The sequence below is a fragment of the Neglectibacter timonensis genome (assembly GCF_900048895.1).
GTDB classification, from domain to species: domain Bacteria; phylum Bacillota; class Clostridia; order Oscillospirales; family Acutalibacteraceae; genus Acutalibacter; species Acutalibacter timonensis.
The window spans coordinates 812400-853189 of record NZ_LT160639.1 but is presented as its reverse complement, the minus strand read 5'-3'; the positions used below and the strand labels follow the sequence as shown (position 1 = coordinate 853189).

General features: G+C 51.2%; 34 protein-coding genes and 2 pseudogenes (1 of these 36 only partly in view). 20 read left to right on the top strand and 16 right to left on the bottom strand.

Going from position 1 to position 40790, the window contains the following annotated elements; all coding sequences use genetic code 11:
• The first annotated feature begins 524 nt into the window (after window positions 1-524).
• Window positions 525-1262 (top strand): class I SAM-dependent methyltransferase, encoded by a 738-nt coding sequence (locus BN3911_RS08785; protein ID WP_066864162.1) that lies wholly within the window; start codon window positions 525-527, stop codon window positions 1260-1262.
• Between the two features lie 664 nt (window positions 1263-1926).
• On the opposite strand, the gene BN3911_RS08780 is transcribed toward BN3911_RS08785, so the two are convergent.
• Window positions 1927-3087 (bottom strand): serine hydrolase domain-containing protein, encoded by a 1161-nt coding sequence (locus BN3911_RS08780; RefSeq protein ID WP_066864159.1) that lies wholly within the window; start codon window positions 3085-3087, stop codon window positions 1927-1929.
• Between the two features lie 308 nt (window positions 3088-3395).
• Between BN3911_RS08780 and BN3911_RS08775 the strand changes: the two genes are divergently transcribed.
• Together BN3911_RS08775 and BN3911_RS08770 are read left to right on the top strand one after the other, a co-directional pair.
• A complete protein-coding gene (locus tag BN3911_RS08775; protein ID WP_066864156.1) occupies window positions 3396-4601 on the top strand; it encodes a Gfo/Idh/MocA family protein in 1206 nt (401 codons plus the stop codon).
• Window positions 4602-4625: 24 nt separating this feature from the next.
• A complete protein-coding gene (locus BN3911_RS08770; RefSeq protein ID WP_066864154.1) occupies window positions 4626-5459 on the top strand; it encodes a sugar phosphate isomerase/epimerase family protein in 834 nt (277 codons plus the stop codon).
• Between the two features lie 242 nt (window positions 5460-5701).
• Here the strand turns inward: BN3911_RS08770 and BN3911_RS08765 are convergent, their stop codons facing one another.
• From BN3911_RS08765 to BN3911_RS08750, 4 genes are all read right to left on the bottom strand, one after another.
• Entirely contained in the window at window positions 5702-6853 is a 1152-nt protein-coding gene (locus BN3911_RS08765) for an MFS transporter (RefSeq protein ID WP_066864151.1), read from the bottom strand.
• A gap of 97 nt (window positions 6854-6950) precedes the next feature.
• Window positions 6951-8651, bottom strand: coding sequence for a type 2 periplasmic-binding domain-containing protein (locus BN3911_RS08760; protein WP_066864148.1), 1701 nt, complete (start codon window positions 8649-8651; stop codon window positions 6951-6953).
• A gap of 80 nt (window positions 8652-8731) precedes the next feature.
• Window positions 8732-9646, bottom strand: a complete 915-nt coding sequence (locus tag BN3911_RS08755; protein WP_242871097.1) for a carbohydrate ABC transporter permease — start codon at window positions 9644-9646, stop codon at window positions 8732-8734.
• Window positions 9647-9691: 45 nt separating this feature from the next.
• Window positions 9692-10660 (bottom strand): ABC transporter permease, encoded by a 969-nt coding sequence (locus BN3911_RS08750; RefSeq protein ID WP_066864142.1) that lies wholly within the window; start codon window positions 10658-10660, stop codon window positions 9692-9694.
• A gap of 384 nt (window positions 10661-11044) precedes the next feature.
• Between BN3911_RS08750 and BN3911_RS08740 the strand changes: the two genes are divergently transcribed.
• The 3 genes from BN3911_RS08740 (at window position 11045) to BN3911_RS08730 (ending at window position 15583) form a co-directional block, all read left to right on the top strand.
• Entirely contained in the window at window positions 11045-12169 is a 1125-nt protein-coding gene (locus BN3911_RS08740) for a right-handed parallel beta-helix repeat-containing protein (RefSeq protein WP_066864136.1), read from the top strand.
• 83 nt (window positions 12170-12252) lie between these two features.
• Complete coding sequence (locus BN3911_RS08735) at window positions 12253-13272, top strand: right-handed parallel beta-helix repeat-containing protein (protein WP_066864133.1); 1020 nt, start codon at window positions 12253-12255, stop codon at window positions 13270-13272.
• Between the two features lie 724 nt (window positions 13273-13996).
• The gene (locus tag BN3911_RS08730; RefSeq protein WP_187127711.1) at window positions 13997-15583 is read left to right on the top strand and encodes a helix-turn-helix domain-containing protein; all 1587 of its coding nucleotides are present in this window, start codon (window positions 13997-13999) and stop codon (window positions 15581-15583) included.
• A gap of 239 nt (window positions 15584-15822) precedes the next feature.
• On the opposite strand, the gene BN3911_RS08725 is transcribed toward BN3911_RS08730, so the two are convergent.
• Both BN3911_RS08725 and BN3911_RS08720 read right to left on the bottom strand, forming a co-directional pair.
• A complete protein-coding gene (locus tag BN3911_RS08725) occupies window positions 15823-17406 on the bottom strand; it encodes an alpha-amylase family protein (protein ID WP_147578558.1) in 1584 nt (527 codons plus the stop codon).
• Window positions 17407-17556: 150 nt separating this feature from the next.
• The gene (locus BN3911_RS08720) at window positions 17557-18279 is read right to left on the bottom strand and encodes an XRE family transcriptional regulator (RefSeq protein ID WP_066864128.1); all 723 of its coding nucleotides are present in this window, start codon (window positions 18277-18279) and stop codon (window positions 17557-17559) included.
• 214 nt (window positions 18280-18493) lie between these two features.
• Between BN3911_RS08720 and BN3911_RS08715 the strand changes: the two genes are divergently transcribed.
• From BN3911_RS08715 to BN3911_RS08700, 4 genes are read left to right on the top strand one after another with little or no spacing between them, the layout of a single operon-like run.
• Window positions 18494-18829, top strand: a complete 336-nt coding sequence (locus BN3911_RS08715) for a hypothetical protein (RefSeq protein WP_066864125.1) — start codon at window positions 18494-18496, stop codon at window positions 18827-18829.
• 51 nt (window positions 18830-18880) lie between these two features.
• A complete protein-coding gene (locus tag BN3911_RS08710; protein WP_066864122.1) occupies window positions 18881-19393 on the top strand; it encodes a sigma factor-like helix-turn-helix DNA-binding protein in 513 nt (170 codons plus the stop codon).
• A 4-nt stretch (window positions 19394-19397) separates the two neighbouring features.
• The gene (locus BN3911_RS08705) at window positions 19398-19631 is read left to right on the top strand and encodes a hypothetical protein (RefSeq protein WP_066864120.1); all 234 of its coding nucleotides are present in this window, start codon (window positions 19398-19400) and stop codon (window positions 19629-19631) included.
• Window positions 19628-19993, top strand: a complete 366-nt coding sequence (locus tag BN3911_RS08700) for a terminase small subunit (RefSeq protein WP_066864117.1) — start codon at window positions 19628-19630, stop codon at window positions 19991-19993. The genes BN3911_RS08705 and BN3911_RS08700 overlap by 4 nt, the downstream gene beginning before the upstream one ends.
• Before the next feature lie 283 nt (window positions 19994-20276).
• On the opposite strand, the pseudogene msrB reads toward BN3911_RS08700, so the two are convergent.
• From msrB to BN3911_RS08690, 3 genes and pseudogenes are all read right to left on the bottom strand, one after another.
• Window positions 20277-20751: pseudogene (msrB, locus tag BN3911_RS17580) on the bottom strand (peptide-methionine (R)-S-oxide reductase MsrB).
• A 75-nt stretch (window positions 20752-20826) separates the two neighbouring features.
• A pseudogene (gene msrA / locus BN3911_RS17575) lies at window positions 20827-21225 on the bottom strand (peptide-methionine (S)-S-oxide reductase MsrA); the annotation flags it as partial.
• Window positions 21226-21329: 104 nt separating this feature from the next.
• Window positions 21330-23456 carry a helix-turn-helix domain-containing protein gene (locus tag BN3911_RS08690; RefSeq protein ID WP_066864115.1) on the bottom strand — a complete coding sequence of 709 codons (2127 nt, stop codon included), beginning with the start codon at window positions 23454-23456 and terminating at the stop codon, window positions 21330-21332.
• 228 nt (window positions 23457-23684) lie between these two features.
• Here BN3911_RS08690 and BN3911_RS08685 point away from each other — a divergent pair, with 228 nt between their 5' ends.
• From BN3911_RS08685 to BN3911_RS08665, 5 genes are read left to right on the top strand one after another with little or no spacing between them, the layout of a single operon-like run.
• Window positions 23685-24644 carry an ABC transporter permease gene (locus tag BN3911_RS08685; RefSeq protein WP_082942186.1) on the top strand — a complete coding sequence of 320 codons (960 nt, stop codon included), beginning with the start codon at window positions 23685-23687 and terminating at the stop codon, window positions 24642-24644.
• Window positions 24645-24658: 14 nt separating this feature from the next.
• Window positions 24659-25570, top strand: a complete 912-nt coding sequence (locus BN3911_RS08680) for a carbohydrate ABC transporter permease (RefSeq protein WP_066864112.1) — start codon at window positions 24659-24661, stop codon at window positions 25568-25570.
• Between the two features lie 40 nt (window positions 25571-25610).
• The gene (locus BN3911_RS08675; protein ID WP_066864109.1) at window positions 25611-27269 is read left to right on the top strand and encodes an extracellular solute-binding protein; all 1659 of its coding nucleotides are present in this window, start codon (window positions 25611-25613) and stop codon (window positions 27267-27269) included.
• Between the two features lie 26 nt (window positions 27270-27295).
• Complete coding sequence (locus BN3911_RS08670; protein ID WP_066864101.1) at window positions 27296-28603, top strand: GH39 family glycosyl hydrolase; 1308 nt, start codon at window positions 27296-27298, stop codon at window positions 28601-28603.
• A gap of 6 nt (window positions 28604-28609) precedes the next feature.
• On the top strand, window positions 28610-29485 hold the full coding sequence (locus tag BN3911_RS08665) for an EamA family transporter (RefSeq protein ID WP_066864098.1): 876 nt from the start codon (window positions 28610-28612) through the stop codon (window positions 29483-29485).
• A 112-nt stretch (window positions 29486-29597) separates the two neighbouring features.
• Here the strand turns inward: BN3911_RS08665 and BN3911_RS17770 are convergent, their stop codons facing one another.
• The 6 genes from BN3911_RS17770 to BN3911_RS08650 form a co-directional block, all read right to left on the bottom strand.
• Window positions 29598-29981, bottom strand: coding sequence for an MATE family efflux transporter (locus BN3911_RS17770; protein WP_338086366.1), 384 nt, complete (start codon window positions 29979-29981; stop codon window positions 29598-29600).
• Window positions 29975-30334 (bottom strand): MATE family efflux transporter, encoded by a 360-nt coding sequence (locus tag BN3911_RS17765; RefSeq protein WP_341440844.1) that lies wholly within the window; start codon window positions 30332-30334, stop codon window positions 29975-29977. Before BN3911_RS17765 ends, BN3911_RS17770 begins: the two co-directional genes overlap by 7 nt.
• Window positions 30303-30479 carry a hypothetical protein gene (locus tag BN3911_RS17760; protein ID WP_338086368.1) on the bottom strand — a complete coding sequence of 59 codons (177 nt, stop codon included), beginning with the start codon at window positions 30477-30479 and terminating at the stop codon, window positions 30303-30305. The genes BN3911_RS17765 and BN3911_RS17760 overlap by 32 nt, the downstream gene beginning before the upstream one ends.
• Window positions 30473-30769 carry an MATE family efflux transporter gene (locus tag BN3911_RS17755; RefSeq protein ID WP_308211548.1) on the bottom strand — a complete coding sequence of 99 codons (297 nt, stop codon included), beginning with the start codon at window positions 30767-30769 and terminating at the stop codon, window positions 30473-30475. The genes BN3911_RS17760 and BN3911_RS17755 overlap by 7 nt, the downstream gene beginning before the upstream one ends.
• Window positions 30770-30993: 224 nt before the next feature.
• Window positions 30994-32901 (bottom strand): S-layer homology domain-containing protein, encoded by a 1908-nt coding sequence (locus BN3911_RS08655; RefSeq protein WP_066864096.1) that lies wholly within the window; start codon window positions 32899-32901, stop codon window positions 30994-30996.
• A 72-nt stretch (window positions 32902-32973) separates the two neighbouring features.
• Window positions 32974-34167, bottom strand: coding sequence for a DUF2974 domain-containing protein (locus BN3911_RS08650; protein ID WP_066864093.1), 1194 nt, complete (start codon window positions 34165-34167; stop codon window positions 32974-32976).
• Window positions 34168-34496: 329 nt separating this feature from the next.
• Here BN3911_RS08650 and BN3911_RS08640 point away from each other — a divergent pair, with 329 nt between their 5' ends.
• From BN3911_RS08640 to uvrA, 5 genes are all read left to right on the top strand, one after another.
• The gene (locus BN3911_RS08640) at window positions 34497-34853 is read left to right on the top strand and encodes a PAS domain-containing protein (RefSeq protein WP_066864087.1); all 357 of its coding nucleotides are present in this window, start codon (window positions 34497-34499) and stop codon (window positions 34851-34853) included.
• A gap of 330 nt (window positions 34854-35183) precedes the next feature.
• Entirely contained in the window at window positions 35184-35957 is a 774-nt protein-coding gene (locus tag BN3911_RS08635) for a JAB domain-containing protein (protein ID WP_066864084.1), read from the top strand.
• A 281-nt stretch (window positions 35958-36238) separates the two neighbouring features.
• Entirely contained in the window at window positions 36239-38212 is a 1974-nt protein-coding gene (uvrB, locus tag BN3911_RS08630; protein WP_066864080.1) for an excinuclease ABC subunit UvrB, read from the top strand.
• 58 nt (window positions 38213-38270) lie between these two features.
• Window positions 38271-39278, top strand: a complete 1008-nt coding sequence (locus tag BN3911_RS08625; protein WP_066864077.1) for a hypothetical protein — start codon at window positions 38271-38273, stop codon at window positions 39276-39278.
• Between the two features lie 148 nt (window positions 39279-39426).
• A protein-coding gene (gene uvrA / locus BN3911_RS08620) for an excinuclease ABC subunit UvrA (RefSeq protein ID WP_066864074.1) crosses the window boundary here: on the top strand, window positions 39427-40790 show its beginning. 1456 nt of this gene lie beyond the right edge of the window; the window shows 1364 of its 2820 coding nt (coding positions 1-1364); it begins with the start codon at window positions 39427-39429; the stop codon falls past the right edge of the window.

The window sequence follows — 40790 nt, the reverse complement described above, 5'->3', positions numbered from 1 at the left end:
AATAGGCCGAGGGCTTGACCATAGCTTTCTTTTAGGTCAGGCTTCTTTGAGACATTTTCTTCTGATTTTGTCTCCCCACTTCGATCTCTTTCTCGCTTCTTCCTTTATTCAGTTTTTAGGGTATTCTCCCTTTTTTAATCCCATCCATTCGGATGGGATTTTTTATTTCCGCTCTATTACTTTATCTAGTAGGAATGAGAAGCGCTGCAGTTTGAACTGGTTCGGTTGTGCCGATTCCTAAATACTGGTATAATGTCTGAAATTGCCTTGCTGTTCGTTGTTGGGATGTCCTTTCCATTCTGTTCCTTTCCGATAATCCACCGCCGAGAAAAGGACTGTTCCGTAGCAAGCATAGGAAGAGGGTACCCTCTTCCTAAAAATGTCTTGTTGGGATAATCCCAACCCCCCTTTCATTTTTATGCAAATGGCTATCCGTGTAGGCTTACGGAATAACATTGAAATACAAAACAAGATATGAGATAATAAGGAGTAATAATCGGAAGTTATAATAGGGGATAGAAGCTATGAGCAATCAAAACATTTATGACAATCAAATATTTTTCGATGGGTATAAAAAGTTAAGAAGCAACCCGTCTGCGGCGAATGACATTGTCGAAAAGCCAGCACTTTTCAGTCTTTCACCAAATCTGCAAAATAAATCCATTCTTGATATTGGATGCGGTTATGGTGAAAACTGTGTAGAGTTTATCAAAATGGGAGCTTCAAGCGTTACTGGGCTTGATATATCAGTAAAAATGCTTGAAGTTGCAGAGAACGAAAACACTTCACCGAATATTAAATACATCAATAAAAGTATGACCGATTTAAATGAAATTGCAGAAAAATATGATGTAATTTTCAGTTCGCTTGCAGTTCATTATATAGAGGATTTTGATAAACTGATTAAAGATGTCTATAACCTGTTGAATCAAGGTGGTTATTTTATCTTTTCGCAGGAACATCCGTTGACAACCGCTCTGTTAACGCAAAACTATTGGACATGCAATGAAGAAAACGAGCGTATTCATTACAATTTAACCACATATGCGCTTGAAGGAGAGAGAAAAGTGACGTGGATAGTTGATGGAGTAATAAAATATCATCGCACCATGTCGAGTATTATAAATTCTCTTTCAAATGCAGGTTTTATCATCAATAAAATGCTTGAGCCTATACCAAGTAAAGAAATTATGAACCAATACCCGTCATATAAGAGATATATTCACAAACCAGATTTTCTTTTGATTAAGGCGAAAAAATAATTTTCTATTATGAGCATATAACTCAATCCAGTTGTCCCCTTCATAGAAAGATGAACGGTACTGTACACACCGCCATTGACCGTGCTAGTTGTCTATGCCTGTCGGGTAATAAAGATGGGCGTAGTTGTTTTTGCTAACCGCAAAGTATGCTTTCGCCCTCTGCTATTATAGGATACATAAGTTACGCAGTAGAGGCTAAAAAAACCTTGCTACAAGCGGATTTCAAAGCACATCTTAAGGTGGGCGAGTAAATACCCTTGAAAGCTTCAAAGGAGCTTGTAACTCCTTTACAAAACACCAATAAAATGATGTGCTATCTTATAGTTTGTTATATTTTCCTGTACCTCTTTATATCTGTGAGTGAAATCTGGGCACCATTTGGGCACCAAAGCGTCAAAAAACCAATTGAAAAAGCAAACGGTAAGTTGCTGTAAGTCCAGAAGTCATGCGGGTTCGCAACTTTTTCGTTTGTGTAATACTACTTTTTATTTCTTTTCCTCCCCCTTGATTTTGATGGCTGGAGATGGAAAAGGGTCTGCAGCGTATGCAGCGGACTGGAAAAGAGTGGGGTTCAGCCGCAGGGTCCGGCAGACAAGTTGGAAAGAAGCGAGGCTATGGAGATAACGTCTCTACAGCCTCGCTTCTTTCATAAATGTTGATATTGCTATTGGATACAGCCGTAGGCGACCGCCCGCACACGGTGATGGTGGTACTCCTCATTGTTGGGATCGGTCTGGTGCATGTAGACAACAGAGACGCCTTCGGAGGGATCGATTGAGGTCCAGGTACCGGCCACGCCGGTCCAACCGAACTCTCCCACGGACAGATTGCCTGCACCGGCAGGCTCCATCATCGTCCTCACCCCCAGTCCATAGCCGTACCCTTCCAGATAGGAATTCCGGAAGTCCTGGAGTTGGACGTCGTTGAGCATGTTTCGGCGCATCAGATCAATAGTTTTCCGGCCGATGATCTGTGTACCGTTATAATTGCCGCCGTTGGCAAGCATCTGCGTGAATTTCAGGTAATCCTTCACGGTGGAGAACAGTCCGGCGCCTCCGCCTTCATATACGGCGTCAGGCTCGTGATTGGCGTCCAACGATCCTTCCATTAAAGTGTAGGTACCATCGCCGTTAGGACGGTACATTTTTGCCATCCTTTCCCGCATATTGCCAAAATAGCGGTAACCGGTACTCTCCATCCCCAAGGGTTCGAAGATTTCTTTTTTGAGAAATTCTCCGATAGACATGCCGGACGTCTCCTCCACCAAAGCAGCAACCATTTCATGTCCAAAGCCATAGAGCCAATGGCTGCCGGGCTCGAACCTTACAGGCACCTTGCCCATAGCGCGCACGTCATCCTGCAGGGTGTATTTCCCGATCCTGTTGGTCAGCGTTTTGCGGACTTCTCTCATCTGCAAGTCAGTGTAATGAGAGGAATTGGGGTAGGGCAGGCCATTGGACATATTGAAGGTGTGGCGTATCAGGATGGGATTTTGGGCAGGCTTCACCCGGATTTCGCCGTTGGGGAGCACAGAAGCAACTTGGGTGTCCCGGTATTCGGGAAAGTACTGTGAGTAAGGCTCGTTTAAAAGAAATTTGCCGCGCTCAAATTGGATCATAGCCGCGGTGCAGACGATGATTTTTGTCATAGAAAACAGCCGATAAACCGTATCTTCCGTGATGGGTATGCCCCGCTCTAGATCAGCATAGCCCGAATACCCTTCATAGAGGATTTTTCCGTGCTGTGCGACGGCGCAGCCGCAGCCGGGCACGGTCTTTTCAGAAAAGGTTTTCAGCAGTCGATCCAGATCATCAAAATTTGACATCAAATTTCCTCCCTTGACAGCAAAAATAGTTTCCGGGAGACAAGACTGTTTCTTTCCCCCAAGAATATTTGCTAAATTATTTTCTATCGTACGCTTTTTCTCAGACAGTGTCAACAGGTCTTTGCGTGAGAGAAAGACTCTCCAGAAAATGAAAAGGATGGGATAGAAATAAGGTTACAGCAATTATTGGCATAAAAAACTATCCTTTTGGCATGCAATTTTATGCAAGGAATGCTATGATGCTGATAAGAGCATGGGGGGCTTTGCCTGGAGCTTTTCCAATGTGGGAAGGAAGGGGACGATAGGATATGAAACCAGTAAAAGTTGCCATGATCGGCGTAGGCGCCATCAGCGGAATTTATCTCGAAAACATCACAAACACCTTTCGGGAGGTAGAGCTTTGCGGCGTCTGCGATCTGATTCCGGAGCGGGCCCAGAAGGGTTTGGAGTACGTGAAGGCGGAGCAGGAAAAGGGCGCGCCTGTAGTCACGCCCAAAATTTATGCCGACATGTTTGAGGCGTTTGAGGACCCGGAGGTGGAAGTGATTCTGAACCTGACACGGCCCTATGAGCACTATGAGGTCACGAAGCAGGCACTGCTGCACGGCAAGCATGTATTTTCTGAAAAACCCCTGGCCGTAGACATGCAGGAAGCGGACGAGCTGATGGAGCTTGCCGCAAAGAAGGGCCTGCGCATGGGCGGAGCGCCGGATACCTTTATGGGTGCAGGAATTCAGACGGCCCGGAAGGTGATTGACAGCGGGATGATCGGCGATGTGATCGGCGCCAACTGTGCTATGGTTTGCCACGGCCATGAAACCTGGCATCCGGATCCCGAATTCTACTATAAGCGGGGCGGCGGCCCCATGATGGACATGGGACCCTATTATGTGACGGCCCTGGTGCAGCTTTTGGGCGAGGCCAAGGGTGTAATGGGAATGACAAAGAAATCTTTTGAGCGGCGCATCATCACATCTGCTCCCCATTGCGGCGAGGTGGTGGATGTGGATGTGGACACCTATCTGACAGGGAATATCCTGTTTTCAAGCGGGGCGATCGCCCAGATTTTCACCACGTTCGACGTCTACTACGGGCCCAGCGCGCAGGCGCGGTTTGAGGTCTATGGAACCCGAGGCACCCTGGTTGTACCGGATCCCAACACGTTTGGCGGCCCCGTGCTGCTGCTACGTCCTGAGGATCAAGCGGCCACGGCAAAAATCGATCCGGGTTTGATGCGTCACAGCACTCCCAGCTTCTATGATGGATACAAGGAAATCCCCCTGATGTTTGATTATTGCGAAAATTCCCGTGCGTTGGGGCTTTCCGACCTCTGCAAGTCGCTTCGCACAGGCCGCGACTTCCGTGCCAACTGCCAGCAGCAGCACCATGTGCTGGAGATCCTGACCAGCTTCAGCAAGTCCTGCGAAAAAGGGGAGTATATCCCTTTGACCACAAAATACACCCGTACCGCGCCGATGCAGAACAATCCCATGCACGGCATTTTGGATGACTGAAACATAGTTTAGGAGGAATTTACAATGATGAAAGTTGCTTACACCGGATGGACCTGGATCACCAGCCACGAGCCCGAGGCGGCAAAGCACCTGTTGGAACAGTCGTTCCGTGAGTGCAAATTTCTGGGCTACGATTATGTGGAGAACTTCGCTTTTATCCGAGATTATTATGCGGAGGACCCCCAGGAGCTGGTACAGCTGGCAAAGGACTGCGGCGTCAACCTCTGCAACCTGTACGGCCACTTTACCTTTGATGTGGAGAAATCCCTGGAGACTGCCAAGCAGCAGATCGATTTCTTGGCTGAGATCGGAGGAAAATGGTACAATTGCCAGAACGGCGGCTTTGGAGATGACGGTCCTTCTGAGCGGCCCACCAATCCGGAGATGGTCGACAAGATGTGTGAGATTACCAACCGGTTGGGCGAGTATGCCAAGGAGAAGGGAATCACAGTCTGTTTCCATCCCCATTATGGCACCTGCGTATTTTCTCAGAGCGATATTGATTACTTTGCCGCTCATACCAACCCGGAATATGTCTCTTTCTGCCTCGATACAGCGCATACCACATTGGCAGGGATCTGCCCAGTAGAACTGATCCATCAGTATGGCAGCCGTATTGCCTATATGCATCTGAAGGATGTGGATACCTATGCGCTGTCCAAGGCGGAGGGGCCGCAAAAGATGGGTAGCTTCCGCGCCCTGGGACACGGCACCGTCAATTTCCCGGCGGTGAAGGCTGCGCTGGAGGAAGAGGGCTTTGACGGCGTTCTTTGTGTGGAGCTGGATCGGCCGGAGGTGTGCAACTTCCATTCAGCTGAAGTTTCCCGCATCTATATCCGGGACGTGCTGGGCCTGTAAGAAAGGAAAAATACGGAAGAGAGCCCGGCACCACGCCGGGCTCTCTTTTTGCACCTCTAGACAGGAGAAAGTTCCAACGATTCCGAAAAATACGATCCTGCCCACAACTATGGGAGAATTCTTCAGGCATGGAGGCTATAACATGTTACGAAATCCGGACGGAAAATAGGCCAGGAAAGTGAGGATTGAAATGGGAAAAGAGAATCTGCTTTTACAGGAATTTTGATTTTGAATCCTAAACCCTACCCGTTTGTTTGGATTTGGAAGCGGCGCCCTAAGATGCAGAGGGTTGCGGCCATAGGCAGAATTACGGATAGAATCAGACCATTTCTAATACCAAACCGGTTTGCGGCCATTCCACCCAGCAGATTTGCCAGAATACCGCTCAAAGCTGTGACAGAGTAAAGTATGGCCTGGCCTGTGGCTCTATATTGGTTTGAAATTCGTTTTAACAAATACTTTGTGGCAGAGTAAAACGCCATGGTGGTGGCATAGCCGGTGGAGAAGCAAATGAGAAGAAGGAGCGGGAAGCTGTGCAGGAATATCAACAGAAGATACCGAAGAACAGTCAGGATCCCGGCTGCGGAAAGGATGGCTTTGAGGCTGAAACGGAAAGTAAGCCGGTCGAGATTGATCAACAAGGGTATCTCTCCCAGGACGGTTGAAAAAACAATCAGCCCCCAATACCATGTGGGGTACCCTAATTGGTAAACAAAATATTCGGAGTAAAAGCTGTAGAAATAGGTCAGGGGAAAGTGAACTGCAAAGACAAGAAATAAGATCAAGGCGAAGTGCGGGGGCCGGATTCTTTGTGATTTTTTGGGGCGGCACTCCTTCCGTGAGCGGGAAGCAGCGGGGTTCCGATTGGACTCCTCGGGGAGCGGGAGGATAATGCAGGCTGTGGTAGATGCTAAAATAAGATACAGCGCTGGAAGAAAATTTGCAGAGAGTTTAATGAGCGCGCCCGACAGAACGGCAAAAATCCCATAGCCTAGAGTTCCCATCAGCCGGATGCGGCCATAGGGAAGACCGTATTGATTGCAATATCCCAGGGTGAGCGTGTCGGACAGGCCTCCGTAGGAGGAAGAGAAAAAGGCGTAGAAGAGGATGGCGGAGAAAAGGACCGGATAGGAGACGTTAGTACAGATAACCAGAAAGAAAACGGAACTTAAAATACACAGTGCGGAAAGCAGCCTTTTCCTGTACGTCATCCTATCCGCGAGGACGCCCCACAGCAAGGGTGCGAGAAGCGATACGGCAGGAGAAACCGTAAGCAGCAACCCCTTCCTTGCCTCACCGAGAAAAGAAAGCTTTAACGGAATGTAGGAGTTGTACAGGGTAATCATGCTATAGAGCATGATATTCATCCAATAAAACAGAATGCTCTTTTTCACTATTTTCACACCTGCTGACTGACAAGTAGCCTGCCATTGTGGACCATCCCAATAGCAGGCTACTTTGCAGTTACTACTCAATTTTTAGTACTGCAGTTTAGAATTTTCCATCGAGGAAATCTTGATAATACTGGATATAGTAGCCGTAATTGTATTTATCCAAATCCTCCACGTATTTGTTCCAAGAGGCGTCAGTTACGCCGTCTACAATGCTGGTGGCAATAAAGTTGTCGATAAATCCGCTGAGATCGGTGGTCTTCAAGGCAAACTCCGCGCTCTTATCAGCGGGCTGATTCCGATAAGGAAGTCCGTCCTTGGGAAGAAATTCAATTGCTTCATCACAAGTGACTTTTCGAATACCGAGGGGAGAATTGGGGTCTGCCGGGATTTGCGCGATTTCTTCAGGCATGGCAAGAGGAACACTGTTGTTGATCTGATAGGTATATTTGGCATTTTCAAAGGAAAAATCGACCGAATAATCGCCATCCGTCAGTACTGTGTATTTTCCATCCTTTTCTTCAAAAAGCCCGGTGGGGTTTTGTTCGGATTTGATGGGGCCGTAATAGAATTCGTTTCTGGTAAAGGAATCAGTAGCGATATAATCCCACCATCTCAGAAGCGCGGTGGGGTTTTTGCACTTGGTGGTGATCACGAAGGAATTGTTTTGAGTGGAAACCTTGTTGTAACGGCCCCTTAACTGGGGTTTCCCACTATAGCCATTTGCAGCAAAGGGCGGCATGAATTTGTAATCCAGAGCTGAATCGTCGCTGATGAACTCCACCGGGGACCAAAACAGAGATATGCCGACCTTTCCTTGCTTCACTTTAGAAGAGAACTGTTCCCTGGTCTGTGAAAATCCTTCTACGTCCAATAGGCCTTCGTTGGCAAGCTTATTATAAAAAACTAAGGCGTTCTTAAAATCTTCTGTGTTCATGGTAGGGATAACCTTGCCGTCTTCTACGTTATAGTAGCCGGTAAATCCCCAATAGCCAAACATATCCTTAATGTTTCCGGCCCAAAAATTGTTACAGAATTCCAGGGGGATTTCATCGTTCGAGTCGCCGTTCCCATTTGCGTCCTTCTCTTTGAAAGCCTTTAGAACTGCATAAAATTCATCCTGCGTCTTGGGAATTTCCAAGCCGACATTTTTCAGCCATCTTGTATTGATAAATTGAACGCCAGTGACGGAAGAATCGTTGGAGGTAAGGCTTCCGCCGATTAGGGAGTAGATGTTGCCGTCCGTCTGTCTGGAAAGCTGGTCTTTTACGTCAAATCCGATTAATTCGCTAGCCTTTTTGTAGGAGTTCAGCACATTGGGCATCCAGCCGTCGTTCATATAAGGCTCAATGCTGACAAAGCTTTTCAGATTTTTAGCAAAATTAGCGTCGCTTAGTGTGAAGCCGCCAAGAAAGGCATCTGGTAAATCAGAAGCCAGCAACAGGGGTATTTTTTGGTCTAGATCGCTGGAAAGTATCTCCTTCCATTCTATTTCGATACCAGTTTCCTCTTGAAGCTGCCTGACAATTTCTTTTTCATTGAAGCTTTTTGATTTATCCATGGGATGATGCTCTACAACAATGCGGAACTTTTCTGGATCCTTGATAATCGGCAAGCCAGTTTTGTAGGTGTTGCCCACAAGCTCGCGGGAGCCGTTTTCCTCAACCGTCTCCGAAACCGTGGAGTTCTTTGATAGTTCCGGGAGCTTGGACGAAGCTGCTTGTGGTTGGCAGGCGGTTAGCAGGCTCACTGTGATAGTCAATGAGAGAATGGCTGGAATAACGCGTTTGCTCTTCATCATTTTCAGTCTCCTTTGTGAGTGGAATAAATTTATCCATTTATTTTTCCGGTCGTGAGGCCGGCGATAGCCAGTAGAAAAGCTTATCCCTTGATAGATCCTATCATCACACCTTTGACAAAATACTTTTGCAAAAACGGATAGACGCAGAGAATCGGGAGGGTTGTGACAACGATGATACCGTATTTTACAACCTCCACTAAGGTTGCAGCCTTTGCCGCGGCCGCGGGGTCATCCACGATGGCGTTAGTATCGGAGGGCTTGGCGGTAATCAGTATTTCCCGCAGTAGGATGGGGAGGGGATATTTATTCACGTCGGTCAAGTAGATCATGGGGTTAAAGTAGGAGTTCCAGCTGTTGACGGCAATGTAGAGAGCGATGACGGCGACAATTGCCTTACTCAGTGGAAGGGCGATGGCAAAGAAAAATCTGGTGTTTCCGCAACCGTCCAGCTGTGCGGCTTCATAGAGGCTTTCAGGCATCATGGTAGTAAAAAACGACCGGATCAAGATGATGTTATACACGGAGATACTGCCGAGTAGGATAATGATTGCCCGAGTATTCAGCAAGTGCAGATTGCCCACCAGCAGATAAGTGGGAATCAGCCCACCGCTAAAGTACATGGTGACAATAAGCATGGCCATAATCACCCCGCGGAAGGGCAGATCTTTCCGCGAAAGGGCATAGCCCGAGAGCACGGAACAGAACACGCCCAGGCCGGTGCCGCCCAATGTGTAGAGTATGGTGTTCATATAGGAGGTCAACAGGCGTTCGTCGCTGAAAACCCGTTCATATCCCATTGTAGTAAAGCCCTGGGGGAAAAACAGCATCTTTCCGCTGTTCACATACTGCGGATCTGAAAAGGAGGCGACCAATACAAAGTACAGCGGATAGACGATGACAATCAGAACTAAAAACAGTAGAAGATGCGTTGCAATATCAAAAGCAATATCCTTTTTGTTTTGCTGAATTTTATTTTTCTGTTTCCACATAGGCATAGAGATTTCCTCTTTTCTGTTTGGTTTCCTGCTACCCTGCACGTGTTACCAGAGGCTTATCTCCGAGGTGCGCCTCGCAACCGTATTTACTATAACGAGCACGATAAAGTTAATCAGGGTATTGAAAAGGCCAATCGCAGTGGAATAACTAAATTCTGAAAGTTGAAGACCTATCTTGTAGGTGTAGGTGGAAATAACCTCGGACACATTGAGATTAAGGTAATTCTGCATGAGATATGCTTTCTCAAAACCAACGCCCAAAATTCCGCCGCAGTTTAAAATCAGCAGCGTGATGGTGATGGGTAGGATGGAGGGAAGGTCTATGTTCCATATCCGCTGTAGCTTTGACGCGCCGTCAATAATAGCGGCTTCGTGGAGGTCTGGGCTAACAGAGGTGAGGGCCGCAATATAGATAATGGAATCCCATCCGGCGTTTTGCCAAATCCCAGACCAGACATACAGGTGGCGAAATAGCTCAGACTTCCCCATAAAATAGATGGGTTCTATTCCGAACATGGACAGGAAGGTGTTAACAAAGCCAGAGGAGGGCGACAGAAAGGAGGACATCATGCCGACCAATACCACAACAGAAATAAAATGGGGCATATAGGTGATTGTTTGGGCAACTCGTTTGAACCTGGGAGAGGCGATATAATTTATGATCAAGGCAAGGATGATCGGTGCAGGGAAGCCTGCTAGCAGACTGTATAAGCTGAGAATCAGTGTGTTTAAAAAGTAGTTCCAAAACATTGGGGAAGAAATAAACTGCTCGATCCAATAGGTTCCTACCCAAGGACTCCCCCAGATGCCGTCAGAAGCAGAGAAGTTTTTGAAGGCAATTTGGATGCCGTACATGGGAATATAATTAAAAATGATAAAATACACAACAGTCGGAAGTAAAAAGAAATAAAGGGCCCAGTTGCTTTTCATCAGTTTCCACGTAGCTGTCTTTTTCCTCTTTTGTCTTGTATTGCCGGGATGATGTGGCAATCCTCTTGTGCTGGTATGACTCATACCCGATTACCTCCTGTATACCGATTTCTTTTAATTTAGCTTACCATCCCGCAGGATATTTTTAAATTCTTTAAATTTGAATCTGAGTATGATTTTTTGAAAAAAGCGGCTGTGTTTTCCAGTTACTTCAAATTCTCCTATTCCAGGAGGTAAAATTCAAATTTTGTTATACCTATTTCCAGCTCTTTCTGTTGAAATATACGGCAGGATGTGCTATTTTGGTGAAAACGGTATAAAGTTTTTTTCAATTCACATTTTTTTATTGCAAAACGAATATATCCAGATCTGCAAAGTACAGCTGGATGAGACAGACACCGCGGGCCTGTCAGGACGGCTGGATTTTACTGAAATATTTTGATACCCAGAAAGGGGAGTGAATCCATCATGTCGGATATCTATTGTAATGTACGTGATTTTGGAGCGAAGGGGGATGGAAGAACCGATGATACAGATGCCTTTAAAAGCGCCTTGGCGCAGGCTGGTAAGGGACACGGCTGCGTTCTGGTTCCGATGGGCAGGTACTGTATCCAGCCCATCAAGGTGCCGAGCCATACTACGTTATTCGGCAATGCCGCCTGGGGGTATTCTGCCTTCGGATATGAGAATAACAAGAGGCTGAAAGGAAAACCGGTTGACATCGAGATGAACGGTAATACCGTGATTGAGCCGCTGTCTACTGAGGGTCCAGCACTGTTGGACTTAAGCGGAAGCGTTGGTACCAGGATCATAGGGTTGTCTTTTGATGGGATGTACCGAGGACAGAATTTTCACTGCATTTTTTGTTCTGGGGGAACAGAAAGGCTGGGACTGGTCTTTGAAGATATCCGGATCAGTCATTTTACCGGAGTGGGCCTAAAGCTGTTAGGCGTGGGCGGATTTTCCGTCCGCCGCAGTCTCATTATCAAGAATCAATCACATGCGATTGACTGCAGTTGTAGCGAAGATGGTTCTTTCATGGATAATCAGCTGGCGTACAACCTGGGGGCAGGCTTGTATGCCTGCCGCGAAAATGACGATGGTACACTTTCAGGAGCAAAGAATCTTTTAATTACCGCAAACAGGATCGAGGGAGGATATCCCGGAGGCATTTACCTTTGGGAATCCGAGGGCTGTACGGTGGTCGGAAATTCTTTTGACAACTGCCGCGGCCCAGCAGTGACACTGATCTGCTGTACAAACTGCGCCCTGACAGGCAATATGTCCAGAATCCACGGCTGTACCCAGGAAGCAGATGAAAATTGTCATTACCGGCTTGAAAGCATAAAGGGGACAACTGTTACAGGAAATACGTTATGGTGTTGGTACCGTCTGCTCTGGAGCCGGAGCAGGGATGCAACAGGCCCGTTTTACGGGATGATTCTGAAAGAGCTTCAAAATTGTGTAGTTGTGGGGAACGCCATGCACGAATGCTGCAGTACAGAATTAATCCATTCTATTGGAGACTCTACGGACTTCGTGATAAAAGATAATATAGGCTGTGTGTCTCCACTGGCAGAGCGGAGGGATTGACAGTTTCAGAAGCATCTTTCTGAAGCGGGTCTCAGGGAAACAATTGTGATGGACATCGATCCATCAGGAAAGGCGGTTAGAGAATGTTATATTGGAACATACGGGAGTTCGGCGCAAAGGGCGACGGAAAAACGGACGATACCGCGGCACTGGTCCAGGGGTTGGAGGCAGCGGCAAAGGAAAATGGGACATTATATTTCCCAATGGGAAACTATGCCATCCATCCGGTGAAAGTACCCAGTCATGTGACACTGTTAGGAAATTCAGCGTGGGGGGAAGGAGAACCCAGCAAACCGGATTCTCTCGGTCATACCCGACTCACAGCTTTAAGCGGAGAAGCACGGGCCCTTCTGGATCTGGATGCCTGTATGGGGACAAGGCTGATAGGTTTGACCCTGGACGGCAAGAATTTGGGGACAAAAATGCATGGAATCTATTCCTGTCATGGGGGAGTAGAGCAGAATAATTGCTATGAGGACTGCTTAATCTGCAATTTTTCTGGAAGCGGCATGAAGATGGATTGGGTCTGGGTTTTTGCTGTGCGCAGGTGCCGGATTACCAACAACAGGCTTTACGGTATTGATGTTGATCGCGGGTATGACGGATGGGTCATAGATAATAATATTGTGAAGAATGGATTGTGGGGCATAAATGCGGGGCCTGGAATGGTATGTTATACGGCAAATACAGTTGCCCAGAATTTGGAAGGCGGCCTGCTTGCTGACGACACCCAGAACATAAACGTGACGGGGAACAGTTTCCGGAATAACGGAGGCCCTGGGATTCTGATCCGGAATTCCCGTGCCTGCGCTGTCAGTGGAAATACGGTGCTTGGAAACGGGGCGGCGAAGGGAGAGAGAGGCTCCTGCGGCCTATCAGTTCAGGACAGTGTGGGGATTACCATTGTGGGGAACACGATTTCTGAAGGCGGTCCCCTCAAAGGCGGACCGCAGGTTCCTGAGATCGGGCTTGAAGCCCGCGGGCTGGAGGACTGTACCATTACGGGAAATACCCTTTATCGTTCTGCAAGGCGAGAATGGCTGAAGACTTCTGAAAACCAGCGCTCGGTGATTGCTAACAACACTGGCAGCTTGGCGGTTTAGCAGGGAAAGAATGGAAAAGCCAACCACCCGGCATTGAGCGGGGTGGTTGGCGATGTATTCACAGCAGGTGTTACCACAGGAGGCACAAACTGGAAAGGGCGTGGAGTTTCAATAGGAAGGAAGTATCGCGCAGTGGGGTAAGGGATCCTAAAAGGGAGGGTATCAGATGAAAAGGCAGCGGCATACAGGCAAAGGATTTCTGAAATTTATAGTCTCGTTCCTTGTAATATTATTTTTTCCGGTTGCCAGCATCACGGTGGTGTTTAACTCCTATTTTGTGAATCTCTATCAGGAAAACATTCTGCAACAGAATCAGATGAATCTTGAGATTTACAAGACGAAAATTGATTCCTGTATAGACAACTGTACCTCTGTTGCGGTTCAGATACTCAATATCGACGGCTTTTCCCCTAATCAGCTTCTCGGATTCCATACAAGTTATGAAAAGATTATTAATATTTTAAAGGCCTACCAAATTGCGCAAGATTATTATCAGGAAGTAAGATTCTACTCTTTTTACAACCCAGATACGGTTTATTCCGCAAACGGAACCATCAATCCGGCCTATTTCTGCAGATACGGAGGGAAACGCATGCTGTTGACGGAGTTGCTGAAAGAGAGAACCAAGAGCTTTTGGACGATAGCCTCTTCCTATACTGAGGGAGGAGAGAAAAAGCTGATTCAGTATATTGTACCGGTAGCCGGCAGGAATACGGATTTTATCTTGTTTGATATAAACGAGCATATTTTTGAAGATATCAGTACGGAAAATTCGATTGTAAACGAAATCTATTACCATGGGAGACTTATTTATTCCTCCAATCCGGATCCGGACATCCGTTTAGAGAAGATGCAGTTGCTTTCCGAAAAATCTGAGACGACGGGAATGGAATATCGCAGGTACATACCCACCGGTGTTTTGCTGGACAAGGTAAAAAAAGTGCAGAGAATCTTTATCTATGCCGTGATCGCCATCACAATAGTCGGCGGGATCCTTGTCTATTGGGTTGCGGTAGCCCGGTATCTTCCAATAAAACGCCTTTCCGCTCTAGCCAAGGGGGCATATCCGAATCTGATCCCGAGAAGTATCGGTGAGTTTGAGTCGATTGGATTTGTCATCGACCGCATAAAAATCGGAAAAGAGGAAGATCTCCTCAAAAGCCGGATCAGCAGGCTGTTTTATTCCATTATCTACAGGCAATATGAGGATTTGGACGTTATTTCAGAGCAGTGTAAGCAGGCCGGACTTTTTTTGGAGGGAAAAAAATGGCGGGCAATCATATTGATGCTTGGAGGAAAACAATTTGTGGAAAACGCAGATATTGCCCAAATCTGCATCAGCATTCTGGAATCAGATTATGAGGTTTATTTTCTGGATTATGCCTCTCAAAATTATTTTACAATTATTTTAGGACGGGAAACAGATGAATTGCCATTACTGAAAAATAAACTGGCCGCAATTTCAGGGGAGATTAACGCCTGTTTCCAAAGGGAGGCTTGCTTATCCGTAGGGGGGTGTTATGACACTATAGACGAGCTGGCCAAAAGCTACAACGAGGCGGTACTGAACAGCGAGAGGGAAGGACCGGAAGGGGTCAGCTTTTATGAATCGCAGTTAAAGCTGGAGAAGCGACCAGCAGTTTATCCCAAAATCGAGCTGGAAGTCCTACGTAGCTCGATTTTAGGACGTGATCCGGAGAGAACTTCCTTTTTTACAAACGTGCTTATGAGAGCGGTGGAGACTAACAAATACAGTAATTTTGAGAAGATTTCGATCTGCCACGATATTATCCACATCTATCTGGATACGGCGGAAGAGCTGAATATAAGAGAAAATTTGATTCATGAAATGCGTCATACTGAATGCTGCATACAGCCCTCCTGCACCATAGGAGAGTATTTCTATGTCATCAAGGGTTACGAAAAAAACCTATTGCAGGCATATTCTGAGGATTTTAGGTTGGATCCTCTGCAGGAAAGTACAGAATTACAGGGGTTTATTGATGCTTATCCAGATATCAGTCAACTCAGCGTCAGCTTTGTGGCGGAACATTTCGGTTTATCCATCAGCAATCTGAGTCACCGTTTTAAAGGGCAGACTGGTGTCAACATATCGAATTATATTGTTGCAAAACGAATCGAATATTCAAAAAGGTTGTTGACGGAAACCAACATGAGCCTTTCGGAAATAGCTGGAAAACTTAGCTACTGCCATACCAACAGCTTCATGAGGGTTTTTAAAAGTGTTGTGGGGATGACGCCGGGAGAATATCGAAGGCTTTTTAGTACAAGGATGGAAGGACATCGCTGAAATAAACTTCATTTAAAACAGCTTGCTAAAAGAGAAAATACCCTCGAATCTAGCTTTTACGGCCAATAAACTTTTTCCCGTCAAGTAGCTGGATAAAAACTGCCACCAGATATATATCTGGTGGCAGTTTTTATCCAGCTATTCTGTTATCTGCATTATATTTGTCGTTTTATCTCCGTGTGAGGATTATTCTCGGAAAAACAAGGAGAAAGGATTCGTGCGACATCCCAAGTCGATAATCAAAGCTCCAGGAAAACAGTGCCGGCGTCCGGCATCCAGTCGAAAGTCTCTTCTCTGCCGGAAAGATCCCAGCGGCGGGGACAGGTGGTATCCTGCCAATCCAGAGGAACAGCGCGGGATTCCCCGAGGGAGGCCTTCGAAAAGGCGGCGCGCATTTCTCCTTCCTGTTCCTGAGAAAGCACGCCAGGACGTATCGAGACGAAGAGGGGCGTACCGCTTTCTGAAAGGAGCTGCAGCCAGCGGCGGTTCAGTTCCCAGTCGATTTTTCCGGTGATGCCGACGCAATCTGCGTCTATGGCAAAGAAACTGCCGTGCTGAGGCAGAGTGAAGGCCAGTGTGTTCACTCCGCGCTGACGGGTCCTCTCCCACAGCACTCCGCTGGTGTCATCCCCGGTACGGTTCAAGTGCATCAGCCCCGCCCCCAGATGGCCCATGCAGTTGCAGCCCAGAACCAGGGAATCCCCTGCTGCCCGAAGAATCGCGCCATACAGTCCCAGCACTACCTCTGCTGTGGTCTTCGTCCCGTCCCCGAAATGCCAACCGGGACGGGTGATGACGTGACCCATCTGGAAGCCCCAGCCGCCCAGCAGGTCAAAGGTGGAAAAATCATGCTTGATCAGCCGGTACCCCCAATCGTGCAAGGTGCGGATATCTTCGGAGATCCAGTCGAGCACGGCGGGAAGGGAGGGATCCAGATATTCCGGATCCCGCTGCAGCCGCCATTCGGCGGGGATTTCCGGATCCCTGTTCCAAAGGGGACGCATCCAAATGCCGGGACGCACGCTGCGTGCCTCCATCTCCGCCGCCAGAGCGGCCATATTGGGGAAACGGCTGTTGCCTTGACGCCAGGGCCCTCCGTTAAAGTCTCCCGTGCGCTGCGCCTGCCAGCCGTCGTCGATAACCATGTAGGGCCGGTTTTCCAGTCCCCAGGTCAGGGAGGCCAGAAGGGAGGCATCCTGCAGAATTTCCTCATGGGAACTGTCACCGTAGGCGTAATACCAGTTGTTGGAACCATATACCGGGTGGTCCGGCATAAGGGGTGAGGGACAGAGCTCGGAACAGAAGCGTTCCAGAGCGGCGAAAGCATCCCCTTCATAGAGGCGGAACAGCACCTGCGCGGCTGTAAGCCTGCGGCCCTGAAGAACCACACCTTCCCCCCCGGAGCGCAGGTCCAGGTGGAGGGAGACTCCCTGGGAATCGGCAGTCCAAAAGCACATCGCTTTCGGTTGGGTCATCACGCCGAAAGCAAACACCTCGTCGCCGGAATCAGCTAAAAAATACCAGGGCATGACACGTTCAGGCACAAATCCCCGCCATTCCAGATCCCCATAGCCGCGCTCCCAGGCGCCGCCTAGAATGCGGCACCCCTGACCCAAGGTCAGGCTCCAGCGCAACACCAGCCGGGAAAGTGGCGTGTCTCCCGCCGTGACGGAAACTGTGAGGCGGTCGGCCTTTTCCTGCAGGGAGAGGCAGAAGTCCTCACAGACGAGCTTGTGGCTGCCGGGGGAGGTGAAGGAACCTTTCCCAGTGACCGCAGTGATACTGTCAGGCAAGCGGCACTGGCCGCGAAACGCTGTGTTCATGTGATAACCTGCTTTCATGATTGAGATATAGGGCATCAGAAAATTGGAATATGGCGGGGGATGGAAGAACTCTGTTCTTTCCCGGAAAAGACGAATGCTGTGGGAGAGGAAGATTGCTGTCGGATACACCCTGGCGATGCGGGACCGTTCCTACAATTTCCCCAATACGCGGCCCTGGCAGTCCAGCCGGTCGTAGTCGCTGATCAAAATGGGAGGATATTTCTCATTCAGGGAGATCAGGCGGTGATCCCCCAGACGCTTGATAAATCCCTCGCCGTTGAGGAAGAAAATGCCAATCTCCCCCTCGCTGACGCTGCCGTCGAGACGCTCCACAAAGACAATGTCACCGTCCCGGTAAGCGGGTTCCATGCTGTCGCCGTTGACGCGCAGACAGTAATGGGCGTTCTCCGGCACCCGCTCGGTGGGAATTTCCAGGCGGGTTTTATAATAGGTGTCGCCCAAGGGCTCGCCGGTGCCGGCGGAGACAGCCAGATCGTAACAGTTGATATAGGTGATATTGTCCCTGTGTTCCACCAGGGCATCGTCATGCCGGGTCATGCGGGCATATTCCTCGTCCAGAACCGTGTCTACGATTTTCTTACCGTGGAGGTCCAGAACACGGTATTTTTTGACGCGAGTCCATTCATCCATGGAAAAACGGGCTTCCCCGCCGGTCCAGCAGTCCAACAAATAAGCGATGGGAACGTTCAGCACCTCGCAGAGCCGCACCAGCTTGTCGGCGTCCGGTTTGTTAAGCCCTTTTTCCCAGTTGCTGATCACCGCGCCGCTTACCCCTAAGGCCATGCCCAACTGACCTTGGTACAGACCCATCTTGTCCCTGGCTTCCCGAATTCGTTCTCCCAAGGTATTCATACCCCTCCACCTTTCTGAAATGGGTTCCATCAGCATCAAAATGACGGTTTCTATTTATTTTAGTATACACGCCTTTTTGTGTATTATCAAGAAAATCTTGAGGATAATACTTGACAATTAAATAATTCTGTAATATCATATATTCAATTTAAGAAATAATTGAATATCAAACGAGGAGGGATCTGGTTCATATGGAGCAAAAGGAGAATGGTATATGAGCGGCTGCTGCAGTGCATGTGGAGAGGAATGCGGGGATTTGATTTCTCTGGGATTCACGCAGGTATGCCGTTACTGTTTTCGGGAGACCTGTCTGGAGGAACCGCTGTTGGAAGATTTCGGACCGGATTTTCTGGAACGGCAGGGCGCGGATTTTTTTCTTTCCTGGTGGTGGGGAGGGGATGCTTACCTGACCGAGGAAGAAAAGTTGGAAGCAGTAAAAAGCATATTTGCAAAAAGGGAGAAGCGTTTTCCAGAGGAGGCGCGAACCGCAAGGCGGGAATACATACGGGAAGTATTTCCGGAATGGGAGGATTATCTGCGTGGACGGTAACAGAGGGAAAAAGATAAAAGGCCTTTCGGCCGGGAAGGAGAAAGTGCTGGGATGACGGAAGAGAACAGGCGTCCGCACCGGGAAGAAAAGACAGGTCAGAGAACCCCAAAGGAGTTTTTGGCAAAATATCGGGATTTGGGGCAGAGTATCGATGCGAAGAACCAACAGATTCTGGAACTGCGCACACAGGCGGTCCGGTTGGGAAGTTCCAATTTTGGAAGCCGGGTGCAGCATACTCGGAATGACCGGATGTCCAGAGCCGTTGCGGAGATCATAGACCTGATGGGAGAGATCGAAGTGGAAGTTCTCCGGAGAAAAACCGCCATGCAGGAAATTGAGAGGGCAATTGAGCAAGTTGAGGACGGAGTTCAGCGCGAAGTGCTGCGGTGGCGGTACCTGACCAACCTGAATATGGAGGAGATCGCCGGTAAAATGGGATACAGCAGGATGCAGGTGAGCCGTATTCATGGACGCGCACTGGAAGCAATTCGCAGCATGTTGGAACAAAAAAGCGGAGAAGAAACTGAAAAGGCAGAAATATCGGGAAAAGGAAGGGAGGAATGAAAACATGACATGCCCGTTACCGGGAAAATGTGTACATGACAGAGTTGGAACAAAAGGGGAGCATTCCTGTACGGCCGGACGCTGCCCTCACGCACGGCTGGTTCGAATGGCTCTGGGAGAGCAGATCCAGGCAATCTGCCGGAAAGGGCAGAGAACAGAAAGGGAGGAAGAGCGGCTGGAACGTCTGAAAAAAGAGTATGCGGAGGCTCTGAGGGAGAGCGGAAGGAGGAGAGAATGATGGAAAAGGGGCAGACAGGGAAGAGGGCATCACAGAGTGCAAGAACTCTGGAGAAGAAGATCGAGTCCTATTTTGCAGCCTGTGAAGACCGTGGAGAGCTGCCCAGTATAGCGGGTTTGGCTCTGGCGCTTGGATATCCCGGACGCCGGAATTTGGAGGAAGCGTTAAAGGAGGAAGGACAGTCGAAAAAAGCCGTGTATCTGATTCGTGCCAAGGCAAGGATCGAGGAGGCGAATGTGCAAGCTGTATACAGGCGTGAAACCTCAGCCGGGGCAAAGTTTATCCTGCAAACTGAATTTGGATACGCAGATAAGGAAAAAATTGACCCGGCTCGGTTGATCGAGGTCAAGCTGGTGCCGTAGAAAGAGTCCTGTTGCATAATGGAAGTTTATACACAACGCACTTGTCAAAGAGATAGCTTTGACGCAGAGCAGGGTGTGGGAGGGGGCGGTGAGCTCCTCTCCCATCAACATTAGACGTAACATGTTCGTCTCCCGAACATGTTAGGGCGCGTTATAAATGAATGAAAATTCATTTTGCAACGCGCCCTTTTTTAAGATTAGGTTGCGATGTAAGCTGGGCGTCAATTTTGTCAATTCATTTACTCGATTATATTATTGTTTTGCATCAGGTCCACCTTTTGGCCTATTTTTCACCGGCAAACAGCTTTTCATATGCGCCGTAGCCGGCTGCCGCTAATTTTTCGTAGGGAATAAACCGAAGGGCGGCACTGTTGATGCAATAGCGCAGGCCGCCTTTATCCTTTGGGCCGTCTGGGAATACATGGCCCAAATGTGAGTCCCCGTGTTTGCTGCGAACCTCGGTGCGCAGCATGCCGAAGCTGCTGTCGGTATGCTCGGTCACGGTGTCCCCGGCCACCAGCTGGGTGAAGCTGGGCCAGCCGCAGCCGGAATCGAATTTATCCATGGGCGTAAACAGCGTTCCCCTGTGACGATATCCACATAGAGCCCGGGGCCGTATGGTACCAATAATCACCGGAAAAAGGCCGTTCTGTGGCGGCATTCTGGGTTACATTAAACTGCTCCGAGGTCAGGCGAAGCCGAATCTCCTCCGGCGTGGGCTTCGGGTAGGCTTGCTTTTCTGCTCCAAGATCCTTCAGGGATTCGAAGCTGATGTGGCAGTAGCCGTCTGGATTCTTTTTCAGGTACTCCTGGTGGTATTCCTCGGCGGGATAGAACTTTTCCAGCGGGAGGCATTCCACCGCAATGGGGGCCTGGTGTTTTTTTTGCTCCTCCTGCAGCATGGCGGAAATGAAAGCCCGCTCTGCTTCCTCCGTATAATAAATGCCGGTCCGGTACTGGCGGCCCCGGTCGTTTCCCTGCCTGTCCACCGCGGTGGGATCGATGATTTTAAAGTACTGGCAAATAAGCGTTTCTAGTGAGACCCGATTGGGGTCATAGCGAAGCTCCACTGTCTCCGCATGGCCGGTATTCTTCCTGCACACCTCCTCATAGGTGGGGGTTTTCGTGTGGCCGTTGGCATATCCCACGGTAACCTGAAGAACGCCGAGAATCCGGGAGAAATACTCGCCCACGCCCCAAAAGCAACCGCCTGCCAAATAAATTGTTTTCATGTCTGTGCTCCTTTTTATTGTTTCATATAGTATACGCAGAAACCAACGATACTACTAGCATTGCGCACCCAACCAGCCCTTGTCTTTTAAAATGTTACAATTGGTTATTCCGCCTTCTCCCTATGAGTTAAGCGGTACTCGTTTGGGGTGAGGCCGGTGTCTTTTTTAAACATGCGGATGAAATTAGAGGTGTGGTAATAGCCCGCCCGCTGGGCAATCTCGCTGACCGGGAGCTCGGTTTCCTCCAAAAGCTGTTTCACTAGGGTAAGCTTTGTCTCGTTGATAAAGCCGGACAGGGTATTGCCGGAACGCTTTTTGAAGTAATGGCTGAGGTTTGAGACAGACAGACCAAAATATGCTGCCACGCTTTGCACGGAAAAATCCATTTGATTGATGTTCTCATAGATATAGTCGGTAATCTCCTCCACCGAGTACAGCCTTTTCTCCCCTGGCTCGTCCCTACATTCATCCCTTAATTCCGCCACGGCGCGCTTGATCATGGCCTCTGCCAGGGCGACGCAATCCCCTTGGTCCAACTGCTCCGGGGCAAAGACCCGGTCGGACAGCTGTTCCCAAAAGGGTTGGTTTTCCTGGCTTTGGGGCAGTGCCAGCCGCAGCTGGCAGAAAAGTGCGGCGCAGAGGGACCGGCAGCCCTCTGGGGCGTCCGACTGCTGCATTGCGCCCCGGATATTGGCGCTGCACATGCGGATACTGGCATAATTTCGGTCACGTATCCCCTCACAGAGCGCGGCGATATCGCCCCGCAGCTGCCTGCGAATGTCGGATCCGCCCCGCAAGCTCTTGTCTGTGCCCCGCAGCGCCTGCCGGGCGCTCTGGTAGGAGCGGGAAATTTCACCGAGACCGCTTACCGGAGCGCCCAGGGCAATTTTTGGGACAACCGAAAAGCCTGTTCCGTGCTGCCGAAGCTTGTTGACGAACTCCGCCGCAGGCTCCGCTTCCCCGGAGGACAGCAGGTAGACACAGGTGTGCAGGGAGGGCTCCAAATAAAGCCAGCACACAGCATGCCCCGCTTCTGGCGGATTTGCGCACAGGGCCGGGGCAGTTTCGTCGGCAGAGGAATATTCCAGCAGCACACACTGGAAGCGAGAATGGGGTGTATCCAGGCCGCACAGCATCATTTGCCGCAGAATTTCCTGCTGCTCCGTCCCGCCAAAGCCGCCCAACAGAAGAGAGAGCAGCATCCGGTCCCGCTGCTGCTGCAGCCTGCGGCTGCGGTCCTCCTGGTTTTCGTCATGGAGCCTTAAAAGGGAATTGGTCACCAGCTCCAGCAGGCTGCCCATACGCTGGGGCCGAGACGCAGAGACCTTTTCCAGCGCGGCGGCCAGCCTCGCCATGGGTGCATACTGGCGCCGAACCAGGAGCGCGATGAGTAAGGAGGCCGCCATAATACTGATGAGGCTATATAAAAAATACCGCCGCAAAATATCGGATTGTGCCCCGAATAGGGCCTTTTTCTTTACAACCGCCGAGAGGCTGATGCGCGCCTGGCTGCTTCTGAATTGCAGCTCGTCCGCCCCGGGCGCCCCGCTTAACACCTCCCCGGTTGTCCCATAAAAGACGGTTCCATTACAGGCCAGCTGAAAGCGCTCCGTCCCGGTGAGCTGCACCCCGTTTAGCTCCTCCCAAAAATAAGCATCCGCCATGGGGAAGAGCAGGTAGGAGCAGTAAATGCCGGGGGAATTCTCGTCATCTTCAAAGGGGAGGATAAAATAGGCCCGCTGGCGGCTGGGGTCCCGCCACACCGACAAGTCCCGGCAGCCCCGCACATAGCGGAGGAACGCCTCCCCCTCCCGGCCAGACCAGCCCTGGTTGAAGAAATAGGCTTCCTCTGACAAAAAGGCCCCGCCGTAAAAGGAGCTTGTGGTATCTGAATAAAAGGTAATGTCCTTTCCCATGGAAAAAAGGTACCGCAGCCCGATGATTTCCTGATTGATGTAATTATAGGCGCCCGGGTTCTCTCTTAAGTAAAAACGGTAGAAATATTTGCTTTTTGATAGGGTTTGTCTGGATTGGAGCACCTGCTCCAAATCGCTGTTCAGGCGGTGGCAGATGATATCCAGCTGCTGTTGGTACTGTTTTTCCGCCCGTTCCAGATAATCATTTTGTGTTTTCAGATAGGCGAAGGTGCCAAAAATAGATAACGGAACCAGCACCGCCAAAAGAAACGCCATGGTCATCTGCAGCAGCAGTCTCGCCCGCTGTGAATTCATTGCCGCACCCGCCCTTTCTATGCAAATTGGTTGTCCATATGGTATCATAGAAGGAATTTTAAATCCAGTGAAAGGGATAATCAATTCTTGAATTTCCGCTCAAAAACCACAGAAATACGCCAATTATTCAATAAATAATCATATGAAATGATGGATTTCCATGCTAGAGTGTAGCTATGAAAACAGTTTGAATGAACATTCAAGCAATGAAAGATTGGAGGCCAATTCATGCGAAATTCGTCCGTTTCTCTCAGGTCCCCGCCTGCCTTGTCCGGGGGCCTTAACACACCCACCCACCTTAAAAGGTTCCGAAGCTCCATTCCGCTGTACATTTTTTTGCTGCCCGCAGTCGTCTATTTGCTGCTGCTTTCCTACCAACCCATGTACGGCGTGCAGATCGCCTTTCGGGATTACAGCCTGGGGGCGGGAATCACCGGAAGCCCCTGGGTGGGGCTCAAGCACTTTATCACCTTTTTTGAATCCCCCAGATTTCTGCATTTGGTGCAGAACACCCTGACCATTACGGCGCTTTCCCTGCTGACTTTCCCACTCCCCATTCTGTTGGCCATTGGAATCAACTATTGTACTTCCCGCCGCCTGGCAAAGGTGGTACAGATGATCTCCTATGCACCACATTTCATTTCCACCGTAGTTCTGGTGGGTATGCTCACCATCTTCCTATCCCCCTCCATTGGCTTTGTAAACACCCTGTTGGAAATGGCGGGGTTTGACCGGGTCAATTTTCTAATGATACCCGAGAACTTCAAATTTATCTATGTGGGGTCGGATTTGTGGCAGCATCTAGGCTGGAACTCCGTACTGTATATCGGCGCCCTGGCCTCTGTCTCCCCCGAGTTGCACGAGGCTGCCACCGTGGACGGGGCCAGCATTTGGAAGCGCATTTGGCACATCGATTTACCCGGCATCTCCCCCACCATCATAATTATGCTGATCATGAACCTGGGCTTTATGATGAGCGTGGGATTCCAAAAGGCCTTTTTGCTGCAGAACAGCGGCAATATTGTGAGCTCAGAGATTATTTCCACCTATGTGTACAAAATCGGGCTGGTACAAAGCAATTTCAGCTATTCCACGGCCATCGACCTGTTCAACACGGCAATTAACATTGTCCTGCTGCTTACCGCCAACGCCATCTGCCGCAAGACCACCGAAACCTCGCTGTTTTAAGAATGGAGGCAGATATGAAAACGAAAAAGCATTTTTGGAACAATGCGCCTGTGGACACCGCTTTTCACCTGATGAATTATTTTATATTAATTGTTATCCTATTGGTCTGCGCCTACCCGCTTCTGGTGATCATATCCTCCTCGGTGAGCGACGCGGACTATGTGAATCGGGGCCTGGTCACGTTTTTGCCCAAGGGCTTTCAGGTTAAGGCATTTGAACTGGTCCTGCGGGATTCCCGAATTCTTTCCGGCTATTTGAACACCATTTTCTATGCCACGGTGGGCACACTGCTACGGGTTACGGTTACGGTGATGGCGGGCTTCGCCCTCTCCCGCAGGGATATGTTTGGGCACAAATGGATTATCTGGTTCTTCCTTGTACCCATGTACATCTCCGGCGGCCTGATTCCCACCTACATTCAGGCAACAAGCCTTCACCTTACCGGCACCCGGGCCGCCATCATCATTATGGGCTGCGTCAGCATTTGGAATTTGATTGTGTGCCGCACCTTTTTCCAGAATTCCATTCCAAATGAGCTTTGGGAGGCGGCCTCCATTGACGGCTGCAGCCTGTACCGGTTCTTTGTCTCTGTGGTGGTGCCCAACTCCTCCGCTATCATCGCCATTATGGTGCTGTATTACGCGGTGGATTTGTGGAACGACTACTTTTCCGCGCTGATCTATTTGCAGGATTCCTCCCAGTACCCGCTGCAGCTGGTCATGCGCAACATTTTACTCTCCAGCCAGATGATGAGCGCCACACCCCAGAGCGCCATGGATCCAACCGCTATGGCCGAGCTGACCAAGCAGGCGGACAGCATGAAGTACGCGCTGATCATCATCTCCTCCCTGCCTGTATTAATTCTGTACCCCTTTGTACAAAAATTCTTTGTAAAGGGCGTCATGATCGGCTCTGTAAAGGGCTGATTCCTTATTCAAATAAAAACAAACGGAAAGGACTTTTTACATGAAAAAATTATTCCGCGCCGCCGCTGCCGGCCTGGCCGTGCTGATTGCGGCTTCCGGCTGCACAGCGGCCCCCGCCGCCACCTCCTCCGCCTCCTCTGCCTCCGGTGCAGCGCCTGCTGTTTCCGAGAATTTTAATCAAACCGGGTACCCCATTGTCAACGAGGCAGTGACCTACCGCCTGATGGTCAGCACACACCCCCTGTCCAAAAAGAACATGGCGGACAAGGAGATCATCCAGAAGCTGGAGGAAAAGACAAATGTCAAAATCCAGTGGGAGGAGGTACCCACAGAGGGCTGGAGCGAGAAGATCAACCTGGCTGTCAACAGCGGGAACCTGCCCGACGGAACCTTTAGCGCAACGCCCAATATGCCGGAGGCCATTAAATCCAACCTCATTTTACCCCTGGACGATTACCTACAGTACATGCCCAATTACACAAAAACCCTGGAGGTCACACCGGAGATCAACATGAACAGCCGGGCCCTTAGCGATGGAAAGCTGTACGTGGTCACCGGGGCGGAGCCTGTTGGCGAGGCGGGCATCGAGCTGCCGCTGTTTATCAACAAAAAATGGCTTGACCATTTAAAGCTGGAGGTGCCCACCACCACCGAGGAATACTACCAGGTGCTAAAGGCCTTTCAGGAGCAGGACGCCAACGGCAATGGGGACCCCAACGACGAAATCCCCCTGGATACCGGCGAGATGTGGGGCGAAATGACCCTGACCTGGCTGTTCAGTGCCTGGGGCATGATGGCCAGTAAAAACGAGGTGATGACCACCGTACGGGACGGAAAGCTGGACTTTAACCCCGTGAACCCCAAGTACCAGGACGCCTTAAACTACATGCACCGCCTGTATGCCGAGGGCCTGATCAATGAGGAATTCTTGACCCAGCCCCAGAATGTACGCCATGCCCTTAACAAGGTAGACCCCACCGTATACGGCTCCTTTATCGAGTGGGACAGCTCCATGCTGACCATGCCCGAAAACACCGATGAATATGAGGTAATTCTGCCCTTAAAGGGGCCTGACGGCGACCAGCTGTGGACCCAGGGCACCCGCCGCCTGAACCTGAACCCCGCGCTGGTGGTGTTCCAAAACTGCGAGAACCCCGAAATCCTTTTGCGCTGGATCGACACCTTCCAGGAGCCTGAATTCGTGCATAGCTCCCACCTGGGGCCGGAGGGCTATTTGTGGGAGATCGACCCGGAAACCAAGGAATATGTGCAGCCGAAGGACAGCATAGACGCTTTGACCTCCGCCGGTTCCTCCATTGAGGAGTACAGCGCCACAGAATGCATTTTTGGCGCAATATCAAACCGCGACCCCCGCATGACAGGCAACGAGATTCGCTACAAGGGCACCAACAAGGAAACAAAGGCCGTCTGGTCCCAGATGTATGAGCCCTACATATTCCCGGATTATTATCCCCCCTATCTCTCCATTATGGAATCCACCGAGGAATCCAAGGAGGTCGGCCTGATGTGGGAGGACTTGAAGGCCTATGTGAACTCCTTTATGGCCGACGCCATTACCAACGGCGTCACTGACGAGCAGTTCGCGGCCCATGTCAAGCAGTGCGAGAGCCTCAACTATTCCACCATCGTGGCCTATTACCAGAAGCAATACGACCGCATGAAGGAAATCGCCCAATAATCGGGCATGTGAAAGGAACCAGTAATATGAATCGCATTCTAGTAGATTTCTCCCGCCGGACGGGCTCCATAAAGCCCCTTCACGGCATCAACAACGGCCCGGTCTCCAACTTTGGCTTTGTGGACACCAGCGCCGAATACCGGGCTGCGGGAATTCCCTTTGTACGGCTGCACGACTGCCAGTACCCCCGGCCGGACCGGGTGGACATTCCCCAGATTTTTCCGGATTTTAACGCCGACCCCGAGGACCCGGCCAGCTACCAGTTCGCATTGACCGACAGTGTGATTTCCCCCATTGTGGCCTGCGGCGCACAGCCCTTTTACCGCCTGGGCACCAGTATTGAACACGAGCAAGTGAAAAAGTATGTATTTCCGCCCAAGGACTACGAAAAATGGGCCAAAATCTGCGCGGGCATCATTCGCCATTATACCCAGGGCTGGGCGGATGGCTTTCGGTACCCCATCACCTACTGGGAGATTTGGAACGAGCCGGATTTGACCCCGGAAATGTGGGTGGGTACACCCGAGGAGTACTTTCGCCTGTACACCACCGTGGCCCCCCTGCTAAAGGCCTGGTTCCCAGACCTGAAAATAGGCGGCTGCGCACTGTGCTCCGTGTGGAACCGGACGTTTATCAACGGCTTTTTGTCGGAGGTTGCGCGCACCAACGCCCCCCTGGACTTCTTCTCCTGGCACTGGTACGGAGATTCCCCGGAGCAGCTGCGGGATACCGTAATCCAGGTAAAGTCAGACCTTGCGGCCCACAGCCTTACCGGAGCCGAGAGCATCTGCGACGAGTGGAATTACATGCGCGGCACCATGTGGGTCCCTGCCCGCCGGGAAAAGCACATCCGCCGGGAATTCTACGAAAAGCAGCGGAACCACGTGGGTGCCTCCTTTGTGGCCGCCTGCATGGCTGTGATGCAGGAAAACGGTGTGGACCTTTCCACCCACTACGACGGTCAGCCCCACATGATGTTCTGCTCTATTTTTGACCGATGCGGCATCGAGACCAAAACCTACCGGGCCTTTGAGGCCTTCCACAAGCTCTATCAGCTGAAAAACGCGGTTCCGGTGCAAACGCCCCAGGGCTTTTACGGCTTGGGGGCAATGGACGAAGGCCGCGCCGGGGTACTGCTCTCTAACTTTAGTGCGCCGGGAGAGAATTACGAGGTAACCTGCAGGGGGCTGCGGGGAGGAAGGGCGAAGCTCTATGTGCTGGACGCCCACCGGGAAATGGAGCTCCTACAGGAGCTCTATTTTGAGGGCGACTTTACAGTGGACCCGGTGCTGCTGACCAACTCCCTTCTGCTCCTGCAAATTGAGCTGCGGTAGGCCCGGATGAGCGGCAGTGTTTTACTGGCCATTGCTCTTGGCGTAAAGCTGTTCCAGACCTACTTTACCAAGCGAACCAGCATTGCCCTGAAAACAGAGCGGGAGATTGTGGCCTTTACCGCATGGCGGTACCTGCTCTGCGTTTTGCTGGCCCTTCTGCTCCTTCTGTTTGAGGGCGGTCCTAGTCTTTCCCCGGCAGCACTTGGAATTGCGGCGCTGGGCGGGGTCTCCCTGGCCCTCTGTGGGGTGTTCGAGTACGTGGCGCTGCGGCACGGGGCAGTGGTCCTGGTCCAGCTGGCCGGTATGTCCGGCATGTTAATTCCCTGCGTTGCGGGCAACTGGCTGTTTCATGAGCCCTTTACCCACCGCCACCTGCTGGGAGTACTGCTGCTGGGCGTGGCCGCGGTGCTGTTGGCAGGCTACCACCGCAGCCAGGCGAAAAAGTCCTCCTTTCTGGTCTGGGGCTGCCTGCTGGTGGTCCTTGTCACAAACGGACTTGTTATGCTGTCCCAAAAGCTATTTTCTGTTTGGCTGCCGGAGGAACCCGTATCCCTGTACTCCTTTTGGACCTTTGCCATTGCCTCTGCTGTTCTGTGGTGCATTCTGCCTTTGATTCCCCCGGGAGGGATAAAAACCAGATTGCTTCCCGGAAAAAGCACCCTCCCTGCCCTGGTGATTCTGGCAGCAGCGGTATTTTTGATCAGCCAATTGGTCACCTCGGCCTCGGCGGTGCTGCCCTCTGTGGTGATATTTCCGGCCTTTAACGGCTTGGGGCTGGTGCTCGCCACCCTGCTTTCCGCCATCTGCTTTCAGGAGCGCCTGACCCTGCGCAGCGTTTTGGGCATGCTCCTGGGCATTGGGGCACTTTTATTGATGCAATAACAAAATCACCCCCACTGGGCCTGTCCAATGAACAGGAACCCTGTGGGGGTTTTTCTTGACCATGATTCGCGGGAACGGTGTAGCTTACAGACGTGCGCCTACCCCTGCGGACTCAAGCACCTATTTCCGAGGGCTCTGCCGGTTGGGGCTGCTCTGTGAACAAATCCTCCCTGGTAACGTTTTTCAGCCATTTTTTGCTGCGGTAATGGCGGATGACCCAGGGCCATTTGACAAATTCGTCTGTACAGATCAGGAAGTAGATCCACAGCACCGGAAGATTCAGAACAAACGCCGCAATAAAGCCCAAGGGTACCGCATAAACCCACATGTCCACAACATCGCAAATCAGTCCAAACCGGCTGTCGCCGCCGGAGCGGAACACACCGGCGATCAGGGTGGTGTTTACCGCCGCGCCCATGACGTAGTAGACGTTGATCAGCAGTATGACCTTCAAATAGTACGTTCCGGTTTCACTGAGGGCGGCGTAGTTCAGCACAATGGGGTGGCCGCCAGCACGATCAGCCCGCCCACAACTCCGGTGATCACGGTGAGGCGCAGGCGCTTTTTTGCATTCGCCGCAGCTGCCTCCAACTGGTTCTGTCCAATTTTCTGGCCCAGCAAAATGCCGCCCGCGCTTGCCATGCCAAAGCACAGAATCGTACCAAAGTTGCGCACCACCACCACAAAGGAGTTGGCCGCCACCGCATCGGTGCCCATGTGGTCGATGATCACGGAATACATGGCAAAGCCCACGCCCCAGACCACGTCGTTGCCCAGCGCGGGCAGGGAAAGCCGCATAAAGTCGGAAAACAGCGGCTTATTCCGGATGAACAGGTAGGAGAATTTCAATAATGCCCCAGCAAAAATAGGCCACGCTTAAAATTCGCAGATACGAAGCGCCCAGGGTGATGAGCTCCGCATCGCTTGTGAGTGTTTTCATCATCAGCTCGGGAATACAGAGGGACAGCAGCGCCCAAACCGTAGAGATCAGCATGGAGAAGCGCAGGGCAATCCCTCCACCGCATTGATGGCCTGCATATCCCCCTTGCCGTAATATTGGGCGCAGAGCATGGTAGCCCCGGTACCCAGGCCGTAAAACACCATAAACAAAATACTGGCGTACTGGGTCGCCAGGGAAACCGCCGAAATTGCCGACTGCCCCACAAAGTTCAGCATGACCACATCCGCCGAATTCACCGTAGCGCTCAACAAATTCTGCACCACAATGGGAATGACCAGCTTTTTAATCTGCCCGTAAAAGGGATCCTGTCCTAACTTTTTCATGCGGTACTAATTCCTTTACCACATTAATATAGAACCCATATTTATGATAACGCACCCGGCACCGGGCGCGATCCGATGCACGCCGGTCTCTGCAACCCTATCTACCATATTATAACAACAAAAAGGCGCATTGCAGCTTTTCTATTCTGCAATGCGCCCCTCATCAGCCATCATTGGAATCACTTATATGTATAGGATACAAAAAGAAAGAGAATCTGCAAGGCTCAGTGGCAGCCGATCTGTTTACAGCGATAGACTGCGGTGGGGTCGGTGGGATCCCAGGTGTGCCAAGAAGGAATCTGGAGGCCGTCGGGCTTGGAGAGCGGGCCGGAGGTTTCCGTGCCTGAAATCGTCACCTTGGTGCCGAGGGTACAGTTGTCGAAAATCCATTTGGCGTCCCGGCAGTTGAGGCGGATACATCCAAGGGACCGGGTATCCCCCAGGTGGTTGTATTCGTCCACTTCCAGATCGAAATTGTTCAGCGTCCAGTTGGGAACCGAGTGGAACAGATAATTTCCCTGAATCTGGGTGCACCATTGAGCCCAGGTATCCCCGACCATCTGCAGCCAGCGGTATCGGGCCGGTGTATAATAGGTCCCGGTTGGAGTGGGGTTCCCGCAGGAAACCCGCATGGCGCGCACAGGAATGTTATAGTTCCCCTTTTCATCTTTTGCAAAGATGATCAGATAATTGGATTTTTTGTAGACCTTTATGAAATAAGGCCCTTCTACCACGCCCAGGGAAGAAATGTCGTTTTGGAGAACGCCGTCCTTATAATACCGCCGCCAGGAGCCCCGGTTGCGGAACCCGGTAATCGCCTTGCCGGTAGAGGCGTCCAACAGGTACTGGACGCCGTCCAACGTCACCTCGCCCCGGAGGAATTTCCGGGTTTTCGCGTCCAGATAGTAACGGTCTGCGCCGTCTCTGATCCAGTGGGATTTTTCCACCACACTCTCGTCCTTTTCATAGTCGGTCCAGGTTTCCCCGGCCTCGTCGGAAAGGTAGGTATGGGTGGTTGCAGCCTCTGCAATCTGTCCGTAGGCCCAGTCGGTGGGGAAGACGTCGTAAAAGTTTTTGGTGTCCGTCAGGCTGAGAATCTCTGCGTCGGGAGACCGGCCCAGCATCCGGTTGATGATGGTTACCGCCTCAGACCGGGTGATTCGGTCCTCCGGATGGAAGCCGTCCTTATAACCGTTGATCCAGCCGTTCTGAGTAGCCGTTACAATGTAGGGGACAGCCCAGGAGGAGGGGGAGACGTCGGGAAAAATCAGTTCCCCATCCTGTATGGTGTCGAAACTCACCGCCATTTTGACGAATTCCGCACGGGTGATCTGCTGATCCGGACGGAAGGCGCCGTTTTCATAACCCCCGACGATGCCCAGAGTGGCCATGGTTCCCACTGGATCCGCATACCATTTTGAGGCGGGAACATCGGGGAACGTTTTGATTTCCCAATCGTGGCTTCTGAGCAGCGCGTAGAACATTTTGGCCGCTTCCGCACGGGTAAGTCCGGCCTCGGGTTTGAACATGCCGTTTTCATGGCCCCCGATATAGGCGATATGATCTGTGGTATTCAGCAGGTCTCCGAGACTGCGGGAAAACCGGGCGGTAAATTTCCTATCCCTGTCGATGGGGAGGCTGGAAGGATAGGTTTGATTTCCTTCCTCATCAAACCAGCCCAGAAAGGCGGCGCCGGGAAGAGTAGGGTCATCCGGAGTTTGGGCAAGATACTGTCCCTCTTCCACCTGGTAGGAAACATTGCCCAGTGTTCCCATGACGAACAGGACGGTATATGTTTTGGGCGCAGGAGGTTCTTCCGGCTTGCTGCTTTCGCCGCCGTCCGGTTCGCTGGATTCGCCGGACCCCTCTTGGGGCTGGCTTTCCGTCTTCTCCCCCCCGGCTGTGATTTCCTCCGGCAGAGCGGAAGAACTCTCCTGGGGAGGGGCGTCTTCCGGTTGAGAAGAGACTTCTGAGGTCAGGGCGGATTCTCCCGGGATGGCTCCTCCGTCTCCCTCTGCTCCTAAGGCCATTGGGGTAAAGCAGGTGAGAAGAAGGACCAGGGACAAAAGCAGAGAAATGGAGCATCGTGCCTTTCGGCTGAATTTGTTCTGAGAGGCGGTTCCTTTTATCATGTTGTTGACTGTCTTCCTTTCTGTGAGACACGAATACTGCGGCACTGCTAAAGGCATACCACGCAAGAGGGGTTATTGGATTTTATGGGGGGAAGAGATTTTAGCGCTGTGTTTGCGGAAGGGATGGGGAAGCCGTTTCGGCAGTGGAATGCTGGGGAGCGCTAGTTCAGGCAGCTTGAGATTTACCTTGGGTTTGGGTAGATTGCCGATGGCCAGAGAAACCAGGGAGCGTACTGTGAAAAGAATACATTTATAGGTGTCGGCGTCCAATTCCTTCATGCCGCCCAGTACATTGAGCACGATTTTCCACCATTCCTCCGGCAAATCTGCAAAGGTTTCTCCGCCAAAGGAGCAGAGCACTTTATACAAGGCATCGACAAACGCGGAAAGTTCCTCTTCTGAAAGCGCGGAAATCCATTCGTTCAGGCTGCGATTCAAAAAGGCAGCGCTGCTGGTCAGAGAGGCCTCATAACTGAAGCTGCCGTTCTCTACAACCCAAGAAAAGGGGTCATGCTGCATGATCCAAAAACTGTCGCTGCGAATGACTTGATAGGATTCCTGATGCTGCAAAAGTACTCCTACCAAAGAGGATTGGGGAATGGTCTTATGAATCCGCTCTTTCATTCGAAGGTATTCCGGGGTTTCCAACACTTCCGGCTGAAAACCCGGACCGTCGTGGCTGAAAACAGCGTCCACCTTACGCTGCGCTTCCGGGGTGCAGAACAGGGACGCGTACACGGCCAGGTTTCCGCCTTTCGAATGGCCGCCCACCAGAAGCCGTCCGGAAACGGGAACAGCTGTATGGCTCAGGTATTCCGCGGCCTCCACCTGGGAAGGGACAGGGCAGATAAAAGCCAGATTGAAGTCCTCTTTCCAAGCTACATAGTAGGCGTCTGTCCCCCGAAAGGCCACATAGGCATCTTCCCCAAGAAGGAAGGTGACAGCGGAAAACTGCTCCTCTTTTTCCTCGTCAATGTGGTTGATATAGGCGCTTAGGCGCAGGTTCTGAAAACGGGGGCTTTCCGCCAGCAGCCAAAACAATTTTGTGTTGAGATCCGGCGCCCGGATACCTTTCACCATGGCTGCCACGGTTTTCTCATTTGCCAGCTGTGAAAGGAGAATGGAATCTCCTTCCCCGGGGCCAGGTACCAGACCGTCGAAGTTCAGGTAGGAGAGCTGCGAGAGAACCAAGCTGTCCACCGCACAGAAAGGATACTGTGTAAAGCTCTGCTTTTCCTGTTCAATATAGTCGAGAATATTTCCCATGGGGATACCATCTGCCTCCCTTGAACAGTCAATTTGATTCTGTTACGGCCGCGGCGGGAAAAATTCCCGCCATTCCGGTTTTTCCGTTTTCCAGCGTTTTACATTCCTTTGAAAAACCATACTTTTCTGAAAGAAAAGAAGAGGACCTGAAAAACTCGAAGCTTCTGCCGGATCACGGTATAAAAGCATTATATCATAGGTATGTCCGGATGGGAAAGTGCAAACCTTAAAAAAAGAAACTTTTTAAAGGGACATGGGGCGAAAGCCTGTAATGTGCTATAATTGAAAAAATACGGGCCTGTTTTCAGGAAAGGAAGGAATGTTTGGCTATGGATCAGAATGTCATTATGAAAGGGATTTTGGACAGTTACCCTTATCCCATTGTTTTTGTAGACAGCGGTTATGTCATCCGGTACATGAACCGGTACGCAGAGTATCACTATTACAAAGAGCGGGGCTATGCCGGGCTGATTGGAAAGAGTATTTTTGACTGCCATAGCAGGGAGGAATCCAAAGAACGGATCCGCAGCGCATTTGAGCAGATGAAAAAGGACGGTAAAGAACGGTTTGTGGGAGTGAATACCCGGAATCTGCGGATCATCATGCAGCCGGTGAGAGATGAAGAAGGAACCCTCATCGGTTTTTTCGAGCGTTTTGAACTGAACCTGCATATAGAGCAGCGCTGACTGGGAGGTCCGGAAAAGACGGCGGAGAGAAGCAACGGCACAGGAAACGATCCATACTTGGCTGCGGGGGATGAGGGGTTAATCGCCTGGTATTTCCAGCGCATTGGACATGAAGCAGCTCTGTATGGCCGGAAAAACTCCAGGCGGATATGCCGGCTATGGGAGACAAGGGATAACGGAACGCCTCTCCGCTGGACAGGCCCGAACATCCCATGTCGGAAAGCGGAAGATTCCTGAAAAGGAAATATTCCGCTTATTTACTTGGAATGGTTGACAAGAGAACAAATGTTTGCTATGATGGTGCCGTAAAATAAGAGGGAAGGTAAAAACATGGCAAAGGGAAAGAATAAGGGGACTTTTCATGTGCTTGGACCGCCTCCGGAGGAAGAGGCACGGAGAAAATTGCTGCTGGAAGTTTTTTGCAGTTTTCTGGGACCTGAAGAGGCTGCACAGCAGTTGGATTTGCTGTTGAATCGGTTCGGTTCCTTCAAAAGCATCCTTACCGCGCCGGAAGAGGAATTGGTGCTGGCAGGGGCATCGGAACAAACGGCACGCTTTCTCCGCCAATCCACGGAATTGGCGAGAGCATATCTGGAGGAGGACGCCAAATCTCTCAAACGAATTTTCGACACGAAATCGGCCTGCGAGGTGATGCGTCCCAAATTTCTTGGAAGAGAAAATGAACTTATGGCAGTACTGCTTCTCAACGGCAGAGGCCAAATACTTTATTGTGACGTTCTGGCAGAGGGGTCGGTCAGCTCTGTGCCCATCTATAAACGCAGATTGGTGGAACTGTGTATCCGTTATAATGTGCAGACCGTCTTCATCGCCCATAACCATCCCAGCGGGCTGGCATGTCCTTCCCGCAACGATATTGTGGCTACCAGGCACATTCAGTTGTCGCTGAAAGGGATAGACGCCTGGCTCAGCGATCATATTATTTTTGCGGGGGACGATTACTGCTCTTTTAGGTCAATGGGCCTTCTTGAACTGATCGGCCAGAGCATGGATGAGGAATGGCTGCGGGAAATTGAGGCTGCCCGGCAGCTGGAACAGTCCCTGCTGTATGCGGAAGAGAACGGTAAGGAGAAGCCCCGAAAGTGAAGGGCACGGCAGGCTGTGGAGGCGGTTCCGGGCAAGGCTGTTGCAGAAAGGCCGGAATCTGCAGATCATATGATTATGGCTTTCCGCGGCTTGAAAGAACCCTTTGCCAAATAACGACAATGAGTTTGGTTTTATTGTAAAAATTACGCCTGTATGTTATACTGAACCACTGATGAACAGAGAATGAAGCGGCTAGGACTGCATTTTGATAAAATGGGATTGTTTTCTAAACGAGGATGTAAACAGGAGCGAAAAGGCTGCTGTGATAGGAGAAATTTCCGATGAGTGAGCAAAGCAAGCAGGAAATGTTCAAATTGGTTTCCTCCTATAAGCCCACCGGGGATCAGCCGGAGGCCATCGCAAAATTGGTGGAAGGGCTTAACCGGGGGGATAAGGAGCAGACTTTGCTGGGGGTGACGGGCTCCGGTAAGACATTCACTATGGCAAACGTCATTCAGCGGGTACAGCGTCCCACACTGGTGCTGGCCCATAATAAGACCCTGGCGGCACAGCTCTGTTCGGAGTTTCGGGAGTTTTTTCCCGAGTCTGCCGTGGAATATTTCGTCAGCTATTACGACTATTATCAGCCGGAGGCGTATATCGCCCAGACGGATACTTATATTGAAAAGGACTCCGCCATCAACGACGAGATTGACAAACTGCGCCACAGTGCCACCAGCGCCCTCTCTGAGCGCCGGGATGTAATTATCGTGGCGTCGGTATCCTGCATTTACAGCTTGGGCGACCCCATCGATTACCGCACAATGGTGATTTCTCTGCGGCCGGGGATGGAAAAGAACAGGGATGAGCTGCTGAAAAAGCTGGTGGAGCTGCAGTACGAGCGCAACGACGTAAACTTTATCCGGAATAAGTTCCGGGTTCGGGGCGACGTGGTGGAAATTTTTCCCGCAGAGTCCAGCGATAAGGCAGTGCGGGTGGAGTTCTTCGGAGATGAAATCGAACGGCTGCGGGAGTTTAACCCCCTGACCGGGGACGTGCTTGCAGAACTCAAGCATATCGCCATCTATCCCGCTTCTCACTACATTGTGCCTAAGGAGAAGATGGAGAAGGCCATTGGAGATATTCAGGAAGAAATGGAGCGGCAGGTGGAATTTTTTAAATCCCAGGGCAAGCTCATCGAGGCGCAGCGCATTGAACAGCGTACCAGGTACGACATGGAGATGCTCACGGAGATCGGCTTCTGCAAAGGGATTGAGAACTATTCCAGGGTGCTTTCCGGCCGGGATCCAGGCAGCGCGCCCTTTACACTGCTGGACTATTTCCCTGAGGATTTCCTGCTTTTTGTGGATGAATCTCATGTGACTCTGCCCCAGGTGCGCGGCATGTTCGCCGGGGACCGGGCGCGAAAAGAAATGCTGGTTCAGTACGGCTTCCGTCTACCCTCAGCGTTTGACAACCGCCCGCTGAATTTTGACGAATTCTATTCCCATATCAACCAGGCTGTCTTTGTCAGCGCCACGCCTGGGGATTTGGAACTTGGAAAATCCGCCCAGGTGGTAGAGCAGGTGATACGTCCCACCGGACTTCTGGATCCCAAGATCACTGTAAAGCCTACCGATGGGCAAATTGACGACCTCATTTCAGAGATCAACCTGCGGGTAGAAAAGAAGGAGCGTGTCCTGGTCACAACGCTGACCAAAAAAATGGCGGAGGACCTGACCTCCTTTTTGGAGGGATACGGCATCAGGGTGCGGTACATGCACCACGATATCGACACGGTGGAGCGCATGGAAATCATCCGCGATCTGCGCCTGGGAGAATTCGACGTGCTGGTGGGCATCAACCTTCTGCGGGAGGGATTGGATATTCCGGAGGTCTCCCTGGTGGCCATTCTGGATGCGGACAAGGAGGGCTTCCTGCGCAGCGGACGCAGCCTGGTGCAGACCATCGGCCGTGCCGCCCGCAACTCGGAAGGCCAGGTTGTCATGTACGCCGACGAGGTGACCCCTTCCATGGAGTATGCCATCACTGAAACGGAGCGCCGCCGCACCATTCAGGAGCGGTACAACAGGGAACACGGCGTTACGCCCCGGACCATCCGCAAGGACGTGGCCGAAATCCTGGAAATCTCCACTCATAAGGAAGACGGGAAAAAGAAAAAGAAGAAATATACGCCTGCGGAAAAGCGCATGATGATCGAAAAGCTGACGAAGGAAATGAAAGCGGCTGCAAAGCTTCTGGAATTCGAACATGCAGCCTATCTGCGGGATAAGATCAAAGAATTGGAAAAATAGATACGGAGCAAGGCGTCCGACGACGCCGGGCTTCATGGGGAAAGGGGGACCCGCGCTTTTGTCCAAGGTGAAAAAGGAACTATTGGCCGCCGCTGCCATGCTGCTGGCCCTGCTGTTGTTTCTGGGGATTGCAGCGCCCATTCTGTTTCCCAAAGGCGTAAAGATGGGCGCTACCTGGGATCTGTGGGGGCCCTATGAAAAGGAGCCGGAGAACAGTCTGGATTTTTTAGTGACAGGCAGCTCCCTCTCCTACTGCAACATCATCCCGGCGCAGATTTATGAGGAGACAGGATATGCCTCCTACCTGGTAGCCGGCCCCAGGCAAACTCTGGCGGTAACCTATTATTCCCTGAAGGAGGCCTGCAAAAAACAGCAGCCTAAAGCGGTTTTTCTGGAGGCCACCTGTTTTTATTATCCCCAATATACCCAGTACACCAAGGCGATCATAGGCTCCATGCCCTGGACGGAAAACCGGCTGGCGGCCACTTTTTTAGCCGCGGGGAAGAGTGACTGGCTCACTCTGTTGTTTCCTCTGTACGGTTATCACAGCCGTTGGGATGAGCTGACGATGAACGATGTGCAGAAAGGGCTGCTGGGCTATGACAGAGACTTGCTGGCGGGGTACTCCTATCTTGACGCCATCTCTCCTCAGGGAGAGGTGACCCAGAGGGAAGATGAAACCACGCCGGAATCCATGGAATGGAATCTTTCCTATCTGAGGAAGATCGCCTCGTTCTGTGAGGAGGAGGGGATCCGGCTGGTGTGCTATTTGGCGCCGGGCTTTGTCCGGTTCAATGAGGAACAGCTGTCCCGGATGCGCACGGAGCTATCTCTGCTGGGGGTTCCCTTGGTGGATTACAACGAACAGTTTGATGCCCTTGGCATGGATCCGTCCAAGGATTATTACGATACTTCTCACATGACGTTCTGCGGCGCGGAAAAGTTTACGGCTGCCTTCACAAATCTGGTGGAGGAGACGCTCAGGGGTGTGTCGCCCCTGCGGGCGGAGCCGAAGCTCTGGGGGGACAGGGTGGACTATTATCACAGCCTGCCGCCGGTGGGCTGAGAGGTACTGGGAAAAGCGGAACGCCTGCCTGCCGGGAGACGCCTGGAGGCAGGGAACATGGGACATGCAGAAAACAGACGGCAGGCCAGGTTGGGGCAGTTCTCCAGCCCGGGAATTCTGTGTCATGAGAAAGGTTTGGTCATCAATTATGAGTCTGGATAAGATCGTCGTACACGGCGCCAGAGAACACAATCTAAAAAATATTGACGTGACTATCCCCAGGGATAAGCTGGTGGTGCTCACAGGGCTTTCCGGTTCTGGAAAATCCTCTCTGGCTTTCGATACCATTTATGCGGAGGGGCAGCGAAGGTATGTGGAATCCCTGTCCTCCTATGCCCGCATGTTCCTGGGACAGATGGAAAAACCGGATGTGGATTTTATTGACGGGCTTTCGCCCGCCATCTCCATCGACCAGAAAACCACCTCGAAGAATCCCCGCTCCACCGTGGGCACGGTGACGGAAATCTATGATTACCTGCGGTTGATGTATGCTCGTATCGGTATCCCCCACTGCCCGATCTGCGGCAGGGAGATTAAGCAGCAGACCGTGGATCAGATTGTGGACCGTGTAATGGCTCTGCCGGAGAAGACGAAGATCCAGGTGTTGGCTCCCGTGATTCGGGGGCGCAAAGGGGAACATGTCAAAGAATTCGACGCGGCGCGGCGCTCCGGATTTGTACGCGCCCGGGTGGACGGCCTCATCTACGACTTAAACGAGTCGATTCAGCTGGAAAAGAACAAAAAACACACCATTGAAATCGTGGTGGACCGTCTGGTGGTCAAGGCGGACATCCGTTCCCGTCTGGCGGATTCCATCGAGGTTGCGTCGGGACTGACGGGCGGTATTGTCATCGTAAACGTCATCGACGGGGAGGATATCACCTTTTCCCAGAATTATGCCTGTCCGGAGCACGGTGTGAGCGTTGAGGAGCTGACTCCCCGGATGTTCTCCTTCAATAATCCCTACGGGGCCTGCAAAAAATGCACCGGACTGGGCGTATTCATGAAGATTGACCCGGAGCTCATCATTCCGGATAAGCGCCTTTCCATCAATAAGGGCGGTTTGAAAGCCAGCGGCTGGGCCATGGAGGGCAGCACCATCGCCGCCATGTACATGAAAGGCCTGGCTGAGCATTACGGCTTCTCTCTGGATACCCCCTTGGGAGAACTGCCGGAGAAGATCCTGGACATTTTGCTTTACGGCACCAAAGGGGAGAAGATCAAGCTCCGCCGGGTCAGCGAATACGGCAGCGGCACCTATACTGCGGAATTTGAAGGCGTCATTAATAATCTGGAACGCCGTTTCCGGGAGAGTTCCTCCAACTGGGTCAAGGAAGAGATTGAGACGTATATGAGCGCCGTTCCCTGTGACGCCTGCCAGGGCAGGCGGCTTTCCCCCGAGAGCCTGGCGGTCACCGTAGGCGGTATCAATATCAGCGAGTTCTGTGACAAATCCGTCACGGAAGCATTGGAATTCGTCAACGGGCTGGAGCTTACCGAACGGGAGAAGCT

Excerpts from the sequence above, each read along its gene's own strand:
- BN3911_RS17755 (WP_308211548.1), bottom strand. The coding sequence starts at position 30,769 with ATGAAAAAGTTAGGACAGGATCCCTTTTACGGGCAGATTAAAAAGCTG.
- BN3911_RS08720 (WP_066864128.1), bottom strand. The coding sequence starts at position 18,279 with ATGAATACCTTGGGAGAACGAATTCGGGAAGCCAGGGACAAGATGGGT.
- BN3911_RS08750 (WP_066864142.1), bottom strand. The coding sequence starts at position 10,660 with ATGAGTCATACCAGCACAAGAGGATTGCCACATCATCCCGGCAATACA.
- BN3911_RS08705 (WP_066864120.1), top strand. The coding sequence starts at position 19,398 with ATGACATGCCCGTTACCGGGAAAATGTGTACATGACAGAGTTGGAACA.
- BN3911_RS08760 (WP_066864148.1), bottom strand. The coding sequence starts at position 8,651 with ATGATGAAGAGCAAACGCGTTATTCCAGCCATTCTCTCATTGACTATC.
- BN3911_RS08725 (WP_147578558.1), bottom strand. The coding sequence starts at position 17,406 with ATGAACACAGCGTTTCGCGGCCAGTGCCGCTTGCCTGACAGTATCACT.
- BN3911_RS08740 (WP_066864136.1), top strand. The coding sequence starts at position 11,045 with ATGTCGGATATCTATTGTAATGTACGTGATTTTGGAGCGAAGGGGGAT.
- BN3911_RS08655 (WP_066864096.1), bottom strand. The coding sequence starts at position 32,901 with ATGATAAAAGGAACCGCCTCTCAGAACAAATTCAGCCGAAAGGCACGA.
- BN3911_RS08635 (WP_066864084.1), top strand. The coding sequence starts at position 35,184 with ATGGCAAAGGGAAAGAATAAGGGGACTTTTCATGTGCTTGGACCGCCT.
- BN3911_RS08700 (WP_066864117.1), top strand. The coding sequence starts at position 19,628 with ATGATGGAAAAGGGGCAGACAGGGAAGAGGGCATCACAGAGTGCAAGA.
- BN3911_RS08780 (WP_066864159.1), bottom strand. The coding sequence starts at position 3,087 with ATGTCAAATTTTGATGATCTGGATCGACTGCTGAAAACCTTTTCTGAA.
- BN3911_RS08685 (WP_082942186.1), top strand. The coding sequence starts at position 23,685 with ATGCGAAATTCGTCCGTTTCTCTCAGGTCCCCGCCTGCCTTGTCCGGG.
- BN3911_RS08680 (WP_066864112.1), top strand. The coding sequence starts at position 24,659 with ATGAAAACGAAAAAGCATTTTTGGAACAATGCGCCTGTGGACACCGCT.
- BN3911_RS08665 (WP_066864098.1), top strand. The coding sequence starts at position 28,610 with ATGAGCGGCAGTGTTTTACTGGCCATTGCTCTTGGCGTAAAGCTGTTC.
- BN3911_RS08775 (WP_066864156.1), top strand. The coding sequence starts at position 3,396 with ATGAAACCAGTAAAAGTTGCCATGATCGGCGTAGGCGCCATCAGCGGA.
- BN3911_RS08715 (WP_066864125.1), top strand. The coding sequence starts at position 18,494 with ATGAGCGGCTGCTGCAGTGCATGTGGAGAGGAATGCGGGGATTTGATT.
- BN3911_RS08675 (WP_066864109.1), top strand. The coding sequence starts at position 25,611 with ATGAAAAAATTATTCCGCGCCGCCGCTGCCGGCCTGGCCGTGCTGATT.
- BN3911_RS08690 (WP_066864115.1), bottom strand. The coding sequence starts at position 23,456 with ATGAATTCACAGCGGGCGAGACTGCTGCTGCAGATGACCATGGCGTTT.
- BN3911_RS08710 (WP_066864122.1), top strand. The coding sequence starts at position 18,881 with ATGACGGAAGAGAACAGGCGTCCGCACCGGGAAGAAAAGACAGGTCAG.
- uvrB (WP_066864080.1), top strand. The coding sequence starts at position 36,239 with ATGAGTGAGCAAAGCAAGCAGGAAATGTTCAAATTGGTTTCCTCCTAT.
- BN3911_RS08785 (WP_066864162.1), top strand. The coding sequence starts at position 525 with ATGAGCAATCAAAACATTTATGACAATCAAATATTTTTCGATGGGTAT.
- BN3911_RS08770 (WP_066864154.1), top strand. The coding sequence starts at position 4,626 with ATGATGAAAGTTGCTTACACCGGATGGACCTGGATCACCAGCCACGAG.
- BN3911_RS08650 (WP_066864093.1), bottom strand. The coding sequence starts at position 34,167 with ATGGGAAATATTCTCGACTATATTGAACAGGAAAAGCAGAGCTTTACA.
- BN3911_RS08755 (WP_242871097.1), bottom strand. The coding sequence starts at position 9,646 with ATGCCTATGTGGAAACAGAAAAATAAAATTCAGCAAAACAAAAAGGAT.
- BN3911_RS08735 (WP_066864133.1), top strand. The coding sequence starts at position 12,253 with ATGTTATATTGGAACATACGGGAGTTCGGCGCAAAGGGCGACGGAAAA.
- BN3911_RS08670 (WP_066864101.1), top strand. The coding sequence starts at position 27,296 with ATGAATCGCATTCTAGTAGATTTCTCCCGCCGGACGGGCTCCATAAAG.
- BN3911_RS17760 (WP_338086368.1), bottom strand. The coding sequence starts at position 30,479 with ATGCTGATCTCTACGGTTTGGGCGCTGCTGTCCCTCTGTATTCCCGAG.
- BN3911_RS08640 (WP_066864087.1), top strand. The coding sequence starts at position 34,497 with ATGGATCAGAATGTCATTATGAAAGGGATTTTGGACAGTTACCCTTAT.